The 56,378-nt window shown below is 70.0% G+C and carries 51 protein-coding genes, 3 pseudogenes and 1 riboswitch (2 of these 55 only partly in view); of the genes and pseudogenes, 19 read left to right on the forward strand and 35 right to left on the reverse strand.

Features of this window, described 5'->3' with window-relative positions; genetic code table 11:
- Positions 1-178 carry the start of an EamA family transporter gene (locus tag ABZ880_RS04910; RefSeq protein ID WP_361257110.1) on the reverse strand. Its footprint begins 833 nt before the window's first position, so the window shows 178 of its 1,011 coding nt (coding positions 1-178); the start codon lies at positions 176-178; its stop codon lies beyond the left edge, outside the window.
- Positions 179-259: 81 nt separating this feature from the next.
- Positions 260-805 carry a Clp protease N-terminal domain-containing protein gene (locus tag ABZ880_RS04915; RefSeq protein WP_361256922.1) on the reverse strand — a complete coding sequence of 182 codons (546 nt, stop codon included), beginning with the start codon at positions 803-805 and terminating at the stop codon, positions 260-262.
- Positions 806-1,003: 198 nt separating this feature from the next.
- On the opposite strand from ABZ880_RS04915, the gene ABZ880_RS04920 reads away from it, so the two are divergent.
- Positions 1,004-1,192: a hypothetical protein gene (locus tag ABZ880_RS04920; RefSeq protein WP_361256925.1), complete on the forward strand. Its 189-nt coding sequence runs from the start codon at positions 1,004-1,006 to the stop codon at positions 1,190-1,192.
- A gap of 115 nt (positions 1,193-1,307) precedes the next feature.
- A complete protein-coding gene (locus ABZ880_RS04925) occupies positions 1,308-1,736 on the forward strand; it encodes an SRPBCC family protein (protein ID WP_361256928.1) in 429 nt (142 codons plus the stop codon).
- 64 nt (positions 1,737-1,800) lie between these two features.
- Here ABZ880_RS04925 and ABZ880_RS04930 read toward each other — a convergent pair whose 3' ends face one another.
- A complete protein-coding gene (locus ABZ880_RS04930) occupies positions 1,801-2,442 on the reverse strand; it encodes a PadR family transcriptional regulator (protein WP_361256931.1) in 642 nt (213 codons plus the stop codon).
- 132 nt (positions 2,443-2,574) lie between these two features.
- Here ABZ880_RS04930 and ABZ880_RS04935 point away from each other — a divergent pair, with 132 nt between their 5' ends.
- Positions 2,575-3,021, forward strand: coding sequence for a hypothetical protein (locus ABZ880_RS04935; RefSeq protein WP_361256934.1), 447 nt, complete (start codon positions 2,575-2,577; stop codon positions 3,019-3,021).
- Here ABZ880_RS04935 and ABZ880_RS04940 read toward each other — a convergent pair.
- Genes ABZ880_RS04940 through ABZ880_RS04950 form a run of 3 tightly spaced genes read right to left on the reverse strand, consistent with a single transcriptional unit; the run spans position 2,967 to position 5,864 of the window.
- Positions 2,967-3,407 carry a VOC family protein gene (locus ABZ880_RS04940; RefSeq protein ID WP_361256937.1) on the reverse strand — a complete coding sequence of 147 codons (441 nt, stop codon included), beginning with the start codon at positions 3,405-3,407 and terminating at the stop codon, positions 2,967-2,969. The two genes, ABZ880_RS04935 and ABZ880_RS04940, sit on opposite strands and share 55 nt — an antisense overlap.
- A 34-nt stretch (positions 3,408-3,441) precedes the next feature.
- Positions 3,442-5,082, reverse strand: coding sequence for a thiamine pyrophosphate-binding protein (locus ABZ880_RS04945; RefSeq protein WP_361256940.1), 1,641 nt, complete (start codon positions 5,080-5,082; stop codon positions 3,442-3,444).
- The gene (locus ABZ880_RS04950) at positions 5,079-5,864 is read right to left on the reverse strand and encodes a cyclase family protein (protein WP_361256943.1); all 786 of its coding nucleotides are present in this window, start codon (positions 5,862-5,864) and stop codon (positions 5,079-5,081) included. Before ABZ880_RS04950 ends, ABZ880_RS04945 begins: the two co-directional genes overlap by 4 nt.
- An 83-nt stretch (positions 5,865-5,947) precedes the next feature.
- Here ABZ880_RS04950 and ABZ880_RS04955 point away from each other — a divergent pair, with 83 nt between their 5' ends.
- Together ABZ880_RS04955 and ABZ880_RS04960 are read left to right on the forward strand one after the other, a co-directional pair.
- The gene (locus ABZ880_RS04955; RefSeq protein WP_361256946.1) at positions 5,948-6,361 is read left to right on the forward strand and encodes a hypothetical protein; all 414 of its coding nucleotides are present in this window, start codon (positions 5,948-5,950) and stop codon (positions 6,359-6,361) included.
- Between the two features lie 88 nt (positions 6,362-6,449).
- The gene (locus tag ABZ880_RS04960) at positions 6,450-7,259 is read left to right on the forward strand and encodes a PhzF family phenazine biosynthesis protein (RefSeq protein WP_361256949.1); all 810 of its coding nucleotides are present in this window, start codon (positions 6,450-6,452) and stop codon (positions 7,257-7,259) included.
- 103 nt (positions 7,260-7,362) lie between these two features.
- On the opposite strand, the gene ABZ880_RS04965 is transcribed toward ABZ880_RS04960, so the two are convergent.
- Entirely contained in the window at positions 7,363-8,163 is an 801-nt protein-coding gene (locus ABZ880_RS04965; protein ID WP_361256952.1) for a type II CAAX endopeptidase family protein, read from the reverse strand.
- A gap of 187 nt (positions 8,164-8,350) precedes the next feature.
- Between ABZ880_RS04965 and ABZ880_RS04970 the strand changes: the two genes are divergently transcribed.
- The gene (locus tag ABZ880_RS04970) at positions 8,351-10,117 is read left to right on the forward strand and encodes a substrate-binding and VWA domain-containing protein (RefSeq protein ID WP_361256955.1); all 1,767 of its coding nucleotides are present in this window, start codon (positions 8,351-8,353) and stop codon (positions 10,115-10,117) included.
- Between the two features lie 16 nt (positions 10,118-10,133).
- Here ABZ880_RS04970 and ABZ880_RS04975 read toward each other — a convergent pair whose 3' ends face one another.
- Positions 10,134-11,651: a glutamate-cysteine ligase family protein gene (locus ABZ880_RS04975; RefSeq protein ID WP_361256957.1), complete on the reverse strand. Its 1,518-nt coding sequence runs from the start codon at positions 11,649-11,651 to the stop codon at positions 10,134-10,136.
- A gap of 551 nt (positions 11,652-12,202) precedes the next feature.
- Here ABZ880_RS04975 and ABZ880_RS04980 point away from each other — a divergent pair.
- From ABZ880_RS04980 to ABZ880_RS04990, 3 genes are all read left to right on the forward strand, one after another.
- Positions 12,203-12,787 carry a hypothetical protein gene (locus ABZ880_RS04980; protein WP_361256960.1) on the forward strand — a complete coding sequence of 195 codons (585 nt, stop codon included), beginning with the start codon at positions 12,203-12,205 and terminating at the stop codon, positions 12,785-12,787.
- Positions 12,788-13,174: 387 nt separating this feature from the next.
- Positions 13,175-13,381 carry a DUF5999 family protein gene (locus ABZ880_RS04985; RefSeq protein ID WP_361256963.1) on the forward strand — a complete coding sequence of 69 codons (207 nt, stop codon included), beginning with the start codon at positions 13,175-13,177 and terminating at the stop codon, positions 13,379-13,381.
- A 236-nt stretch (positions 13,382-13,617) separates the two neighbouring features.
- On the forward strand, positions 13,618-14,760 hold the full coding sequence (locus tag ABZ880_RS04990; protein ID WP_361256966.1) for a LacI family DNA-binding transcriptional regulator: 1,143 nt from the start codon (positions 13,618-13,620) through the stop codon (positions 14,758-14,760).
- A 38-nt stretch (positions 14,761-14,798) separates the two neighbouring features.
- Here ABZ880_RS04990 and ABZ880_RS04995 read toward each other — a convergent pair whose 3' ends face one another.
- The 12 genes and pseudogenes from ABZ880_RS04995 to ABZ880_RS05050 all read right to left on the reverse strand — a co-directional run.
- Positions 14,799-15,851: an endo-1,4-beta-xylanase gene (locus ABZ880_RS04995; protein WP_361256968.1), complete on the reverse strand. Its 1,053-nt coding sequence runs from the start codon at positions 15,849-15,851 to the stop codon at positions 14,799-14,801.
- Between the two features lie 52 nt (positions 15,852-15,903).
- A complete protein-coding gene (locus ABZ880_RS05000) occupies positions 15,904-16,737 on the reverse strand; it encodes a carbohydrate ABC transporter permease (RefSeq protein WP_361256971.1) in 834 nt (277 codons plus the stop codon).
- Positions 16,734-17,732 carry a sugar ABC transporter permease gene (locus tag ABZ880_RS05005; protein ID WP_361256975.1) on the reverse strand — a complete coding sequence of 333 codons (999 nt, stop codon included), beginning with the start codon at positions 17,730-17,732 and terminating at the stop codon, positions 16,734-16,736. The genes ABZ880_RS05000 and ABZ880_RS05005 overlap by 4 nt, the downstream gene beginning before the upstream one ends.
- 6 nt (positions 17,733-17,738) lie before the next feature.
- Positions 17,739-19,034: an extracellular solute-binding protein gene (locus ABZ880_RS05010; protein WP_361256978.1), complete on the reverse strand. Its 1,296-nt coding sequence runs from the start codon at positions 19,032-19,034 to the stop codon at positions 17,739-17,741.
- A 181-nt stretch (positions 19,035-19,215) separates the two neighbouring features.
- Positions 19,216-20,670 carry a glycoside hydrolase family 43 protein gene (locus tag ABZ880_RS05015; protein WP_361256981.1) on the reverse strand — a complete coding sequence of 485 codons (1,455 nt, stop codon included), beginning with the start codon at positions 20,668-20,670 and terminating at the stop codon, positions 19,216-19,218.
- 79 nt (positions 20,671-20,749) lie between these two features.
- A pseudogene (gene lysA / locus ABZ880_RS05020) lies at positions 20,750-21,845 on the reverse strand (diaminopimelate decarboxylase); the annotation flags it as partial.
- 86 nt (positions 21,846-21,931) lie between these two features.
- Positions 21,932-22,615, reverse strand: coding sequence for a response regulator (locus ABZ880_RS05025; protein ID WP_361256985.1), 684 nt, complete (start codon positions 22,613-22,615; stop codon positions 21,932-21,934).
- Positions 22,616-22,701: 86 nt separating this feature from the next.
- The gene (locus ABZ880_RS05030; RefSeq protein WP_361256988.1) at positions 22,702-23,334 is read right to left on the reverse strand and encodes a potassium-transporting ATPase subunit C; all 633 of its coding nucleotides are present in this window, start codon (positions 23,332-23,334) and stop codon (positions 22,702-22,704) included.
- A gap of 5 nt (positions 23,335-23,339) precedes the next feature.
- Entirely contained in the window at positions 23,340-25,463 is a 2,124-nt protein-coding gene (kdpB, locus tag ABZ880_RS05035; RefSeq protein WP_361256991.1) for a potassium-transporting ATPase subunit KdpB, read from the reverse strand.
- Positions 25,460-27,139: a potassium-transporting ATPase subunit KdpA gene (kdpA, locus tag ABZ880_RS05040; protein ID WP_361256994.1), complete on the reverse strand. Its 1,680-nt coding sequence runs from the start codon at positions 27,137-27,139 to the stop codon at positions 25,460-25,462. Before kdpA ends, kdpB begins: the two co-directional genes overlap by 4 nt.
- 8 nt (positions 27,140-27,147) lie before the next feature.
- On the reverse strand, positions 27,148-27,255 hold the full coding sequence (gene kdpF / locus ABZ880_RS05045) for a K(+)-transporting ATPase subunit F (protein WP_306503390.1): 108 nt from the start codon (positions 27,253-27,255) through the stop codon (positions 27,148-27,150).
- A gap of 234 nt (positions 27,256-27,489) precedes the next feature.
- A pseudogene (locus ABZ880_RS05050) lies at positions 27,490-28,416 on the reverse strand (amino acid permease); the annotation flags it as partial.
- A gap of 148 nt (positions 28,417-28,564) precedes the next feature.
- Between ABZ880_RS05050 and ABZ880_RS05055 the strand changes: the two are divergent.
- Positions 28,565-29,122 carry a hypothetical protein gene (locus tag ABZ880_RS05055; RefSeq protein WP_361256997.1) on the forward strand — a complete coding sequence of 186 codons (558 nt, stop codon included), beginning with the start codon at positions 28,565-28,567 and terminating at the stop codon, positions 29,120-29,122.
- A gap of 10 nt (positions 29,123-29,132) precedes the next feature.
- On the opposite strand, the gene ABZ880_RS05060 is transcribed toward ABZ880_RS05055, so the two are convergent.
- Positions 29,133-31,031 (reverse strand): NAD-binding protein, encoded by a 1,899-nt coding sequence (locus ABZ880_RS05060; protein ID WP_361256999.1) that lies wholly within the window; start codon positions 31,029-31,031, stop codon positions 29,133-29,135.
- A 264-nt stretch (positions 31,032-31,295) separates the two neighbouring features.
- Positions 31,296-31,871 (reverse strand): annotated as a pseudogene (locus tag ABZ880_RS05065) (histidine kinase); the annotation flags it as partial.
- A gap of 184 nt (positions 31,872-32,055) precedes the next feature.
- On the opposite strand from ABZ880_RS05065, the gene ABZ880_RS05070 reads away from it, so the two are divergent.
- The gene (locus ABZ880_RS05070) at positions 32,056-33,630 is read left to right on the forward strand and encodes a Na+/H+ antiporter (RefSeq protein ID WP_361257002.1); all 1,575 of its coding nucleotides are present in this window, start codon (positions 32,056-32,058) and stop codon (positions 33,628-33,630) included.
- 12 nt (positions 33,631-33,642) lie between these two features.
- Here the strand turns inward: ABZ880_RS05070 and ABZ880_RS05075 are convergent, their stop codons facing one another.
- Entirely contained in the window at positions 33,643-35,064 is a 1,422-nt protein-coding gene (locus tag ABZ880_RS05075) for a hypothetical protein (protein WP_361257004.1), read from the reverse strand.
- A 593-nt stretch (positions 35,065-35,657) separates the two neighbouring features.
- On the opposite strand from ABZ880_RS05075, the gene ABZ880_RS05080 reads away from it, so the two are divergent.
- Both ABZ880_RS05080 and ABZ880_RS05085 read left to right on the forward strand, forming a co-directional pair.
- Positions 35,658-37,604, forward strand: coding sequence for an amino acid transporter (locus ABZ880_RS05080; protein ID WP_361257007.1), 1,947 nt, complete (start codon positions 35,658-35,660; stop codon positions 37,602-37,604).
- 101 nt (positions 37,605-37,705) lie between these two features.
- Entirely contained in the window at positions 37,706-38,224 is a 519-nt protein-coding gene (locus ABZ880_RS05085) for a hypothetical protein (protein WP_361257011.1), read from the forward strand.
- A 24-nt stretch (positions 38,225-38,248) separates the two neighbouring features.
- Here the strand turns inward: ABZ880_RS05085 and ABZ880_RS05090 are convergent, their stop codons facing one another.
- Positions 38,249-38,854, reverse strand: a complete 606-nt coding sequence (locus tag ABZ880_RS05090) for a DUF1707 domain-containing protein (RefSeq protein ID WP_361257013.1) — start codon at positions 38,852-38,854, stop codon at positions 38,249-38,251.
- 102 nt (positions 38,855-38,956) lie between these two features.
- Between ABZ880_RS05090 and ABZ880_RS05095 the strand changes: the two genes are divergently transcribed.
- The 5 genes from ABZ880_RS05095 to ABZ880_RS05115 all read left to right on the forward strand — a co-directional run bounded on the left by ABZ880_RS05095 (position 38,957) and on the right by ABZ880_RS05115 (position 42,907).
- The gene (locus tag ABZ880_RS05095) at positions 38,957-39,352 is read left to right on the forward strand and encodes a helix-turn-helix transcriptional regulator (protein ID WP_356353671.1); all 396 of its coding nucleotides are present in this window, start codon (positions 38,957-38,959) and stop codon (positions 39,350-39,352) included.
- 195 nt (positions 39,353-39,547) lie between these two features.
- Positions 39,548-40,378, forward strand: coding sequence for a molybdate ABC transporter substrate-binding protein (gene modA, locus ABZ880_RS05100; protein WP_361257017.1), 831 nt, complete (start codon positions 39,548-39,550; stop codon positions 40,376-40,378).
- Positions 40,375-41,232, forward strand: a complete 858-nt coding sequence (modB, locus tag ABZ880_RS05105; protein WP_361257020.1) for a molybdate ABC transporter permease subunit — start codon at positions 40,375-40,377, stop codon at positions 41,230-41,232. The genes modA and modB overlap by 4 nt, the downstream gene beginning before the upstream one ends.
- A gap of 196 nt (positions 41,233-41,428) precedes the next feature.
- On the forward strand, positions 41,429-42,460 hold the full coding sequence (locus tag ABZ880_RS05110) for an ABC transporter ATP-binding protein (RefSeq protein ID WP_361257112.1): 1,032 nt from the start codon (positions 41,429-41,431) through the stop codon (positions 42,458-42,460).
- 27 nt (positions 42,461-42,487) lie between these two features.
- A complete protein-coding gene (locus ABZ880_RS05115) occupies positions 42,488-42,907 on the forward strand; it encodes a TOBE domain-containing protein (RefSeq protein WP_361257024.1) in 420 nt (139 codons plus the stop codon).
- A 41-nt stretch (positions 42,908-42,948) separates the two neighbouring features.
- Here ABZ880_RS05115 and gcvP read toward each other — a convergent pair whose 3' ends face one another.
- Positions 42,949-45,834 carry an aminomethyl-transferring glycine dehydrogenase gene (gcvP, locus tag ABZ880_RS05120; RefSeq protein ID WP_361257027.1) on the reverse strand — a complete coding sequence of 962 codons (2,886 nt, stop codon included), beginning with the start codon at positions 45,832-45,834 and terminating at the stop codon, positions 42,949-42,951.
- Positions 45,835-46,012: 178 nt separating this feature from the next.
- Positions 46,013-46,108, reverse strand: a riboswitch (glycine riboswitch).
- 113 nt (positions 46,109-46,221) lie between these two features.
- Here gcvP and ABZ880_RS05125 point away from each other — a divergent pair.
- Complete coding sequence (locus tag ABZ880_RS05125) at positions 46,222-46,599, forward strand: PRC-barrel domain-containing protein (protein WP_361257030.1); 378 nt, start codon at positions 46,222-46,224, stop codon at positions 46,597-46,599.
- A 21-nt stretch (positions 46,600-46,620) separates the two neighbouring features.
- Here the strand turns inward: ABZ880_RS05125 and ABZ880_RS05130 are convergent, their stop codons facing one another.
- The 10 genes from ABZ880_RS05130 to ABZ880_RS05175 form a co-directional block, all read right to left on the reverse strand.
- Complete coding sequence (locus tag ABZ880_RS05130) at positions 46,621-47,988, reverse strand: DNA polymerase IV (protein ID WP_361257033.1); 1,368 nt, start codon at positions 47,986-47,988, stop codon at positions 46,621-46,623.
- A gap of 67 nt (positions 47,989-48,055) precedes the next feature.
- On the reverse strand, positions 48,056-48,697 hold the full coding sequence (locus ABZ880_RS05135; protein ID WP_361257036.1) for a MerR family transcriptional regulator: 642 nt from the start codon (positions 48,695-48,697) through the stop codon (positions 48,056-48,058).
- Between the two features lie 260 nt (positions 48,698-48,957).
- A complete protein-coding gene (locus ABZ880_RS05140; protein ID WP_004002801.1) occupies positions 48,958-49,431 on the reverse strand; it encodes a bifunctional nuclease family protein in 474 nt (157 codons plus the stop codon).
- Positions 49,432-49,517: 86 nt separating this feature from the next.
- On the reverse strand, positions 49,518-50,255 hold the full coding sequence (locus tag ABZ880_RS05145; protein ID WP_361257039.1) for a MerR family transcriptional regulator: 738 nt from the start codon (positions 50,253-50,255) through the stop codon (positions 49,518-49,520).
- A gap of 43 nt (positions 50,256-50,298) precedes the next feature.
- Positions 50,299-51,204, reverse strand: coding sequence for an FHA domain-containing protein (locus ABZ880_RS05150; protein WP_361257042.1), 906 nt, complete (start codon positions 51,202-51,204; stop codon positions 50,299-50,301).
- A gap of 61 nt (positions 51,205-51,265) precedes the next feature.
- Entirely contained in the window at positions 51,266-52,108 is an 843-nt protein-coding gene (locus ABZ880_RS05155; protein ID WP_361257045.1) for a DUF881 domain-containing protein, read from the reverse strand.
- Between the two features lie 5 nt (positions 52,109-52,113).
- A complete protein-coding gene (locus ABZ880_RS05160; RefSeq protein WP_003988855.1) occupies positions 52,114-52,446 on the reverse strand; it encodes a small basic family protein in 333 nt (110 codons plus the stop codon).
- A complete protein-coding gene (locus ABZ880_RS05165) occupies positions 52,443-53,288 on the reverse strand; it encodes a DUF881 domain-containing protein (RefSeq protein WP_361257048.1) in 846 nt (281 codons plus the stop codon). The genes ABZ880_RS05160 and ABZ880_RS05165 overlap by 4 nt, the downstream gene beginning before the upstream one ends.
- 167 nt (positions 53,289-53,455) lie before the next feature.
- Positions 53,456-55,951, reverse strand: a complete 2,496-nt coding sequence (locus tag ABZ880_RS05170; protein ID WP_361257050.1) for a mannose-1-phosphate guanyltransferase — start codon at positions 55,949-55,951, stop codon at positions 53,456-53,458.
- A 115-nt stretch (positions 55,952-56,066) separates the two neighbouring features.
- On the reverse strand, positions 56,067-56,378 hold the 3' portion of the coding sequence (locus tag ABZ880_RS05175; RefSeq protein ID WP_361257053.1) for a CDP-alcohol phosphatidyltransferase family protein. The gene runs 297 nt beyond the window's last position; 312 of the gene's 609 nt are visible here — the last part of the coding sequence; its start codon lies off the right edge, out of view; its stop codon occupies positions 56,067-56,069.

The following is a 56,378-nucleotide window of genomic DNA, read 5'->3' on the forward strand; positions in this document are numbered from 1 at the left end:
CCAGGGCCGCGCCCGCCACCCGCAGCCACACCACGTGGAGCGGATCGAGTCCCGCCTCGATCAGCGGCTTGGCCGCGACGCCGGATCCCCCGAAGGCGACCGCGGACACGAGCGCCAGACCGAGCCCGACACCCTTGCCGCTGCCGGCCGAACTGCTCTCAGAGGTACGCACCGGCACATGATGACAGGCGATGACATGAGCGTCACCCTCGTTGACACCTGTCTCAACGGCTGGACGCACGCCGGGGGTGGTCGCGGCTCAGCGGCCGGGCCGGCCCGAGCGCGCCAGCACGCTCTCGATGCGGGTGAGGACCGCGCTCGCCTCGATGCCGGCGCGGTCGAGCACCTCGACGGCGCGGGCCTGCGGGTCCATGACGATCGCCGCGAGGAGGTCGACGCCACGGGCCGGTTCGGGGCCGCGGGCGGCGGCGCACTCACAGGCGTACTCCATCGCGCCCGCGGCCAGCGGCGAGAGGCCCTCGGTCTCCGTCACCACGGGTACGGCGCCGGAGTCCTCGACGGAGCCCTGCCAGCGCAGGCCGTAGCCGATGCTGCGCTGCACGAGGTAGCCGAGCAGCCGGGCGATCTCGGCGCCGTCGTCGAAGACGTCCCGCACCTCGGGGTCGTACTCCAGGAGCGAGTGCAGCAGATGGGCCGTGTCGATCTGCCGGTCCCCGTCGCGCACCGCCCGGCGGCGGGCACCCGAGACCACCGCTGCCAGCTCGTCACTGAGCCTGGCATCGTTGTCCGGGCGCGGCCCGACGGCCTGCTCGCCCGACTGCTGCCGGGGGATACGGGGTTGCACATCCCCTACCCCATCAGCCCCTTCGCCGCCGGTCATCCCCGAGGGGAAGCATTTCGGCGTCCCACACAGAGTGGACTCGGCGGGCCGGAATCTCCTCCTTACGGATGAGATCCAGCCGCTTTACCCGCAGGGGCGCGCGCCGCCTTGCCGCACGCCTCGCGCGCAACCACAGCGCCCCGTCGCACGTCCCATAGGTGGATGGAGAGCAGGTGCTGGCTGGTGGCCCTGCCGGCCGTGGACGGGAAGCAGTACGTGTACCGGGTGTACGCCCCGGAGGACGCACTGCCAGCCGACCTGTTCTGGGACGCCTGGCACTGCCACGACGAGAGCACCTTCCCGCGCGCATGGGACCTCTTCGACGCCGCGGTGATACGACGGGTCGGCTGAGCCCGCGGCGCCCGACCGGAACGCTCACACTTTCTGACGGTTCATCAGTATTGAATGTTCCAGGCCCTGCGGCTACGTTCCGCGACACCGTAGCCCGACACGAAGAGGTGGTCGCATGGCCGAAGTCAGCGCGGAGGCCCGCATCGGGGCCCCCGCCGAGAAGGTCTGGGCACAGCTCACCAATTGGTCCGCGTACGGCGAGTGGAACGCGACCCACACGAGCTTCCCCGAGGGCGGTCCGGAGAGCCTCGAAGTGGGCGGGACCTACCAGGAGAACATGAAGCTCATGGGCTTTCCGGCCGAGGTCGAGTGGACCATCGACGAGCTGGAGCCGGCCCGGGTGCTCGCCACCCGGGGCAAGGGTCCGATGGCGGTGAGCCTGGTCAACCGCTACACGCTGACCCCCGACGGCGACGCCACGACGGTCCGCATCGACAGTGAGTTCACGGGCGCGGCGGTGTCCCTGATGGCGGGCAAGCTCAAGGACTCGGCGACGGCCGCGCTGAACGAGTCGCTGCGGAAGCTGGCCGGGCTGGTGGCCTGAGCCACGACACACGGAGGCGCCCCGCACGGATACCGTGCGGGGCGCCTCGTCAGGCCTGCCGGCCTCAGTCCTCGTCGGCGAGGATCAGGTACAGCTTCTTGCGGGCTTCGTTGATGACGGTCAGCGCCTTCTCGCGCTGCTCCTTGCTGCCGGTCTTCCAGACCTGGCCGAAGGCCTCCATCAGACCGAAGCCGGCCTGGCGGATCTCACCGAGCGCCTCGAAGTCGATGCCACGGGAGGCTTCCTCCCAGGGCGCGTCCGGGCCCTCGTCGGCCGCGGCGCGGCCGGCCTCGGTGAGCGAGAACAGCTTCTTGCCGCCCTCGCTCGCGCTGGCGATCAGGCCCTCGTCCTCCAGCAGCTGGAGGGTGGGGTACACCGAGCCGGGGCTGGGCTTCCATGCCCCGCCGCTGCGCTCGGCGATCTCCTGGATCATCTCGTAACCGTGCATCGGCCGGTCCTTCAGCAGGGCCAGGATCGATGCGCGTACGTCACCTCGCCGTGCCCTGCCTCGCGGTCCGCCGCGCCCTCGTGGGCCCCAGGGGCCCGGGCCGAAGCCGGGTCCGCCGAAACCGAAGCCCGGGCCACCCGGACCGCCACCGGGCCCGCCCGGCCCGAAGGGACCGAAGGCACCGCGCCGGCCCTCGAAACCACCCCGGCCGCGAGGGCCGGGTCCACCGTGTCCACGTTCGAATCCATGGGAACGCATCGCAATCACTCCATTCCATCGTTGATCTGTCGCGATGCGTCAACGATATATCGGAACCGATCGCATGGCAAGACCCCGGAGAAATCCGACCGCCGAGGGGTCTTGTGGATCGGACCGCGTACCCTCGGCTCCGTGCCCCGCCGTCCGAGGAAACCACGCCGACTGATCGCCGACGGGCGTGTGTACCTGTGGACGCTTCGTCACAGCCACCGCGCGGCGGACGGCCGCCGGTCCGCGGACTGCCGCGAGACCCTCACGCTGTACCCGCAGCCGGCCGGCGCCGGCGGTCCGCTGCGCATCGTCTTCGCCGCGGGCCCGGGCCGCTATGTCCCCGGCGGGTTCCCCATGGGCTCCGGGGACGTGGGATACGTCCACGGCGGCTCCCTGAACCTGCACGAACCGGGCGCCGTCCGAGCGCTGCTCGACGCGGCGTCGGCCCGCGGGTGGCAGCCGGGGCAGGCGCGGGCGGTGGAGGTCGACGGCTGGCCTCTGCTGCAGGCGGTGACCGCCGCGCAGGACAGTCCTCAGCCGAGCTCCTCGGCCAGTCCGACGAGGATGCCCTCGGGGCCGCGGACGTAACAGAGCAGGTAGCTGTCCTCGAACTGCGTCACCTCGCCGACGAGTTCGGCGCTGTGGGTCTGCAGGCGGGCAAGGACGTCCTGGATGTCGTCGACGGCGAACATGATGCGGCGGATGCCCAGCGTGTTCGTCGGTGCGTTCGCCGGCTCGGCGCTGATCGCCTTCGGCGTGTGGAACCTCGTCAGCTCGAGCCTCCCGTGGCCGTCCGGCGTGCTCAGCATCGCGACGTCCTGTCGGGCGTCGTCGAGCCCGATGACCCGGTCCACCCAACGCTCCTCGATCGGCATCCTGCCCTCCAGCTCCATGCCGAGTTCGACGAAGAACGCAACGGCGGCGTCAAGGTCGTCGACAACGATGAGGATGTTGTCCATCCGCTGAATCGTCATGCCGGTACCTCCTCGGTCTTCGACGGCACCCTCCTCAGTGGCCGCGGAACGCCTCCTCCAGCCACCAGGACCCGTGGTCGCGGGTCACCTTGGCGTCGATGAGCAGGGGTGCGGACCGTGGTCCGGCGACCCAGTCCTCGACGGTCTTGAGGTCGGCCGGTGTGCGTACCGTCACCGCCTCGAAGCCGTAGCCGCGGGCCACGGCGGCGATGTCCGTCTCCGGGAAGGTGACCGTGTCGAGGGCGAAGCCGTCGGGGCCGAAGTGGTGCACCTCGGCGCCGTACCCCTCGTCGTTGTAGACCACGACCACCATCGGCAGCCCGAGCCGGCGCACGGTGTCGAGTTCCACGGCGCTCATCAGCGCGCCGCCGTCACCGAGGGCGGCCACCGGGAGCCGGTCCGGCTGGGCGAGTGCCGCGCCGATGGTGGTCGCAAGGCCCAGGCCGATCGACTGGAAGGCCTGGGTGAAGCAGAACCCGTTGTGGTCCGGCACCGACAGGTACGCGCTCGGGTAACCCATGAAGTTGCCCGAGTCGACGCCGACGACCCGCTCGGCGGGCAGGATGCCGTCCAGCGCGATGCTCAGCGTCCGCGGGTCGATCCGCTCCCGGGTGCCCTCGTCCTCGTACGGCACGTCCCGCCAGCGCACGCGCGCGGCGAGCTCGGCGGCCGTGCCGGGCGTGCGGTACCCCTCGTGCCGCTCGCCGCCCGCCGCCAGGGCCCGCAGGGCCGTGCGTTCCACGTCGCCGGTGACACCCAGGGCGATCGGCCGGTGCGCGCCGAGCGCCTCCGGGTCGTCGTCGACCTGTACGACGGTGGCGTCGGGGCCGATCAGGCTGCCGTGCCGCATGGTCCACATGTTCAGGGCGCAGCCCCAGGCCACGATCAGGTCGGCGCCCTGGATCAGTTCGGTGGCGTGGGGGGATGCGAAGCCGCCGGAGACGTCGAGCGACCAGTCGTTGCCGTGGAAGAGACCGCGGGCCACGGCCGAGGTCGCCAGCAGCGCGCCGTGCCGCTCGGCCAGGGCCGTGAGCGCGTCGCGGCTGCCGGTGGTGCGTGCGCCCCGGCCGGCGACGAAGACCGGCCGTCGGGCGCCTTCCAGTGCTCGTACGAGTTCCGTCACCGCGGCCCCGGACGGCTCGACCGGTTCCCGTACGGGCATGGGCAGGGCGTCCAGCAGGGCCCCGTCGGGCACGTCGAGGGACTGCACCTCGAGCGGCAGGTTCAGCAGCACCGTGCACCGCTCGTGCCGGGCCCGCTGCAGTGCGGCGCGGGCCTGCTCGACCGCGTCGTGCGCCGTCGTCACGCGGGCGGTGACGGCGCCGACGGAGTGGGCCAACACCGCTTGGTCGATACGGAAGTTGGACCTCTGCGCGGTCGCCTCGGCCGCCAGCACGAGCAGCGGCGTACGGCTCTTGGCCGCCTCGGTGATGCCGGTGACGGCGTTGGTCAGGCCGGGCCCCTGGTGGACGCTGAGCGCGGCCACCGTGCCGCTGGTGCGGGCGTAGGCGTCGGCCATGGTTGCCGCGCCGCCTTCATGTCGGGCGGCGACGAAGCGTGCGCCCGCGGCCACCATGGCGTTGGTGAGGTGGAAGTTGCCGGAGCCGACGACGCCGAAGACGTGGTCGACCCCGGCCGCGGTCAGCGCCCGGCCGACGGCCTCCGCGACCTTCACGACCGCTCCACCAGGGCGAGCACGCGGGCCGGGGAGCCGGAGCCGCTGACGATGGGCAGCGGTCCGGCGATGACGACGGCGCCGGTCGGGGGCAGGGCCCCGAGATTCTGCAGCTGGGTCAGCCCGTACTTGTCGGCGCCCAGGAGGTAGGAGTGGCAGGGGAAGGCGGGGTCGAAGGAGTGCGCCCGTCCGGCGTCCGTGCCGACCGTCTCCGTGCCGAGGCCGATCACCGGTGACTCCTCGGCCACCCAGCGGGCGCACTCAGCCGACAGGCCGGGGGTGTGCGGGCCGTTCTCGTCGGCGTTGAGGAAGGCCTCCTGCGACTGCGAGCGAGTGTCCCAGCCGGTGCGCAGCAGCAGCCAACCCCCTTCGGGCAGGGGCCCGTTGTCGGCCTCCCAGGCCTTGATGTGGTCGACCTCGACGAGGAAGTCGGGGTCCTTGGCGGCCTGGTCGGAGAAGTCCAGTACGGCCGCCGGGGCGATCAGGCGCTGCGCCGGCACCGAGGCGACATCGGCGAGGTCCTTGCCGGTGACCCAGTGGACGGGTGCGTCGAAGTGGGTGCCGGTGTGCTCACCGCTGCGGAAGTTGTTCCAGTACCAGGCCGGACCCCGGTCGTCGTACCGGCTGATCTCCTCCAGCTCGAACACCTGGGTCTGCCCGAACTCGGGCGGCAACTGGATCACCGGCGTCGATGCCGACAACGGCGACGTCAGATCGACGACTTCGATCGCCCCGCTCCGCAGCGCGGACAACAGAGCGACGAGCACGGACGGCTGGGACATGACGGCCTCCTGGGACGGGGCTGAACTGCCAACGCCTGCGTGTACAGGGTGTCAGCGTTCCCCGGATCGTCCAGACTCGCAGCATGAACGGACGAAGCCGGGCGGAGGCGCTCGCCGACGTGTGGGAATGTCTGACGGAGACAGCACGCTCCGCGGACGCTCACGTGCGCGGCACGGATTCGTGGGTTCCCCCGGCCGAGGAGGAGCTGGTGCGGGCCGCAGGCGCAAGTGGGCTGCGCCGGTGGTGTCCCTGGACGAGCCACAACCACCTGTGCTTCGCGGACGGCTTCCCCTTCTGGGAGCCCGATGCCGATGACGACTGCCGGGAGCTGCCGGGCAGCATCTCCTTCGACAAGGGCGGCCCGGACGGCAGCCCGGTCTTCCGGGTCCGGAGCGGGCTGCGCATGCGGACTTCGGCTCCCGTGCTCGTGCTCACCACCCCGGACGCCTCAGCCGCCGTGGAAGCACTGGTGGGGCTGCTGGAGCGGGAACCGTGAGCCGTCTGTGCGAGCCGCCCCGAAATCGGTCCAGCAGCCCTGAATTGGCCTTGGTCGTCGTCTCGACGCAGCCTCTAGCGTCGACATCATGCGAATCCGAATCGTCGACGCCTTCACCGACCGTCCCTTCGCCGGCAACCCCGCCGGTGTCCTCCTTCTCGACGCCTTCCCCGACGACGACCGGCTGCAGAAGATCGCTCTGGAGGTGAACCACGCCGAGACGGCGTTCGCGCATCCGTTGCCCGAGGGCGGGGAAGCGGACTGGGCGCTGCGGTGGTTCACGCCCGCGACCGAGGTCAACATGTGCGGCCATGCCACGCTCGCCACGGCGCACGTGCTGAGCACCACCGGCGCCCACGAGGGCACCGTGCGGTTCACCACCCGCAGCGGCGTCCTCGTCGCGACGCCCCAGGAGGACGGCTCCATCACGCTGGACTTCCCGACCGCCCCGCTGACGCCGGTCGAGGTGCCGGCCGGGGTCGCCGAGGCGCTGGGAGCGGAGCCGCTCGTCGCCTTCGACACCGGGCCGAACATCGGCGACCTGGTGATCGAGCTCGCCGACGAGAAGACGGTCCACGCCCTCAACCCGGACCTCAAGGCGCTCAGCGCCTACTCCGAGCGCGGCATCATCGCCACCGCCCGCGCCGAGGACCCGTCCCGGGGCTACGACTTCGTCTCCCGCTGCTTCTTCCCGAACGTCGGCATCGACGAGGACCCGGTCACCGGCAGCGCCCACACCGCCCTCGCCCCCTTCTGGTCCGAGCGCCTCGGCCGCACCGTCCTCACCGGACTGCAGGCCTCGCCCCGCTCCGGCCGCGTCCGCACGGAGCTGCGCGGCGACCGCACGCTGCTGAGCGGCCGCGCGGTCACGGTCATCGAGGGCGACCTGCTCGCCTAGGGTCTGTCCGGCGGATCAGCTCGGCGTCGCGGGGGACAACGCGCAGCCCCTCCCAGCCGACCCGATCCGCCGGACAGACCCTGGAAAACCGGCTGCCGGCGTCTCACGCCGTCGGCAGCCAGCCCACCTTCCCGGCCAGCAGCGCGTAGCCGACGAACGCCCCGATGTCGAGCAGGGAATGCGCCACCACCAGGGGCCCCACCCGGCCCCACCGCCGGTACAGGTACACGAACACCACGCCCATCACCATGTTGCCGATGAAGCCCCCGATGCCCTGGTAGAGGTGGTAGCTACCGCGCAGTGCGGAACTGGCCACCAGCGCGGTCCCCGGGGTCCAGCCCAACTGCCCCAGCCGGCGCAGCAGATAGCCGACGACGATGACCTCCTCGAGGATCGCGTTCTGCAGCGCCGAGAGGACCAGCACCGGGTACTTCCACCACACGTCGGGCAGTGCCTCCGGCACCACCGTGAGATTGAAGCCGAGGCCGCGTGCGGCCAGGTAGAAGGCGATTCCGGTGCTGCCGATCACCGCCGCGATCCCCGCGCCGCGGCCGAGGTCGAACCAGGGCCGGGTGCGGTCGAAGCCGATGGTGCGCAGGCTCTGCCCCTCCCGCAGCAGCAGGTGAGCGACCAGCGCGACCGGCACCAGCGCCGAGGCGATCCCGAACAGCTGCCAGGCGAGATCCAGCCAGGGACGGCCCGGCGCGGCCGAGGCGTTGAGCGTCGCCGCCTGGTCCTTGAGCCCGCCCGGTTTCGTGACCGATCCGACAAAACTGATCAGGGCGGACACACCGCTCGCACCGAGCGAAAGCCCCAGAACGAGCAGCGTCTCATCACGGAAGATCCGCCGCGAGGGCCGTTCCGGAGGAAAAGAATCGGCCACCGCACCCGTCTCAGCCTGCACACCTGACTCCAATTCAGTATTCCCGCCTCATCCCCACCGCGGCCCCGCTAGGGTCTCGAAAGAAGTTACGAAGATCGTGCGCTTGGCCGTCAGGGGGGACGGACGCCGTACGGGGCGTACCTCCCCCCTTTTCCTGCCATACGGCCGTACTGCAGCACGAGGTTCGACAGGGAGGGGCACCACCGTCATGGGACGTCACAGCTTGCCCGATCAGTATGGGGCGGGCCGCAGCGACCCCCGCCCACGCGCCCGGCGCCGCACGGTGGCGATCGCGACGGTCCTCGTCCTCACCGTCGCCGGGGGCACGGCGGTCGCCGTCAGAAGCGGACTGCTGTCCTTCGGCTCGTCCTGCCGCGACAACCCGGTGCGCCTGAAGCTCGCCGCCTCGCCGGACATCGCCCCGGCCCTGACGGCCGCCGCGAAACGGGCCCGGGACGACGACATTACTTCCGACGGCCGCTGCATCGCGGTGACGGTGACCGCGCGCGACTCGTACAAGGTCGCCGACGTGCTCGCCGCGGGCAAGAAGACGGACGTGCAGGTGTGGGTGCCGGACTCGGACCTGTGGGTGGACCGGATCACCGCGAACAACAGCGCGGTGGACGTGACCCCGGCGGGCGCGGTCGCCTCGACGCCGATCGGCGTGGCGATGGTGCCGGCGGCGGCGAAGTCACTGGGGTGGCCGAAGAAGACGTACAGCTGGATCGAGCTGGCCGGGGCCACCATGCAGGACGACTCGCTCAAGCTCGGCGCGGCCGACCCCACGCGCAGCGCCACGGGACTGCTCGCCCTCACCCAGCTCACCACGACCGCGGGGAAGATCAAGGGCGGGGACACCCAGGCCGCGGCCATGATGAAGACGCTGTCGCAGCGCGCCTCGGACAGTGACAGCCAGGTGGTGGACACCCTGCCGCGCAACTCCTCGGGCGCCGAGCAGGGCAACCCGAAGCGGAACCAGGCGTTGATCCTGTCCGAGCAGGCGGCGTACGCGTACAACTCGTCGGCCGACAGCGACGCCGGCCTGGACATGTTCTACCCGAAGGACGGCTCGCCCGAGCTCGACCACCCGTATGCGATGACCGGCCAGCTGACCACCGACCAGAGCCGGGCGGCGCTGCGGTTCATGAACTACCTGCGGCAGCCGGAGCAGCTGCGGCTGCTGCAGAAGTACGGCTTCCGGACCTCCGGCGACGGGGCCCCCGAGACGGTGGTCGCCGAGGCCGGTGGCATCACCCCGCAGCCCTACGACGCGCCCGCCCTGCAGCCGGCCACGGACGCCGCGCTCCAGGAGGCCCTGGGCACCTGGACGATCACGGTGCAGAGCGCCCGGCTCACCACGGTCGTGGACGCCTCGTCGTCCATGTCGGAGCCGGTGCCGGGGACCGGCGGCCAGTCGCGCATGGACGTCACCAAGGCGTCCCTGCTGCAGGCCCTCGCCACCTTCACGCCCGAGGACGAGATCGGCCTGTGGGAGTTCTCCACCAAGCTGGACGGCGCCAAGGACTACCGCGTCCTCGTGCCGACCGAGCGGCTCGGCGACCGGAAGGGCACCGGCACCCAGCGCGACAGGCTGTCGTCGGCGTTCAGCTCCCTGGAACCGGTGCCGAACGGCGCGACCGGTCTCTACGACACCACGCTCGCCGCGTACAAGGCGGCGACCTCGTCCTACGCCAAGGGGAAGTTCAACGCGCTGGTCGTGCTGACCGACGGCGTCAACCAGGACCCGGGCAGCATCTCCCGCAGCGAGCTGATCAGCGAGCTCCGGAAGCTGACCGACCCGGAGCGCCCGGTGCCGCTGATCATGATCGCCGTGGGCCCCGACGCCGACAAGGAGGAGGCCGGGGAGATCGCCAGGGCGACGGGCGGCTCGGGTCAGTCGGTCAGCAACCCCTCACAGATCCAGTCGGTGATGCTGAAGGCGATCGTGGCGGCAGGAGCTCAGGGCGAGGACTGACCCGTCGCCCTCGCTCTCACCCGATCGGCACGGGCTCCGGCAACCCCACCGGCCACGTGTGCACCGGGTCCCCCATGTGCATCAGCTCGCTGTACCTGCGGGTCGTGGCCGCCAGTGCGGAATCCCGCGACAGGCCCGCCTCCAGTGCCCGGTGGAAGGTCGCGGCCTGCCAGGACGCGCCGTTGACCCGGCGCCGGCAGCGCTCGTCGATGACGCCGAGGTACAGATCCCGGTCGGCGGGCTCCACCCCCCACGCGTCCAGGCCGGCCTCGGCGAGCGGCAGCAGTTCGTCGCGTACGAGGCTCACCGCGTCGACCTCGGCCGTGCCGCCGTACCGGCCGCGGCGCGGCCACTGCAGGCGGGCGTCGATGCCGTGCTTGCAGGCGGCGTCGAAGTTGGCGGCGGCCGCCTCGAAGGACATCCGGGTCCACACCGGCCGCGACTCCTCGGCGAGGGCGCGGACGAGGCCGTAGTAGAAGGCCGCGTTGGCGATGACGTCGGTGATGGTGGGGCCCGCGGGCAGTACGCGGTTCTCGACGCGCAGGTGCGGGACGCCGTCGGCGATGCCGTAGACGGGGCGGTTCCAGCGGTACACCGTGCCGTTGTGCAGGACGAGTTCGTGGAGCTTCGGGATGCCGCCCTCGTCGAGGACGTCGAGGGGGTCCTCCTCGTCGCAGATCGGCAGCAGGGCGGGGTAGTAGCGCAGGTTCTCCTCGAAGAGGTCGTAGGCGGAGGAGATCCAGCGCTCCCCGAACCAGGTGCGCGGGCGCACCCCCTGGGCCTGCAGCTCCGGCGGCCGGGTGTCGGTGGACTGCTGGAACAGCGGGGGCCTGGACTCGCGCCACAGCTCACGGCCGAACAGGAAGGGCGAGTTGGCGCCGACGGCGATCTGTGCGGCGGCGACGGCCTGGGCGGCGTTCCAGACGTCGGCGAAGCGGCCCGGGGTGACCTGGAGGTGCAGCTGTACGGAGGTGCAGGCGGCCTCCGGCGCGATCGACTTCGAGCTGCAGGTCAGCCGCTCCACGCCGTCGATGTCGAGGACGAAGTCCTCGCCGCGGGCGGCCACGATCTGCTCGTTGAGCAGGGCGTAGCGGTCGACGTCGGAGAGGTTCGAGGAGACCAGGTCGTCCCGGTCGAGTGTCGGCAGAATGCCGATCATCACGATTCCCGCATCGAGCTCGCCCGCTTTTCGATCGGCATATGCCAGCGAGGTTCGGAGTTCCTCCGCGAGCCGGTCGAATACCCGCCCGCCCAATCGATGTGGGGCTATGTTGACTTCCAGATTGAACATGGCGAGTTCTGTTTGGAAATCTCGGCTCGCGATCCGTTCCAGGACCTGCGCATTGAGCATTTTAGGCATGCCGTCGGCGCCGGTCAGATTCAATTCGATCTCCAGCCCCATGAGATTCTTCGGGCGGTCGAACCGCTTCTGGGCCAGGAGCCGCTCGAGCCCCGTCAGGCACCTGCGGAGCTTGTCGCGGTACTGCTGGCGATCGGAGAGGTCGAACCGACCTGCCACGACCTTCTCCCCCATCGAAGCGTCCCTCCTCGCGTGGGCGGGCCGAGCGCATGACCGCCGGCCTCAGGGTCACGTGGGATGATGCCCAGCCGAGCCGATCGATAACGTCCCGCACGGCCCCGGCGAGCGCTACTCTGGTCGGACATGACCGGCGGCACATTCACCGGGCATGATGCACAGCGCGGTTTCGGGCCGCCTACGAACTCGTGAAAAACGCCGACGAGAATTGGCCGACCGCTTCGCGGGTATTTTCCGAGGTCACCGGCGTGAGGTCACTTCGGAATCGGGATGATTCCCACGTATCGCCGACCGTATACACCCTTGCCGGGTGCACCGGAAACGGCTAGATGAAACACCGCCTGAACACATGTCGTATAAACTCCGCGAACAAGGCAGAGGGTTGGCGCCCCGGTCATGGAACCTGCCGTCCAGGTGACGTACGGCAGGCCTCACCCACGCTCACCGTGCCCAGACCCCGGTCACCGCCTCTCTCGCCTCGTGAGCAGACAGCGCCGTCCGCCCCCGCCCTCGCGCCACCGTGCCTGTCGAATGAGAGGCGACCCACCATGCCGCTGCATGTCCCCCCGGCTCCTGCGCCCGCCCTTCGCACCGTCCTCACCGCCCTCGGTTCGCCCACCGCGGTCCGCGAGGCCCGAACCCCGTCCCTGCTGCGCTCCCAGGGCCCCGCCACTCCCGAACTCCCGCTTCCCGTACACGTATTGGACGAGCTCACCCCCGCGGGCGTATCCGCCACCCGGCTGACCGGGTGGCGTTTCCTGATCCGCTGCGGCGACCGCGCGGTGGCCGCGGCCGAGACCATGCTGACCCCCGACGGCTGGGCCTTCTCGCGCTTCTTCGAGGGTCCCTACATCGCCTCCACCGAGCGCGCGCTGCGCCAGGCCGAGACGATGAAACAGCCCTACCAGCCGCGCCTGCTGTCGGTGCCGAGCCTGTACATGCTCACACTGTGGCTGCACGGCGACTGCACGGCGGACGGTGCCACCGGACACCCCGCCGCGACCGACCTGCTCGTCCCGCTGGCGCCGGCACCGCCCGGCATCGCGGCACACCGCCCGCACCGGGTCGCCGAGCTGCTCCCGGTGCTCACCCATCGGGTGACTCCCGTCCCGCTGCTGGGCTCGCCCGCCTGAAATCGTCCGTCGCGAGGACCTTCGTACCCCGCCCCCGTATTTCCGGGTGGCGGGGTACGTTGCTTTTCCGGACCACAATGCGCTCGTACGAGCAATTGACTGCTCTTACGAGCCGAAAATAGCCCCTGACCTGTACGGACTAGCCCCATCCGGCCACCGCGAACCACCCGAAATGACAGTGCAGTTGGACTGAACCGTCCGCCCGGGTGACGCGTCCTCAACCTGTGAGAAGCGGTGCTGCAAAATGCCTGCGGATTGACGCCCGTGGGGCAACACTGGGACTGGACCGACTTATCACAACGGGGGGCGGCCATGAACGAAGCTTCAAGCCGCGGGACAGACACGACAGCCATCTCACACATCACGACAGAGCGAAAGATCCCATCAATGTGCCAGCACCAGCCACCGTGTCCGACAGCCGACTCCGCCGACCGGGAATCCGCCCGACTTGTGGCGCACCACCCGGAGCAGGGATGGAGCCTGCTGTGCAACGGCGTTCTGCTCTTCGAGGACACCGGTGAGCTCCTGCCCGACGGCCAGATCATCGCGCCGCACCGCCCGCTGGGCGCCGGCAAGGTGATGACGGCCGCCTGAGGTGGACCCGGGCGGTGCGTCACATCGCCCGGAGTACTCGAGGGGCCGGTCGCGGCCACGTCGCGAGCCGGCCCCGATGCATGTCCGAGGCCGATCACTCCCCGTAGTTACTCGTGCGTAATGGGGTCATCGCTCTCCCCATGGCCTTCCCGCAGCGCGATCTCCCCTCCCACGAGCGCCCGTTTTCCGGAAGACTTCTGGAAGTTTCGAGGTGAGTGTCGACGGAGGTGGGGGAATTGGCCGCTCATGAGGCCGGCGCCGAGGAGGCGCCCGAGGTCCGGGGCAGGGTCACGATCACGGAGATCGCCCGGCAGGCCGGCGTCTCGGTGCCGACGGTTTCCCGGGTCGTCAACGGCCGGTCCGACGTGTCGCCCAGGACCCGGGCCAAGGTCGAGGACCTCCTCCTGCGGTACGGCTACCGCAAGCGCACCACCGCCTCCTCGACCGGCGCCGCCCTGCTCGACCTGGTCTTCAACGACCTCGACAGCCCCTGGGCGGTGGAGATCATCCGGGGTGTCGAGGAGGTCGCGCACGGGACGGGCGTCGGCACGGTGGTGTCGGCGATCCACGGCCGCTCCGGCGATGCCCGCGAATGGATGCGCAACCTCAGGGCCCGCGCCTCCGACGGCGTCATCCTGGTCACCTCGGCCCTGGAGCCGGTCCTGCACGAGGAGTTGCGCGCGCTCGGCGTCCCGCTGGTGGTCGTCGACCCGGCGGGCTCCCCCGCTCTGGACGTCCCGACCATCGGCGCCGCCAACTGGTCGGGCGGCATGGCGGCCACCGAGCACCTGCTGTCGCTGGGCCACCGCAGGATCGGTCTGATCGCCGGACCGCCCCGGCTGCTGTGCTCCCGCGCCCGGCTCGACGGCTACCGCGCCGCCCTGGAGGGCGCCGGCGTCGCCCTCGACGAAACCCTCGTCGTCCCCGGCGACTTCCACCCCGAGTCCGGCTTCACCGGCTGCAACGCCCTCCTCGACCTGCCCGAGCCGCCGACCGCACTCTTCGCGGCCAGCGACCAGATGGCGCTCGGCGCGATCGAGGCACTGCGCCGACGGGGCCTGAGGGTGCCGGAGGACATGAGCGTGGTCGGTTTCGACGACCTTCCGGAAGTGCGCTGGTCGGCCCCGCCGCTGACGACGGTTCGCCAACCGCTGGCCGACATGGGCAAGTTGGCCGTTCGCACAGTGCTGCGGCTGGCGCACGGCGAACAGCCGGACTCACCGCGAGTGGAGCTGGGCACGGAGCTGGTGGTGCGGTCCAGCACGGCACCCCCGGCGCCTGACCGGGGCCTGTCCGGCGGCTCAGGTCGGCTGCAGACAACGGTGCTTGTCGGCCGCGACGCCGAGCTGATCCGCCGGACAGGCCCCAGAGGAGCCTGACCCCGGCGGTGCTCCCCACTGCACCGCCGGGGCGTTCTCTACTTGCCGCCCAACGCCTCCCTGATCGCGAGGTAGGCCGGCTTCGGCGCCAGTTGCTCGTCCCACGGGAGCGCGGCGCCCTGACCGGGGAAGAACGCCGGGATCCACGAGTACTTGTCGGTGTAGTCCCAGACCGTGATGCCCACGCACCGCCGCACCGCGAGGCAGGCGGCCGTCAGGTCCCGGTACCAGTCGGCCTGTTGTGCCAGCTTCTCCTCGGTCGCGGGCAGGATCATCCGTACGTCGACCTCGGTGAGCGCGGTGTCGAGGCCGAGCCGGGAGAAGCGGCGCAGATTGTCCTCGAGGGTGGTCGGATAGCCGTACTGCAGGGCCAGATGGGCCTGGAGGCCGATGCCGTCGAGCGGGACGCGCTGGGCCTTGAGGTCCTTGGCCAGCTGGTAGTAGGCGTCCGACTTCGGGCCGACCGCCTCGATGTTGTAGTCGTTGAGGTAGAGCCTGGCGTGCGGGTCGGCCTGGTGGGCCCAGCGCAGGGCGTCGGCGATGTAGCCGGGACCGAGCGTCTTGTACCAGATGGTCTCGCGGTAGGTGCCGTCCTCGTTGAACGCCTCGTTGACGACGTCCCAGGAGTAGACCTTGCCGCGGTAGTGCCGTACCTCGGTCTGGATGTGCCTCTTCAGTACGGCCCTGAGCTCGTCGGCGGTCCATTCCCGGCCGGTGAGCCAGCTGGGCAGCTGGCTGTGCCAGACGAGGGTGTGGGCGCGGATCCGCTGGTGGTTCTTGCGGGCGAGATTCACGATCTCGTCGCCGTTCGTCCAGTCGAACACGCCCTGTTGGGGCTCGGTGGCGTACCACTTCATGCCGTTGCCGGGCGTGATCATGTCGAACTCGCTGCCGAGCAGGGCCGTGTAGGCGGTGTCGGTGAGTTCGGGGTTGTCGGTGGCGCTGCCGAAGTAACGGCCGTGGCGCTGGGCGAGTTCGGCGAGGGTGGCGGGTGTGTCGTGCGCCTGGGCGGGCGAGCCGGTGGCGATGCCGGCCGCGACGAGGACGGCGGCGAACGCGCCGGCGAGTCTGAGGCGGGTGGTCTTGCGCATGGTGCGACTCCTCACGGTGTGGGGTGCGGGGCCGTACGTCCGCGGGCGCGCGTCATCCCTTCGTGGCGCCGGCGGTGAGGCCGCCGACGAGCTGGCGCTCGGCGACCGAGTAGAAGGCGAGGGCGGGGACCATCGCCAGGACGAGGTAGGCGAAGACGCGGGCGTACTCCGCCGAGTACTGGCCCTGGAACTGCTGGACGCCGATGGGCAGCGTCCACCAGGTGTTGTCGGTGAACACCAGCAGCGGCAGGAAGAAGTTGTTCCAGCTGGTGACCACGGCGAGCACGGAGACCGTGCCGAGCGCGGGCCGTGCCATCGGCAGCAGCACCCGCCAGAAGAACCCGAAGGAGCTGCAGCCGTCGAGGGTGGCCGCCTCCTCCAGCTCACCGGGGATCTGCCGGAAGAAGCCGCGCAGGATGATGATCGTCATCGGCAGCCCGAAGGCGGCCTGCGGCAGGATCACGCCCAGCGGGTTGTCCAGCAGGTTCAGCGAGCGCAGCAGGAGGAACAACGGCAGCGCGGCGACCGCGAAGGGAAACATCAGCCCCATGGTGAACAACGTGAACAGCAACTCCCGCCCGCGGAAGGCGAACCGGGCGAAGGAGAAGGCCGCGAGCGCGGAGACGGCGACCACGAGCACGGTCGTCACCACCGCGATCAGCGTGCTGTTGCCGAGCAGCCGCCAGAAGTCGCCCGAGCCGAGGATGTCCGTGTAGTTGCCCGTCAGCCAGTGGTCGGGCAGCCCGAAGGGGTTGCGGGAGAGCTCGTCGGTGGACTTGAAGCCGGACAGGACGGCGTACACCAGGGGTACGACCATCACCGCGCCGACCAGGACGAGGATCAGGTGCAGCGGCAGCGTCCGTGCGGCACCGGTCTTGCGGGTCACTTGCCGTCCCCCCTCATCGTCGTGGTGGCCCCTTCGAGGTCGCGGCGGAGCACGAACCGCTGGTAGGCGAGGGCGAAGACGAGGCAGATGCCGAACATGACCACGCTGATCGCGCTGGCGTAGCCGACCTGGTAGCGCTTGAAGCCGTACTGGAACATGGTCACGGCCATCGTCTCGGAGTGGTGGTCGGGGCCGCCCTGGGTGATCACCCACACCAGGTCGAAGAGTTGGATCGCCCCGATGACGGAGAGGAAGACGCTGATGCGCAGGGTGGGTGCGAGCAGCGGCAGGGTGACGTTGCGGAACCGCTGCCAGGGGCCCGCCCCGTCGATGAGGGCCGCCTCCGTCAACTCGGCCGGGATGGACTGGAGTCCGGCCAGGTAGAGCATCATGTGGAAACCGAAGTACTTCCACGTCATGACCAGGAAGAGGGTCGCCATGACGTAGGAGGGATCGGCGAACCACTCCCCGCCCAGGCCGTCGAGGCCGATGCTGCCGAGGACGTGGTCGGCGAGTCCGTCGTCCGGGGCGAAGATCATGCTGAACAGCACACCGGTGATGGCCTCGGACAGGACGTACGGCGCGAAGAACAGCATCCGGTACACGGCCCGGCCGCGCAGCCGTTGGTTGAGTGCGACGGCCATGGCGAGCGCGAACGGCAGCTGCAGCACGAGCGACAGGACGACCAGGACCAGGCAGCGCCACAGGTCGCCGAGGAAGACGTCGTCCTGGAAGAGGCGGGTGAAGTTGTCGCCGCCGATGTAGTCGGAGGGCATGCCGAAGCCGCCCCAGCGGAAGAAGGCGGCGTACAGCGCGAACAGCATCGGCAGCAGGACCAGGCCGATGAACAGCACCAGCGCGGGCACCTGGAAGCCCACGGCGGTGAGCCAGTTCAGCAGGCGCCGACGCGCCCGTCCCCGGGCCGACTCGGCGGCCGGGGAGGTGAGGGCGACGTCGGGACCCGTCCGCTTGTCCGGGAGGAAGGTCGAGGTCATCTCCGGCTACTGCTCTTCCTTCGCGGTCTTCGTGATCGACTGCGTGACCTGCTCGGGGGACTTGGAGCCGGCGATGAGCGCGGCCACGCTGTCGTTGACCTCCTGGCCGACGGCGGGGGCGTACGCCTGGTCGAGGAAGAGCTGGAAGCCGGTGGCAGCCTTCAACTGGGCCTGTACGGCCTTGGTGTTGGGGTCGGAGACTGCGCTCTCCGCGGCCGGGACGACCGGGAGGGTGCCGGTCTTCTTGACCAGTTCGATGTCGGTGGACTCGGAGGCGAAGAACTTCAGGAAGTCGACGGCCGCCTGCGGGGCGCCCTTGCGCAGGGCGTGTCCGCCGCCACCGCCGAACACCTCGGTGATCGCGCCCTTCCCGCCCTCGACGGCGGGGAACGGGAAGAAGCCGAGGTTCTTGCCGAGTCCCTTGCCGGCGTCGGCCTCCACGTTCGGGGCCCACTGCCCCATCAGCTCCATGGCGGCCTTGCCATTGCCGACGGTCGCGGCCTGTCCGGTGGGCGTGGAGTAGGCGGCGCCGAGGAACCCCTTCTGGAACGGCTGGAGTTGGACCAGGTCCTTGAGGTGCTGTCCGGCCTCGACCAGTCCGGGGGCTGTGAAATCCTTGTCGTCGTCGGCCTTCTGGAGCGCATCGATGCCGGCGGTGCGCATCGCGAGGTAGGCCCAGTAGTACATGCCGGGCCACTTCTCCTTGCCCGCGAGGGCGAGCGGAGTGATGCCCTTGGCCTTCAGCTTCTTCACGGTGTCGAGGAAGCCACTCCACGTGGTCGGGGGCGTGGTGATGCCTGCCTGCTTGAAGAGCGCCTTGTTGTACCAGAAGCCGATCATGCCGATGTCGAACGGAATGGCGTACGTCTTGTCGTCGAGGATGTACGCCTGCTTCGCGACCGGCAGCAGGCCCTCGGCCCACGGCTTGGTCTTGTCGGTGATGTCCTCGACGAGCCCGGCGTCCACCTGCTGCTTGAGCACACCGCCGCCCCAGGTGTGGAAGATGTCCGGCAGCTTCCCGGAGGCGGTCAGCGCCGTCATCTTCGACTTGTAGGCGTCGTTCTCCAGCTGGACGATCTTTATCTTGACCTTGGGGTTCTGGGCCTCGAACTTCTTGGCGAGGCCCGCCCAGACCGTCTTCGCGGGCTCTGTGGTGGAGATGTTCCACCACTCGATGGTGGTCGTCCCGTCCGACGACCCTCCGTCCGAGTCGCCGCCGCACGCGCTCAGTGCCGTCATGCCCAGACCGGCCGCGGCGGAGGCCGCCAGGAAGCCGCGGCGGGACAGTGCCCGGTCGCCCATTATGCGCTCCTTGGGTAGGGACGGCGCGTCCACGACCGTCCGCTGGGACCGAAAGTTTCGGAGTTGATCCAGAAAGCTTCGCTGTTGCCGCACCCTAGAGACAGCTCCCAAACGGTGGCAACCCCTTGAACACGGTGAATCTGCGGCAGACATGAGCGGTCCGGAGGGGCGTCGACGCGGTTCAGGCGCCGTCCGTCGGGAGGTACTCGAACCAGTCGAAGGCCGCGCTGCCCTCGGTGACGTACATGCCGATCACCCGGCCGGTGAAGCCGCCCGCGACCTGCGTGGAGAGGTAGCGGCCGTCGAGCTCGGCCAGCGGTTCGCCACCGTCGGCCGAGAAGGCGATCGTGTCGGGGCCGAGGCCGGCGGTGCGGATGTCGACGGTCAGGGTGACCGGCCCCGACGGCAGCGCTCGGCGTGCGAGTTCCTGCCGTACCGGACCGATGCGGGCCATCACGCTCGCCTCTCCCCCGGCGATCTCGAGGTCGTAGTGGTGGGCCTCGTCCATGCGCACCGAGACCCCGGCGCGGCCCGCCCCGGGGTCGAGGCGGGCCGCGATCCGGCACTCCGGGTGCTGCTGCCGGCGTCCGACGAAGGTGTGGCCCGGCAGGTCGAGGCTGCCGCCCGTCGCATGCAGGGTCAGCCGGCCCGGCCGCTCGCTCAGCGACCAGGAACCGCGCGGCCTGCGGCGCGGGGAGATCCAGTACGGGGCCAGGTCGGCGGCGTCGAAGTCGTCGCGCGGCGGCTCGGGTCGGCGGGGATGCCAGGCCGCCGGTGCGGGACGGCGCTCCAGCACCGGGGCGATCCGAGGCCAGCCGTCGACCCACTCGACCGGGGTCAGGAAGGTCTCCCGGCCCAGGACGTGGAAGCCCGGGAACCAGCCGCGCGGGCGGGTGCCCAGCAGTACCGCCCACCAGGTGCCGTCCGGTGCCTGGACCAGGTCCGCGTGGCCGGTCGACTGGACGGGGCGGCCGGTGCTGCGGTGGGTGAGGACCGGGTTGTCGGGCGCCGGTTCGTACGGGCCGCGCGGCGAGCGGGCGCGGGCGACGGAGACGCTGTGGCCGAGGCCGGTGCCGCCCTCGGCGAGCATCAGGTACCACCAGTCTCCGATGCGGTAGAGGTGCGGGGCCTCCGGGTCCTGCATCCCCGACCCGGACCACACCGGCAGTGGTCCTTCCAGCACCTTTCCCGTCGCCGTGTCGATGCGGGCGACCGAGACTCCGGCGAGCGCGCACCAGCAGGAGCCGTCCTCGTCCCAGGCGAGGTCGGGGTCGATGCCGGGCAGGTCGATCCACACCGGGTCGGACCACGGCCCCTCCGGCCGCTCACTGGTGACCAGGAAGTTGCCGCCGCCGTCGACATTGGTGGTGATCATGTGGAAGCGGCCGTCGTGGTACCGGAGCGTCGGCGCGTAGATGCCGCCGGAGGCCCGGGCGGTGTCCGGCAGGTCCAACTGCCCCGGCCGGTCCAGTACGTTGCCGATCTGCCGCCAGTGCACGAGATCGCGGCTGTGGAAGAGGGGGACGCCGGGGAAGTACTCGAAACTGGAGCAGACCAGGTAGTAGTCCTCGCCGACCCGGCAGACGCTGGGGTCGGGGTGGAAGCCACCGATGACGGGGTTGTCGTACGTCCGCATGCGTGTCAGTCCTCCGGTTCGAACGGTCGAAACATTCGATCCTGTTGGCGAACATTACGAAGCGGACTGTACGAGGGGGTCAGGACGGGGACAAGGCGATAGCGGGCGGGCTCCGTAGGCCGACGTCGCGGCTGCGGATGTCCTCCAGGGACTCCGGCGGACCAGCAGCCTGGCGTGGCCGTCGGCCACGGCCGCCACCGGAGGGCGGCCCACCAGGTTGTAGGCGGACGCCATGGAGAGGTGGTAGGCGCCGGCGACGGGCACGGCGAGCAGGTCCCCGGGGCGTATGTCGTCCGGGAGCCGGACGTCGGCGGCGACGATGTCGCCGGCCTCGCAGTGCCGGCCGGCCACGGTCACCGGGGCCCGGGTGGCGCTGCCGCCGCGGCCGACCAGGCGGGGTGCGTAGCGCACGCCGTAGAGCGCGGGCCGCGCGTTGTCGCTCATGCCGCCGTCCACGGCCACGTAGGTGTGCTCGCCGGTGCGCTTCACCACCAGGACGCGGTAGACGGCGGGCCCGCCGGGCCCGCGACGGCCCGGCCCGGCTCGATGACCAGGCGGGGCACGGGCAGCCCTGCCGACGCACATGCCTCGGTCAGCTCGGTGCGGACCTTGCGGGCCGGCAGGGTCAGGTCCAGGGCCTGTTCGCCGGGGCGGTAGGCGATGCCGTGGCCGCCGCCGAGGTCGAGTTCGGGCAGGACGAGGCCGTGTTGTTCGTGCAGGCGGGCCATGAGGCCGACCATGCGGCGTACGGCCGCGAGATACGGCTTGACGCTGGTGATCTGCGAGCCCAAGTGGCAGTGCAGGCCGGTCAGTTGGAACTGGGGCCGGCCGAGTATGCGGGCGGTGGCGTGCTGGGCGTAGCCGTCGGAGATGGACATGCCGAACCTCTGGTCGTCGGTGCCGGTACGGATCTTGTCGTGGCCGCCGGCGCCGATGCCGGGCACCACCCGCACCATGACCTTCTGGTGCCCGCCGGGGCCGACCGCAGCCGCCGGCCGGGCGATCTCCGACGGGCTGTCGATGACGATCCGCCCCACGCCCAGGCGCAGTGCGCTCTCCAGTTCGCGCGGGGACTTGGCGTTGCCGTGCAGGGTGATCCGCTCCGGCGGGAACCCGGTGGTGACCGCGAGTTCGAGCTCTCCGGCCGAGCAGACGTCCAGGCCCAGGCCCTCCTCCCGGTGCCGCCGTCCCCGCCGGAGTCCGAACTGAGGGCCGCGCGCCGCCGCAACGCATGGCGCCTGCGACTCGAAGTCCGGGACCTTCACCCTTCGAAGCGGTAACCCATCCCGGGTTCGGTGATGAGGTAGCGCGGGTGCGAGGGGTCCGTCTCCAACTTGCGGCGCAGCTGGGCCATGTAGACCCGAAGATAGTTGCTCTTGTTGCTCTGGGACACGCCCCAGACCTCCTGCAGCAGGTGTTTCTGCGTGATGAGCCGGCCGGGATTGGTGATCAGGATCTCCAGCAGATGCCATTCCGTCGGCGTCAGCCGCACGTCGCGCTGTCCACGGACGACCCGCTTGGCGAGCAGGTCGACGGTGAAGTCGTCGGTCTCGACCCGGGTGGTCTCGGGCGCGAGCGGGGTCTCCGCCACGCGGCGGACGGCGGCCCGCAGCCGGGCCATGAGCTCGTCCATGCTGAACGGTTTGGTGATGTAGTCGTCGGCGCCCGCGTCGAGTGCGGCGACCTTCTCGGCGGAGGCCTGACGAGCGGACAGCACCAGAACCGGCACCCGGGTCCAGCCGCGCAGGGCCCTGATGACGTCGACCCCGTCCATGTCGGGCAGTCCGAGATCCAGTATCACCACGTCCGGTTGGCGCGCGGCCGCCAGCCGCAGGGCCGTGGTCCCGTCGGGGGCCGCGTCCACCCCGTACCGGCGCGCCTGCATGTTGATCACGAGGGCCCGTACCAGCTGCGGGTCGTCCTCCACCACCAGCACCCGGGTCATGGGTGTACGCCTTTCTCGACGGCTGCGGGAGCCGGCGGATCCGGATGGTTCCGGCCGCCGGCTCCCGCTCGGGTCTCGTAACGCCATCAGCTCTTGGCCACAAGGTCCTTGAGCGCGATGTTGAGCTCGAGGACGTTCACGCGAGGCTCGCCGATGAAGCCGAGTGTGCGGCCCTCGGTGTGGTCCTCGACCAGCTTCTCGACCTGCGCGACGGACAGTCCGTTCCTCTCGGCGACCCGGTGGACCTGGAGTTCGGCGTAGGCCGGGGAGATGTCCGGGTCGAGGCCCGAGCCGGAAGAGGTGACCGCGTCGGCGGGAACCTGGGAGGGCCTGACCTTGTAGTCGGTCGTCGAGTTGTCCTTGACGACCTTGGCCTTCGCCTCCTTCACCCACTTGATGAGCTCGGCGTTGTCGGCGGAACGGTTGGTGGCGCCGGAAAGGATCAACTTGTACTGGGTGTTGACCGAGTTCTCACCGAGACCGTTGGCCGGACGCGACTGGAAGTACTTGAGGCTGTACCCCTGTTGACCGATCAGCGAGGAACCGACCACCCTGCCGTCCGCCTTGATCTCGGAGCCGTTCGCCTTGTTGTTGAACAGCGCCTGGGCCACACCTGTGACGGCCAGCGGGTAGATCACGCCTGTGAGCAGAGTCAACACCAACAGCGCCCGCAGGCCCGCCCCGAGCAACCGGGCAGTGTTCGTAACGGAGTTGTTCATGGCGATCAACCGATTCCGGGGATCAGAGAGATGAGCAGGTCGATGAGCTTGATGCCGATGAAGGGCGCGATCAGCCCGCCGATGCCGTAGACGGTGAGGTTGCGCCGCAGCATCCTGTCCGCGCTCACCGGCCGGTACTGCACGCCCCTCAGGGAGAGCGGCACCAGCGCGATGATGATCAGCGCGTTGAAGATGACCGCCGAGAGGATCGCGGAGTCCGGCGAGGACAGGCCCATGATGTTGAGCTTGTCGAGGCCCGGGTACACGGCCGCGAACAGCGCCGGGATGATCGCGAAGTACTTCGCGACGTCGTTGGCGATGGAGAACGTCGTCAACGCCCCGCGGGTGATGAGGAGTTGCTTGCCGATCTCGACGATCTCGATGAGCTTGGTCGGGTTGGAGTCGAGGTCGACCATGTTGCCGGCCTCCTTGGCGGCCGACGTACCGGTGTTCATCGCCACGCCGACGTCCGCCTGGGCGAGCGCGGGCGCGTCGTTCGTACCGTCACCGGTCATCGCGACGAGCTTGCCGCCGGCCTGCTCCCGCCTGATGAGCGCCATCTTGTCCTCGGGAGTCGCCTCCGCGAGGAAGTCGTCGACGCCCGCCTCCTCGGCGATCGCCTTGGCCGTCAGCGGGTTGTCGCCCGTGATCATGACGGTCTTGATGCCCATGCGGCGCAGCTCGTCGAACCGTTCGCGCATGCCGTCCTTGACGACGTCCTTGAGGTGGATGACGCCCAACACCCGTGCACCGTCGGCATCTTCGACCGCCACCAGCAGAGGCGTGCCGCCCGCCTCGGAGATCCGGTCCGTCAACTCCTGGGCGTCCCGGGCGACTTCGCCACCGCGTTCCGTGACCCAGGCGATGACCGAACCGGCGGCCCCCTTGCGGATCTTCCTGCCGTCGACGTCGACGCCGGACATCCGGGTCTGCGCGGTGAAGGCGATCCACTCGGCACCGACCAGCTCGCCCTGGTGGCGCTCCCGCAGGCCGTACTTCTCCTTGGCCAGTACGACGATGGAGCGGCCCTCGGGCGTCTCGTCGGCCAGCGACGACAGCTGGGCCGCGTCGGCCACCTCGACCTCCGTCGTACCGCTCACCGGCACGAACTCGGCGGCCTGGCGGTTGCCGAGCGTGATGGTGCCGGTCTTGTCGAGCAGCAGCGTCGACACGTCACCGGCGGCCTCGACCGCCCTGCCGGACATGGCGAGTACGTTGCGCTGCACCAGCCGGTCCATGCCCGCGATACCAATGGCCGACAGCAGGGCGCCGATCGTCGTCGGGATGAGGCAGACCAGCAGCGCCACCAGCACGACCATCGTCAGATGCGTGCCCGCGTAGTCGGCGAAGGGCGGCAGCGTGGCACACGCCAGCAGGAACACGATCGTCAGTGACGCCAACAGGATGTTGAGAGCGATCTCGTTGGGCGTCTTCTGCCGGGCCGCGCCCTCGACCAGGTTGATCATCCGGTCGATGAAGGTCTCCCCGGGCTTCGTCGTGATCTTGATGACGATGCGGTCTGACAGCACCTTCGTACCGCCGGTGACAGCCGAGCGGTCGCCGCCGGACTCGCGGATGACGGGCGCCGACTCACCGGTGATGGCCGACTCGTCGACGGATGCGACACCCTCGACGACGTCACCGTCGCCGGGGATGATGTCACCCGCCTCGCACACCACCAGGTCACCGATCCTCAGCTCGGTGCCGGGCACCTGCTCCTCGGAGTCGCCCACCAGCCGCCGCGCCACGGTGTCGGTCTTGGCCTTGCGCAGGGTGTCGGCCTGCGCCTTGCCGCGGCCCTCGGCGACGGCCTCCGCCAAGTTGGCGAAAACCACGGTCAGCCACAGCCAGGCGCTGATCGCCCAGCCGAACCAGTCGCCCGGGTCCTTGAAGGAGAAGACGGTGGTCAGGACGGAGCCGATCCACACCACGAACATCACGGGGGACTTGACCATCACCCGCGGGTCGAGCTTGCGGCAGGCGTCCGGCAGCGACTTCAGGAGCTGCTTGGGGTCGAAGAGACCGGCGCCGACCCGGCCTTCGGGGGACTTGTGCCCGGTGGGTGCGTCCTGGTGGGGCGCGAGGGTGGGAGTGGACATGGAGTCCTGCTTCTTTACGTCGGTTGTCATGACGCCAGCCCCTCGGCCAGCGGGCCCAGCGCGAGGGCCGGGAAGTAGGTCAGACCGGTGATGATCAGGATCGCGCCCACCAACAGGCCGGTGAACAGCGGCTTTTCGGTGCGCAGGGTGCCCGCGGTGGCCGGCACCGGCTGCTGTTCGGCGAGCGAACCGGCCAGCGCCAGCACGAACACCATCGGCAGGAAGCGGCCGAACAGCATGGCCAGGCCCAGGGTGCTGTTGAACCACTGGGTGTCCGCGTTCAGACCCGCGAAGGCCGAGCCGTTGTTGTTGGCAGCGGAGGTGTACGCGTAGAGGATCTCGGAGAATCCGTGCGCCCCGCTGTTGGTCATCGAGTGCGCCGGGGTGGGCAGGGCCATGGCGAAGGCGGTGAAGATCAGCACCAGGGCCGGCGTGATGAGGATGTAGCAGGCCGCCAGCTTGATCTCACGGGTGCCGATCTTCTTGCCCAGGTACTCGGGCGTACGGCCGACCATCAGACCGGCGATGAACACCGCGATCACGGCCATGATCAGCATGCCGTACAGGCCGGAGCCGGTACCGCCGGGCGCGATCTCGCCCAGCATCATGCCGAGCATGGTGATGCCGCCGCCGAGGCCGGTGAAGGAGGAGTGGAAGGAGTCCACGGCACCGGTCGAGGTGAGCGTGGTCGCCGTCGCGAAGATCGAGGACGCGCCGACGCCGAACCGGGTCTCCTTGCCCTCCATCGCTCCGCCGGCGATCTGCAACGCCGGGCCGTGGTGGGCGAATTCGGTCCACATCATCAGGGCCGTGAAGCCGATCCAGATGGTGGCCATGGTCGCGAGGATCGCGTATCCCTGCCGCACCGAGCCGACCATGACACCGAACGTGCGGGTCAGGGCGAACGGGACCACCAGCAGCAGGAAGATCTCGAAGAGGTTGGTGAAGGGCGTCGGGTTCTCGAAGGGGTGGGCCGAGTTGGCGTTGAAGTAGCCGCCGCCGTTGGTGCCCAGTTCCTTGATGGCCTCCTGCGAGGCGACCGCGCCGCCGTTCCACTGCTGGTGGCCGCCCATGCTGTGCCCATTGAGGAACTGACCGACCTCGTGGATCCCGGAGAAGTTCTGGATGGCACCGCACGCCACCAGCACGATCGCGGCGACGAAGGCGCCGGGCAGCAGGATGCGGGTGACGCCGCGCACCATGTCGGACCAGAAGTTGCCGAGTTCACCGGTGCGCGAGCGCGCGAAGCCCCGTACGAACGCCACGGCGACGGCGATGCCGACGGCCGCCGAGACGAAGTTCTGCACGGCCAGGCCGGCGGTCTGCACGACGTGGCCCATGGCCTGCTCGCCGTAGTACGACTGCCAGTTGGTGTTGGTCACGAAGGACACGGCCGTGTTGAACGCCTGGTCCGCGTCGATGGCCTTGAAGCCGAGCGACAGCGGCAGGACGCCCTGGAGGCGCTGCAGCAGGTAGAGGAAGACGACGCCGACCGCGGAGAAGGCGAGGACACCGCGCAGATACGCGGTCCAGCGCATCTCGGTGTCCGGGTTGGCACCGATACCCTTGTAGATCCACTTCTCCACGCGCCAGTGCTTGTCGGAGGAGTAGACCTTGGCCATGTAGTTGCCGAGGGGGACGTGGGCGAGGGCCAGCGCGCCTATGAGGGCGAGCAGCTGGAGGACGCCGGCGAGTACGGGACCCATGTCGTGGCTCAGAACCTCTCCGGGAAGATCAGGGCGAGGACGAGATAGCCCAGCAGGGCGACGGCCACGACCAGGCCGACGCCCATTTCAAAATTGGATGCAGCCTCGGCGGTCACAGCTTCGTCACCCCCTTGGCGACGAGGGCCACCAGCGCGAAGCACGCAATCGTGGTGACGACGAAGGCCAGATCGGCCATCGTGAACTCCTGGAGTGAGGTTCGGTCGGACAGGAACGCTTCGAGAAAAACAGCCTTCGGGCCCTGTTCGGCCGCCGTTGACGGGTCCCATACGGCGCTCTGCGCGCCTTTGACGGGTCTCTTACGGCGGCTGCGCCGGGCTGTGACCTGGGGCTCAGAACAGCCGGAACCGCAGCCGGCAGATCACCGCGTCGGTCTCCCTGCGCACGGCATGCGCGACCACCGCGCCCCGCTGGTTCTGCAGCAGCCGCTGCCACAGCCGCTCGGGCTCGGTCTCGGGGATGAGCACGGTGACCCGGGTCGCCGGCTCGGCGGCCGACACCTCGCGGACGTAGGCGGCGATCGGGCGGCCCAGGGTGCGGCGCTCGCAAGCCAGCCGGACCAGGGGGACGCCGGGCTCCCACTCCGTCCACGCGCGCTCCAGGGAGTGCACCTGGGCCCGGTCCTCGGGATCGGGGTAGCAGACGGTGACCGCGCGGACCTCGTCGCCGAGGGAGGCGGCGGCCGTCAGCGCCTCCGAGGTGAGACGGGAGATCGACGACACCGGCACGATCACGACCGAGCGGTCGCGGTGCGGATGCTCGGGGATGCGGCCGAGGCCGAGCCGCTCGCCGATCCGCCGGTAGGCGCGGTGCACGGTCTCGAAGGCCGCCACCAGCAACGGCAGGGTGATCACGATCGGCCAGGCGCCCTCCTCGAACTTGGACGCCGTGACGACCACCGTCGCGACGCCGGTGAGGACGGCCCCGAACCCGTTGAGCAGCGCCTTGCCTCGCCAGCCGGGCCCGCGCTCGACCCGCCAGTGCCGGACCATGCCGACCTGGGCGATGGTGAAGCCGACGAAGACCCCGATCGCGAACAGCGGCACCAGCGTGTTGGTGTCGCCCCCGGAGAACACCTGCAGCGCGGCCGACACCGCCGCCAGCGCCAGCACCCCGTGCCGGTGCACCTGGCGGTCCGCCTTCAGCGTGAACACGTGCGGCGCGCAGTTGTCGCGGGCCGGCAGCTTCAGCAGCACCGGCAGCCCGCCGAAGGAGGTGTTCGCGGACAGCGCCAGCAGGATCATCGTCGCGAACTGGACGAACCCCCGGTCTCTGACGCGTCCTTGACGGGTATGCGCCCCATACAACGGGCGGTCGCCGCTGCGCCGGCGTCAAGAAGGGAGGGCGGGTCGTATGGGTCCCGTCAAGGGCCGTTCCCTCACGTCGCGCGATCTCTAGCGTCGCCGTATGGCACACCGCGACGATGCGCGAAAGCACCTGTCCGGCATCTCCGCGCCGGAGTCCGGTCCCGCGGTCCATGACCGCCGTTGGAGGGGAGATCTGGTCGCCGCGATCCGCTGTGCCGCGGTACTCCTCGGACTGCTGCTCCTGATCGACCGGTGCGCGGGGAACCTGTCCCCCGGGCGCGGTGCGCTGTGGTCCGCGCTCGCGGTGCTGCTCTTCCTTCTGCTCTGCCCCGACCGGGTGCGTGCCGGCGAGGGGTGGCTGACCTCGCGCCGGCTGCTGCGCACCCGAAGGGTCCGCACCGACCTGCTGGTGTCGCTGCGCCGCCTCGACGGGATCACCCAACGGCTGGTGCTCCGGGACGCCTTCGGCGAGCGCGTCGAACTCGACCCCCAGGTCCTCGTCCACAATCCCGACCTCTGGCACCGGCTCCACGAGGACGCCCGCAGGTCCCTGGCCCTCGGCACCCTGCTGTGCGGGGCCACCGCGCTCGAGCGGATCTCGCAGCAGGTGGAGCGCGAGACGGCGCGGACGGTGTTCGAGGTCTCCGATCTGAAGTGACGCCCTCGGATCAACGCCGCGGCGGTACGCCCGTCATCAGGATGTCCAGGCCGCGCCGCGTCGTCGCCAGGACCACCCGGTCGCCCGCCCGCAGCACCCGGGGCTGCGCCGGACGCCAGTCGAAGTCCGTCCGGTCGGGGCGCGGCGCGGTGAGGGAGTCCCCGCCCGACGAGTCGGGCAGCGGTCCGGCGGCGGCCCCGACGGCCAGCACCCGCCACTCGTTCTCCCGAAACGCCTCGTGCACGGAGCGCCCCTCCAGCTCGGCATGTCCGGCCACGTCCACGCAGGTGAACAGCAAGGAGCCCCGCTCCACCGGCATCACGCCGAGCACATGGCGGCCCATCATCGCGGCGGCGAACGAGGGCGCGGCCAGTGCGGACACGCTTCTGCTGCGGGTGAGGGCGTCCGGGTAGGAGGCGCGCAGGGTGCGCTGGACGGTCGCCGCGAAGTTGTCGTCGTACAGCCGCGTCACGACCCGCACCTGCGGGTTCGTCTCCCGGACGGCCATGACGATGTCCAGGTTCTGGCCGTCGTCGCGGGTGAGGACGAGCAGTGACCGGCTCTGGCGGACGCGGGCGAGTTCGAGCACTCCCGGCGCCGTGGCGTCCTCCAGGATCAGCGGTACGCCGAGTTGGCGGGCGAGGGTGGCGCCGCGGGCGTGTATGTCGCGCTCGATGGCCACTATTTGGTGACCTGTGGCGTGCAGCCGGGCCAGCACCCGGGTACCGACCATGCCGAGGCCGACCAGGACGATGTGGCCGTTCACGTCGTCGTCGGGCGGATGGCTCGCGGAGGCGGTGCGGAAGGCGTCCGTGGCGTTCATGGTCGCGGCGACGACCATCGGGAGGACCGCCAACCCCACGAAGCCCGCGAGCAGTTGGAGCACGCGGCGGGGCACCGGTTCGTCGGTGGCCGGGTCGCCCATGGTGAAGATGTCCAGCAGCGGCAGGTAGACGTTCTTCCACCAGGGGTGCTCGTCGGCGAACAGCGCGGTGGCGGTCGAGAGTCCGACCACCACGGCCGCCAACGCCCCGTACACGGCCGCGAGTTGATGCGACAGGAAGACCTTCCACGGCAGATGGGCGAGCCGTGCGCGCAGCCAGCCTCGGGGACGCAGGCGCCGGGCGCGGTTGTCCGGCTCGGCGGGCTGGTGGGTGACCTCCTCCAGCATCAGCCGGCCGTGCGTGAACTGCCGGTGGTACGCGGTCCGGGTGTCGGGCAGCAGCTGGATGCCGTCGTCCCCCGGCGTCTCCGCGCTGTCCTGGCTCGCCGGGTCGTCCTGGTGGGCGCCGGACAGGACGGCCAGGGTGGCCAGGTCGGTGGCCTGCGACGGCGCCCCCGCGGCCCGTACGACACCGCGGAACACCTTGCCCTCGACCTGGAGGGTGTGTCCGTGGCCCACGGCGGCGGCCGCCACCAGTTCCGGTACGGCGGTGTCGGCGTCCGAGAGCACCGTGGTGGAGGTGTCCCGGGCGGGGCCGTCGCACAGTCCCGCAGCCCGGTCCAGCAGGCGTTCCAGATGTCGGCCGCGCTCGCGGTTGAACATGCGGACGACCAGCCGCACCGAGGGGTTGATGGTGCGGGCCAGCAGGGCCGCGGTCATGTTGACCTGGTCGTCCCGGTAGGTGAGGGCGAGCGCGGCGGCCCGCTGGATGCCCGCCGCCTTCAGGGTCCGCTCGTCCGGGCGCGCGGAGACGTGCAGTTCGACCGGTGAGTCCGGGTCGCGGTGCAGCTCGGCGATCCGGGCGCCGTGCTCGTCGCTCGCGGACGGCAGCACAACGGTGACGATCTCGCCGCACACACCGTCGAGTTCGACGGCGAGCCGGTGCGCGAGTCCGTCGTCGCCACATATGACCATGTGCTGTGCTCGCTGTCCGGTCTCCGTGCGGATGGGGAGGGTTGACGTCACATCAGGCAGAACGGCGCGGGCCGCGAACGCAGTTCCGGCCGTGTACCTGACAGAGGCCAAGAGTGCGCCAAGATCATGCCAAGCCGGGCAGCACGCCCGTCACTTCTCAGCGAACCGGCCTGACGGTGTCCGGGGCGGCCCCCGTCCGGTCGGCCGGCGTCACCGCGATCCCCCGTGCCGACAGTTCGGGCACGGGTCCCGGACCGGGCGCGAGCACGAAGCCGCCGAGGTGGTGCCCGTTGCCGTACGCCCGTAACTCGATCTCGCCCAGGCGGCGTCGACCTTCTCGGGGGCGTAGATGTTGCCGTGGGCCATACGGCGGCGCAGTCCCTCGGGCGGGATGTCGACGAGCTCGACCTGGTGAGCCCGGCGGACGACCTCGTCGGGCACCGTCTCGTGCTGCGGCACCCCGGTGATCTTCTCGACGACGTCCTTGAGGGACTCCAGGTGCTGGACGTCGACCGCGGTGATCACGTCGATGCCGGCGGCCAGCAGTTCCTCGATGTCCTGCCAGCGCTTGGGGTTGCGGCCCTCACCCGGCACGTTGGTGTGGGCGAACTCGTCGACGATCGCGACCTCCGGGCGGCGCGCGAGCACCGCGGCGAGGTCCATCTCCTCGAACCGCCCGCCCCGGTAGACGCAGCGGGCCCGCTCCACCCTCTCCAGGCCGTCGAGCATCGCCTCCGTCAGCAGCCGCCCGTGGCACTCGGCGTACGCCACGACCACATCGGCGCCGCGGCCGGCCCGGCGGCGCCCCTCGTCGAGCATGCGATACGTCTTGCCCACCCCCGGGGCCGCCCCGAGGTAGACCTTCAGCCGTCCGCGCCGTACGTCATTCATCACCCCCGAGCGAAGCGCTCCGCCCCGCCTCGGGTCGGCCATCTTGACGCGTCCCTGGCGCCGCCGGCGGGGACGTTGGCTCTGTCTTGACGGGCCGCGGCCGGGATAGGCTTGAAAGCGGTGTGCCGGGAAGTCTGGTCGGCTGGGAGCCACGGTGGCTCCTCTCGAAGTCCAGGGGGACGGCATGCGCAGCGTCGGAACGGTTCTCGCACTCGTGGTGCTGGCCACGGTGGTGGCGACGTTCGCGCGCCGGTGGCGCATTCCCGCCCCTTCCCTCCTCGTCGTCGCCGGACTCGCCGTGGCCCTGCTGCCCGGCACCCCGGAGATCGAGATCAGCCCCGAGATCATCGGCCTGGTGGTGCTCCCGCCGCTGCTGTACGCCAGCGCCGAGGAGCTGTCCTGGCGCGAGCTGCGCGCCGTGTGGAAGCCGGTCGGGATCCTCGCGGTGGGCCTCGTAGTGGCGTCCGCGGCCGCCGTGGGCGCGGTGGCCTCGCTGGTGACGCCGCTGTCGTGGCAGATGGCCCTGGTGCTGGGCGCGGTGCTGGCCAGCACCGACCCGGTGGCGGTCACCGCGCTGGGCAGACGGCTCGCGCTGCCGCCCAAGGTGCAGGTCCTGGTCCAGGCGGAGAGCCTGTTCAACGACGCGACCTCGCTGGTGCTGTTCCGGGTCGCGGTGAGCGTGGCCGTGGCGTCCGCGGCGGCGAACTGGGGAGCTGCCGGCGGCGAGTTCCTCGTGCTCGCGGGCGGCGGCACCCTCATCGGGGCCGCCGTCGCCCACGTCGTCACCCTGATCCGGCGGCGCACCGAGGATCCCGTCCTGGAGACGGTGATCGCCCTGGTCACGCCGTACGCGGCCTACGTCCTGGCCGAGGCGGCCCACACCTCCGGCGTCACCTCGGTCGTGGTCGCCGGAGTCGTCCTGGGCGGGCGCGGCGAGAAGCTCACCAACGCGCGCATACGGCTCCAACTGCACGCCGTGTACGGAACGGTGGTCTTCCTGCTGGAGAGCGTGGTGTTCAGCCTGATAGGCCTGGCGCTGCCCGCCCAGGTGCAGGCGCTGTCCGACGGCGACCAGGCCTGGCCGCTGTACGCGCTGGCGGTGGCGGGCACCCTGATCGCCGTACGGCTGCTGTGGCTGGCACCGCTGTCCGCGGTGGTGCAGCGCAAGGGCGGCATCCAGCGGATGAACTGGCGGGTGCCTGTGGTGCTGACCTGGGCGGGCACCCGGGGCGTCGTCCCGCTGGCCGCGGCCCTGTCCATTCCGGAGACCGCGAAGGACGGCTCCGCCCTCACCGACCGCCCCCTGATCCTCGTCCTGACCACCTCGGTCGTGGTCGTCACCCTCGTCGTACAGGGCTTCACCCTGGCGCCCGTCGTCCGCCGCTCCGGCATCGCCCTGGAGCCCGACCACACCGAGCGCGAGGAGGCCGCCGCGCGGTGCAGCCTGGCGGGCGCGGGCATCAAGCGGCTCGAGGAGCTGTCGGAGCTGGAGGCCGTCCCGGACGTGGTCCTGGACCGCCTCCGCCGCGGCCTGAACGCCCGCCTCGACGACGCCCGCGACCGCCTCGCCGACAGCAACGGCACCGGAGCGCCGACCGAGTCCGCCGACCTGGTCTACCGCCAGCTGCGCCGCGACCTGATAGCGGTGGAGGCGGCCGAACTGCAGCGCCTCTACGACGACCACGCCATCAGCGACACGACCCGCCGCCGCCTCCAGCGCTCCCTGGACCTGGAGGAGGCACGGCTCGCGGACGTGTGAACCCTGCCGGGCTCAGCGGAACTCGGCCAGCCGCGGTCGCAGCCCCAGTCCCGTGAGCACGACGGCCAGCAGCAACAGCACGCAGACCAGCGGGAGTTCGGTGTGCAGGTCGGAACGCCCGGCCCGCACGGACTCGTCGAAGTGCTGCCGGTTGATGTCGGTCACCTTGTCCAGCGCGGTCATCCACGCCCCGAAGTGCGCGTTGGAGGTGCCTGCCTGCCAGCCCATGCAGAACTCCACCGCCCGACGCCCCTCGCCCACCGCAAGCAGTGCGCGGATCCTCCGGTCGTCGCCTTGGTAGACGGCGTAGGCCTCGACCGTCCGCTCGGCCGCCGCCCGCTCGCCCGGGAAGGTGACGTTGTCCAGTTCGCGCCGGAACTCGCCGGTGAAGCGCAGGTCGTGGTGGTCGCTCTCGTACACCTGCCAGGTGGCGGCGAGCCGGGAGTCGTACGAGGAGAGGCCGGCCCCCTGAATGCCGTACAGCTCCTGCGACTTGGCGAGGAAGGAGCGCGCGTACTGCTCGCGCCGACCGGGGTCGAGAAGGTAGCGGCTCTCGTCGGCGTTGGCGTCGTAGGCGATGGCCCGGGCGCGGGAGAGCGCGACGACGGAGTCGAAGGCGTCGCGGCGGGCGCCGCGCAGCTCGCTCGCGGAGGCGGCCAGCAACTGTGTGCCGAGCAGGACGGCGACGAGCGTGCAGACGGTGGCGGCGAGCACGCCTGGGTTGAGGATGCGCCGGAACGCGCGGGCCAGATACCACTGGAGCGCACCGAGCAGGACGAGCAGCAGCGCACCCAGGGCGAGGACGGCGAAGAGCCGGCCGAAGAGCGTGGAACGGGCCGCGGTGTACTCGGCGTTGAAGGCCTGATTGTTGGAGTCCACCAACGTCCTTGAATCCGGGAGGAGTTGACCCTGCAGAAGGTCCGTGGCCCGGCGGTAGTCGGCGAGCGCGGCCGCCCTGCCCCCGCTGCGGCCGTCGTTCTCCAGGGCGCGGCCGATGAGTTCCTGGTACTCGGCGAAGTCGTCGGTGAGGGACTCCACGGTCCTCTCGTCGCCGCGGTCGCCCTGCGCGGCGACGGCGAGAGTGCGCAGGTCGTGCCCGATGTCGCGCCGCGCGTCACCGTAGAAGCCGACGGCCTTCTCGTACGGCGTCCGCAGGCGCCCTTCGCCCGCGTTTCCGTTCGCCAGCAGAATGTTGGCGGCCTGCGCGTCCATGTCGTTGAGGGTGAGTTCGAGGTCGGCGGCGCTGGTGGTGCGGGGTGCGTCCCGCCCGGCGACAGTGTCCCAGGTGCCGAGGGCGGTGAGACCGGTGACCAGCAGCAGCGCCGCGAGGGCGGTGGCGAGCAGGACCGTGGCCGCGCGCAGAAGGCGCAGCCGCGCGGGCACGGTGCCCCAGTAGCGACGGCCCAGAGCGACCCCCGCGGCCTCGGCCCGCATCCGGAGGCCGGGTACCGGACGTCCGATCCGCGACCCCCCTCGCGGCCGCGGACCGGGGCTGCCCCCGGCCGGGACGACCGTCTGCGGTCGTGGCTGCGCGGCAGCCTCCGACTGAGGTCTCCGCGATGTTCCGGCCGTGATCGCCACGGTCCCTCCCACGTCACGCCACGGACGGTCGCCCGTCCCCCGTGCCGCTCAGTCTGCGACCGGTTCCGGCCAGGCGGACGAGGCGTTGACGCGCCCCTGACGCGTTCTCAGGTGCGTTTGACGGGTCCTTGACGGAGCCGATACGGCAGTCACACCGTCCGCACCACTCATGCGGTCCGGCCCCGCCCGAAGCGCCGTACGACATGACGCTGGGTGTCCGGCATTGGTCTCGAACTTCCCTTCCCCATTTGGAGCAAAACAGCATCAATTAGCCCCAAGCTCCCTTTTCGAAGCGCCCCTCCGCCCCAGCAGCCAGTCTTAACGGAAGCTTGACGCCATCGACCCCCTCATCCGTGGGCCCGCACGTCACTCTCCGCTTACGCTGGTGCCGCCGTCCGCGTGATGGCCGGAACCCACACGCTGAGCCGCACATCAGGAGCACGCCGATGGCCACGACCGAACGCCCTCCCAGTCGCCTGCGCGCCTGGATGCTTGAGGGTCTGTCCGACATGGGCAAGGGCGTCCAGCAGGCACCGCACGCCGAACCGGAACCCCCACACAAGGGACAGCGCTGGTACCGGGTGATGTGCCTGACCGGTGTCGACTACTTCTCGACCCTCGGCTACCAGCCGGGCATCGCGGCCCTCGCGGCCGGCCTGCTGTCGCCCATCGCGACCATCGTGCTCGTTGTCGTCACCCTCGCCGGCGCCCTGCCCGTCTACCGGCGGGTCGCCGAGGAGAGCCCGCACGGCGAGGGCTCCATCGCGATGCTGGAGCGGCTGCTGTCGTTCTGGAAGGGCAAGCTGTTCGTCCTGACCCTGCTCGGCTTCGCCGCCACCGACTTCCTGATCACCATCACCCTGTCGGCCGCCGACGCCTCGACCCACCTGGTCGAGAACCCTCATCTGACCAGCGTCCTGCACGGCAAGGAAATGCTGATCACGCTGATCCTCGTCGCCCTGCTCGGCGCGGTGTTCCTCAAGGGCTTCCTCGAGGCGATCGGCGTCGCTGTCGCCCTGGTGGTGGTCTACCTCGGGCTCAACACGGTCGTCGTGGCCGTCGGCTTCTGGCACGTGATCACCGCGGGCCATGTGGTCACCGACTGGACCAGCGCCCTGACCGCCGAGCACGGCAACGTGTTCGCCATGATCGGCGTCTCCCTGCTGGTCTTCCCCAAGCTCGCCCTCGGCCTCTCCGGCTTCGAGACCGGCGTCGCGGTCATGCCGCACGTCCAGGGCGATGCGGGCGACACCGAGGAGAACCCCAAGGGCCGCATCCGGGACACCAAGAAGCTGCTCACGGCCGCTGCCCTGATCATGAGCGTGTTCCTGATCGCGACCAGCTTCATCACCACCGTGCTGATCCCGGAGAAGGAGTTCGAGTCCGGCGGCCAGGCCAACGGACGCGCCCTCGCCTACCTGGCCCACGATTACCTGGGCAACGCCTTCGGCACGGTCTACGACGTCTCGACCATCGCCATCCTGTGGTTCGCCGGCGCCTCCGCCATGGCCGGCCTGCTCAACCTGATGCCGCGCTACCTGCCCCGCTACGGCATGGCCCCGCACTGGGCCCGCGCCGTGCGCCCCATGGTGATCGTCTTCACCCTGATCGGCTTCCTGGTCACCTGGATCTTCGACGCCGACGTCGACGCCCAGGGCGGCGCCTACGCCACCGGCGTCCTGGTCCTGATGTCCTCCGCGGCCATCGCGGTGACCATCGCGGCCCACCGCGCCCAGCAGCGGAACTGGACCATCGCCTTCGCCACCGTCTCGGCGGTCCTGCTCTACGTCACCGTCGCCAACGTCATCGAGCGCCCCGACGGCGTCAAGATCGGCGCCTGCTTCATCGCCGGCATCATCCTGGTCTCCCTGCTGTCCCGCCTCGCCCGCGCCTTCGAGCTCCGCGTGACCAGCGTGACCCTCGACGACATGGCGGAACGTTTCGTCCGTGACATGTCGAGCCGCAAGATACGGTTCATCGCCAACGAGCCCGACCGGCGCGACAAGGCCGAGTACCGCGACAAGATCGAGCAGATCCAGAACGACAACGACATCCCCGGCGAGGACTTCGTCTTCGTCGAGGTCACGGTCGTAGACCCCTCCGAGTTCGAGGCCGGCCTGACGGTCCGCGGCGAGGTCCTCCACAACCGCTACCGGGTGCTGACCCTGGAGTCCTCCTCCATCCCGAACGCGCTGGCCGCCCTGCTCCTGCACGTCCGCGACTCCACCAACTGCACCCCGCACATCTACTTCGAGTGGACCGAGGGCAACCCCTTCGCCAACTTCCTCCGCTTCTTCCTCTTCGGCCAGGGCGAGGTCGCCCCGGTCACCCGAGAGGTCCTGCGCGAGGCGGAACCGGACCGCGCACGCCGGCCCCGCGTCCACACCGGCTGAGCCGACCGCCGCGTCAGAAACGCGTCAAGACTCGCCGGTACGGTGTCAGAGTCCCGTCAGCGACGGCCCCTCCCCGCCCCCCTGCGGCTTACCGTCGCCTCATGCGAGGAAGCAGACCGACGGACCGTGTCGGCGACCGCCACTGGAGCGGCGGCGTACGGCTCGCCGCATGCTGTGCGCTCGTCTTCTGCGCCATGACGATGCTGGTCGACTGGGACGCGGAGACCCTGACCCCGGCCCGCGCCCTGCTGTGGCTCACGCTGTCCGCAGCCGTCTTCACGGTCCTGCTGCCGCCCCGCGTCACGGCGGGACACGGCTGGCTCGCGGTGAGCGGCCCGCTGCGCCGACGCGTGGTGCGTACGGAAGCGCTCGTGTGCGTACGGCAGTTCAGCGGCGCCTCCTCGCATCTGGTCCTGCGGGACAGCGAGGGCAACCGGCTGGAACTCGACCCGCGCGTCCTGGCCGCCGACCCGCTGCTGTGGCACGAACTGGACACCGGAGTGCGCCGCTCCGTCGAACGCGGCACCCTGCGCCAGGGCACGGACGTGCTGAGCCGACTCGGTCACCGGATCGACGACGAGACGGCGCGGGCGGTGCTGAGGGAGTCGGGGATCACCTGACCCCACACCTCCCGAGAATCGGGGTCACCGGGCGAACGCACGCCGCTGCGGACGCACCACCACCCGGCCGAAGCTCATGCGCCCCCGTATCTCCACGCGCAGTTCGACAGGGACACCAGGTCCACCGGCCGCACGCGACTTGACCTTCGCGTACTCGACCACCAGGGAGTCGGTGTCCACCACGACACCCGGCCGGGTCACCAGCTTCAGGGTGCCGCCGCGCATGTCCAGGTCGACGACCAGCGTGTCGTGCGTGAGCACCGCCGTCGTGAAGTCGAGCGTGACATCGCCCCACTCCGACTCGATCTCCATCCGACGCGGCACCACCCAGCCGTCCCCGCGCCAGGCGGAGCCACCGCGCTGCTCGATGCGTACGTCGTCCTTGGCCTCGGCCGCGGTGCCCCCGGCCATCGTCGGCAGATCCGCCGTCAGGACGGCGAGCTCGCCCAGCGTGCGGGCGGACAACGCGGCCTCCACACGCTCGTCGAGCTCCTCGGCGGTCAGCCGGCCGTCCCCGGCGGCAACGGTCAGCACGTCCACGACCCGGTCCCGGTCGGCGTGCGAAGCCCTCAGTTCGAGCGGGACGGCAGCACTCGACGCCCCGCCACCCCGCACCAGCTCACCGGACATGCCCTCACTCCCCTCGCGTCACGAACTAACGCTATATCGCGTTATACCCAACGCTCAACCCCACGTCCACCGGTGCCCGTTCACAGCCCTATCGTGATCCGCATGCAGAGCTACACAATCGGCCAGGCGGCACGGCTGCTCGGCGTGAGCCCCGACACCGCGCGCCGCTGGGCGGACGCCGGCCGCGTGGCGACCCACCGCGACGAGGGCGGACGGCGACTCATCGACGGCCGGGACCTGGCCGCGTTCTCGGTCGAACTCGCCAAGGCCGGCAGCACCGAGGAGGAAGCCCCCTACACCTCGGTCCGCAACGCCTTCCCCGGCATCGTCACCGCGATCAAGCTCGGCGACGTGGCGGCCCAGGTCGAGATCCAGGCCGGCCCGCACCGCCTGGTCTCGCTCCTGACCCGCGAGGCCGTCGAGGAACTGGGCCTGGAGGTCGGCATGGAGGCCACGGCCCGAGTGAAGTCGACGAACGTCCACATCGACCGCACCTGACCCACCACCCCCTCCCGTACGAACCAGCCCCGCACGGCCGCTCCCGTACGAACGCACATGCGGGCCCTATGGCCCTACGGCCCAGCTCATGCGATGCGACAGGAGACTTACACCTCGCATATGCGCCAGTATGATCGGCGCACAGGGGGAACCCGACGGGCTCCTCCACGAAGAAACAGAGGGAGTGGACCCGTGATGACCCGTTCCGCGCGCCGGACCCGCCGGACCCTGCAGGTGGCCGGTGCAGGAGCCGCCGCGCTGCTGGCCCTGAGCGCGTGCTCCTCGTCCGACTCCGACTCCGGTTCGAACTCGGCGAAGTCCGACTCCTCGGCGTCCTCCTCGCCGAAGCTGTCCGGCGACGTCACCGTCTTCGCGGCCGCCTCGCTCCAGGAGAGCTTCACGACCCTGGGCAAGCAGTTCGAGAAGGAACACCCGGGCACCAAGGTCAACTTCAGCTTCGGCGGCAGCGACACCCTCGCCGCGCAGATCACCGGTGGCGCCCCGGCCGACGTCTTCGCCGCCGCCAGCCCCAAGACCATGAAGATCGTGACGGACAAGAAGGACAACGCCACCACCCCGGCCACCTTCGTCCGTAACCAGCTGGAGATCGCCACCCTGCCGGGCAACCCCGACAAGGTCTCCTCCCTCAAGGACCTCACCAAGTCCGGCCTGAAGGTGGTGCTCTGCGACAAGACGGTGCCCTGCGGCGCCGCCGCCCAGAAGGCCTTGGACGCCGGCAAGCTGAAGCTCACCCCGGTCTCCTACGAGCAGGACGTCAAGAGCGCCCTGACGAAGGTCGAGCTGAAGGAGGCCGACGCGGCGGTCGTCTACAAGACCGATGTGAAGGCGGCCGGTGACAAGGTGGAGGGCGTGGAGTTCCCCGAGTCCGCCGACGCCGTCAACGACTACCCGATCACCCTGCTCAACAGCTCGAAGAACGCCGAGACCGCCAAGGCGTTCATCGCGCTGGTGCAGTCCGCCGAGGGCCAGAAGGTCCTGAGCGAGGCCGGGTTCCTCAAGCCGTGACCCCGACCGACAAGTCCCACGCCGCGGCCGACACCCTCCAGGGCGGCCCGCGGCGCGGACGTGTCCGGACGGCCCGCCGCGGAGTCCCGCTCCCCCTCCTCCTCCCCGCCCTGCTCGGCCTGGCCTTCCTGCTCCTCCCTCTCGTCGCCCTTCTCGTACGAGCCCCATGGAGCACGCTGCCCGATCAGCTGACCAGCACCGAGGTATGGCAGGCCCTTCGCCTGTCCCTGGTCTGCGCGACGGTGGCGACGGCGGCGAGCCTGGTCATCGGCGTCCCCCTGGCCTGGCTGCTGGCCCGCACGAACTTCCCCGGCCGCGGCCTGGTGCGCGCCCTGGTGACCCTGCCCCTGGTCCTGCCCCCGGTCGTCGGCGGAGTCGCCCTCCTCCTCGCCCTCGGCCGCAACGGCGTGGTCGGCCAGTTGCTGGACTCCTGGTTCGGCATCACACTCCCCTTCACCACCACGGGAGTTGTCGTCGCGGAGACCTTCGTCGCGATGCCGTTCCTGGTCATCAGCGTGGAGGGCACCCTGCGCGCCGCCGACCCCCGCTACGAGGAGGCGGCCACGACGCTGGGCGCCTCCCGCTTCACCGCGTTCCGCCGCGTCACCCTGCCCCTGATCGCCCCGGGCATCGCAGCGGGCTCCGTACTGGCCTGGGCCCGGGCCCTGGGCGAATTCGGCGCGACGATCACTTTCGCGGGCAACTTCCCGGGCCGCACCCAGACAATGCCCCTGGCCGTATACCTGGCCCTCCAGAACAACCCGGAGGCGGCCATCGCCCTCAGCCTGGTACTCCTCGCGGTGTCAATCGTGGTACTGGCGGGCCTGCGGGACCGCTGGATGACACCATCATGACGAGCCCGCGCCGGAGGCCGATCCGATGACGAACACCCACCGCACAGCCGCCGACGGCGCTCAGCCCCCACAGGGGCCACCCGCACCCAGCCACGAAGGCAGTACGGGTGGTGCGGGTGGGAACACAAACCCGGCCGAAGGCCGCGTGCCCCCCACACACCCGCACCCGCACCCGAAAACGCACACCCCCGACGGCCTGCACACCCACCTCGTAGTCGACCGAGAACCCTTCCGCCTGGACATCACCCTCACCGCCGCCCCCGGCGACGTACTCGCCCTCCTGGGCCCCAACGGCGCAGGCAAGACCACCGCCCTACGCGCCCTCGCCGGCCTCGTCCCCCTCACCACCGGCCACCTACGCCTGGACGGCACCGATTTGGACCGCACGCCCCCCGAATCCCGCCCCGTCGGCGTCGTCTTCCAGGACTACCTCCTCTTCCCTCACCTCACGGCCCTCGACAACGTCGCGTTCGGCCCCCGCTGCCAGGGCGCCACCAAGGCCGAGTCCCGAGCCATCGCCGCCGAGTGGCTGCACCGCATGGACCTCGCCGACCACGCCACCGCCAAGCCCCGCCACCTCTCCGGTGGCCAGGCCCAACGCGTGGCCCTGGCCCGCGCCCTGGCCACCAACCCCCGCCTCCTGCTCCTGGACGAGCCCCTCGCCGCCCTCGACGCGCGCACCCGCCTGGACGTACGCGCCCAACTCCGCCGTCACCTGGCCGAGTTCGAGGCGGTCGCCGTCCTCGTGACGCACGACCCCCTGGACGCCATGGTCCTGGCCGACCGCCTGGTGGTCATCGAGCACGGCAGCGTCGTACAGGAAGGCACCCCCGCCGACATCGCCCGCCACCCCCGCACGGACTACATCGCGCAACTGGTGGGCCTGAACCTCTACAAGGGCCAGGCGGAAGGCCACACCGTCCACCTCGACACAGGCCCCGCCATCACCACCACGGAAGACCTGTCCGGCCCGGTCTTCGTAGCGTTCCCGCCCAGCGCCGTCACCCTCTTCCGCGACCCGCCCACCGGCTCCAGCGCCCGCAACCACTGGCGCTGCGAGGTCGCGGGCCTGGAAACCCACGGCGACCAGATCCGCGCCGACCTCACCGGCGAACTCCCCCTCGCCGCCGACCTCACCACGGTCGCCGCCGCCGAACTCGACCTGCACCCGGGCGCACCGGTCTGGGCGACGGTCAAGGCGGCGCAGACGCATGCATACCCGGCATGAGCCGCAAAGAGCCGTAAGTTGATGCCCATGACCCTGAGCATCCGCAACCAGATCCCCGGCACCGTCACCGCCGTCACCCCCGGCGAGGTGATGGCCACCGTCAAGGTCCGCCTCACCGGCGGCCAGGACATCACCGCGGCGATCACCCTCGAGTCCGTAGAGGACCTCGGCCTCGCCTCGGGCACCGCCGTACGCGCCTTGGTGAAGTCGACGGAGATCTCCCTGGCCACCGCCCCGGTCGAGGGTCTCTCGATCCGCAACCGACTCCCCGGCACGGTCACCGACGTGGCCACCGGCGGCGCGATGGCCTCCGTCAAGGTCGCCGTCGACGGAGGCGAACTGACCTCCGCGATCACCAAGGACGCCGTCACGGAGCTGGCCCTGACGGCAGGCACCCCCGTCGTGGCCCTGATCAAGTCCACGGAGATCTCCCTGGCGACGGCGTAACGCGAAAGGGCCCCGCCGAAGCGGGGCCCTGGCTCGCAGTGTCAGTCCTCGTACGCATCCAGCGGCGGGCACGAGCACACCAGGTTCCGGTCGCCGAAGGCCTGGTCGATCCGGCGCACCGGCGGCCAGTACTTGTCGGCGGCCGACACCCCGGCCGGGAACACGGCTTCCTCGCGCGAGTACGCGTGCTCCCACTCACCGCCCAGCGCGGCGGCGGTGTGCGGAGCCTCCCGCAGCGGATTGTCGTCCGCCGGCCACTCGCCCGCGCCGACCTTCTCGATCTCCGCACGAATGGCGATCATCGCCTCGCAGAACCGGTCCAGCTCCACGATGTCCTCGGACTCGGTCGGCTCGATCATCAGCGTGCCGGCCACCGGGAACGACATCGTCGGCGCGTGGAAGCCGTAGTCGATGAGCCGCTTGGCCACATCGTCCACCGTCACACCCGTCGCCTTGGTCAGCGGCCGCAGATCGATGATGCACTCGTGCGCGACCAGCCCGCCGGGGCCGGTGTAGAGCACCGGGTAGTGCGGCTCCAGCCGCTTGGCGATGTAGTTGGCGGAGAGCACCGCCACCTGGGTCGCCCGCTTCAGCCCTTCGCCGCCCATGAGCCGGACGTACGCCCACGAGATCGGCAGGATCCCCGCGGACCCCCAGGGCGCGGCCGAGACGGGCCCGACACCCGTTTCCGGACCGGCCGCGGGCTGCATCGGGTGGTTCGGCAGATACGGCGCCAGGTGTGCCCGCACACCGACCGGACCGACGCCCGGGCCACCGCCGCCGTGCGGGATGCAGAAGGTCTTGTGCAGGTTCAGGTGCGAGACGTCACCGCCGAAGTGGCCCGGCTTGGCAAGCCCGACAAGGGCGTTGAGGTTGGCACCGTCGACGTAGACCTGACCACCCGCCTCGTGCACCTGCGCGCAGATGTCGGCGACATGCTCCTCGAACACGCCGTGCGTCGAGGGGTACGTGATCATCAGCACCGACAGCTCGTCACGGTACTGCTCGATCTTCGCCCGCAGATCCTCGACGTCGATCTCGCCGTCCTCGGCGGTCCTCACGACGACGACCTTCATCCCGGCCATCACGGCGCTGGCGGCATTCGTGCCGTGCGCGGAGGACGGAATCAGGCACACGGTCCGCTGCTCGTCCCCGTTGGCCCGGTGATACCCGCGCACGGCGAGCAGCCCGGCCAGCTCCCCCTGCGACCCGGCGTTGGGCTGCAACGACACCTTGTCGTACCCGGTGACCTCGGCGAGCCGCTCCTCGAGCTCACGGATCAGCGTCAGATACCCCTGCGCCTGCTCGGCCGGCGCGAAGGGGTGCAGCTGCCCGAACGCGGGCCAGGTGACCGGCTCCATCTCGGTGGTCGCGTTGAGCTTCATCGTGCAGGAGCCCAGCGGGATCATGCCGCGGTCGAGCGCGTAGTCGCGGTCGGCGAGCCTGCGCAGGTAGCGCAGCATCGCAGTCTCGGAGCGGTACTGCTGGAAGACGGGGTGGGAGAGGTACTCGTCGGTGCGCAGCAGATCGGCGGGAATCGCCTCCTCGGCCGCCGCGTCCAGCGCCTCGATGTCTCCCTTGACCCCGAACGCGGTCCATACGGCGCCCAGTTGGGCCCGCAGGGTGGTCTCGTCGCAGGCGATCGACACATGGTCGGCGTCGACGAGGCGCAGATTGACCCCGTTCTCCCGCGCGGCGGCGACGACCTCGGCGGCCCCGCCCGGCACGCGCGCGGTGATCGTGTCGAAGTAGGAACCGTGCACGATCTCGACGCCACCGCCCTTGAGCCCCTCGGCGAGGATGGTGGCGTACCGGTGGGTGCGCCGTGCGATGCCCTTCAGTCCCTCGGGCCCGTGGTACACGGCGTACATCCCGGCCATGACGGCGAGCAGCACCTGCGCGGTGCAGATGTTGCTGGTGGCCTTCTCCCGCCGGATGTGCTGCTCACGCGTCTGCAGCGCCAGCCGGTACGCCTTGTGCCCGTCCGCGTCCAGGGACACACCCACCAGCCGCCCGGGCAGACTGCGCGCGAACTTCTCGTGTACGGCCATGTAGCCCGCGTGCGGCCCGCCGAAGCCCATCGGCACACCGAACCGCTGGGTCGTACCGACCGCGATGTCGGCCCCGAGCTCACCGGGCGACTTCAGCAGGGTCAGAGCGAGGAGATCCGCGGCGACAGTGACCAGGGCGCCCAGCTCGTGCGCCTGGTCGACGACCGCCTTGATGTCACGTACGACGCCGGAGGCGCCCGGGTACTGGACGAGCACGCCGTTGATCTCACGCCCGGCGACCTCGGCCGGGATCCCGTCGCTGAGGTCGGCGACCACGACCTCCACACCGGCCGGCTCGGCGCGGGTCTCGATCACGGCAATGGTCTGCGGCAGCACGTCCGCGTCGACCAGGAACAGCCCCTTCTTGTTCTTGCCCATGCGCCGGGACAGCGCCATGGCCTCGGCGGCGGCCGTCCCCTCGTCGAGCAGCGAGGCACCGGAGGTGGGCAGCCCGGTGAGGTCGGCGACCATGGTCTGGAAGTTCAGCAGCGCCTCGAGCCGCCCCTGCGAGATCTCGGGCTGATACGGCGTGTAGGCCGTGTACCAGGCCGGGTTCTCCATGACGTTCCGCAGAATCACCGGCGGCGTGAAGGTCCCGTAGTACCCGAGCCCGATCATGGAGTCGAGCACCTGGTTGCGATCGGCCAGCGAGCGCAGCTCGGCCAGCACCTCGGCCTCGGTGCGCGCACCCGGCAGCTCGAGCGCGTCGGCGTTCTTGATCACATCCGGGACCGCGGCGGCGGTGAGCTCGTCCAGCGAGCCGTATCCGACGTGCGCGAGCATCTTGGCCCGGGCCTCGTGGTCGGGCCCGATGTGGCGCTGCTCGAAAGGGATCCCCTGTTCGAGCTCGGAGAGCGGAATGCGATGGGCGGTCATTTGCGGAGGCCTCCTGGTCTGACACGACCTTCGAGGGGCACCACGGCGCGGGTACCCGGACGGCCTCCCCCTCTGTCATCTCAACCTGAGAGCTTCACCGGATCACCCAAAGGGCTTCCGGCTTTCACCGTCGGTGAGAGCGGAGGCCGTCGACACCCGCCCTGCTTTCCAGAGTGACCTCGTCCGTGCGGTACGTGGGCCTGAGAGATTCCGGGGAGGATTTGCTCCTTCGGCGCCTCCGATGGTGTCCGGAGGACTCTCCCGCACAGGGTCAGCAGCCGCTGTCAGCCTACCAGCGAGCGCAACACCCGATCCTTCGAGTGGCCGCCATCTCCAATGTGCTCTTTTGTAGTGCTTACGGATGAGTTGCGACCAAGTGGAGGGCCCGTGCAGACCGACATCGATCCGCGCAACCTGATCGGCCGCAAGGCGTTCGACCGCAACGGCACCAAGATCGGCACCATCGACGAGGTCTACCTCGACGACGCGACCGGCGCGCCGGAGTGGGCGGCCATACGCACCGGCCTGTTCTCCCGGGACGCCTTCGTGCCCCTGGAGCCCAGCGAACTGGTCGAGGGCACCCTGCACGTCCCCTTCGACCGGGCACTCATCAAGGACGCCCCCGACTTCGGCGTGGGCCGCCACCTCTCCCCCGAACAGGAACTCCAGCTCTACCACCACTACGGCCTCGGTCTCACCCCTCCGCCCGACGTCCCCGACCGGGATTTCGGCCGGCTCGCGGGCACGGAGGACGCCGACGCCTGACACGGCCCTCACTTGCACCTCTCACGCAGCCCCCGCGGGGGCTGCGCCCGCCCCGGGTCTTCGCGGCACCAGCGGCAACGGATCCGCCGGTTCCAGCTCGGTGTCGTCGGTCCGGAACGTCCGCACCCGCCCCGGCTCCGAATCGGGCGTCTCGAACCGTACGGTGACCCGCCCGAGCCCGCTGCCCTGCACCCATCCGTGCCCGAACTCGGCATGCCGCACGTCGTGCCCCGCGGGCCAGCGCCGGTCGGCGGGCACCTGCTGCTCCTCGACGGGCTCCTGGTCGCCGTCCTCCTCGGGATGCTCCGCCACCTCCCCCGCCGCCTGCGCGAACAGGTCCTCCTGCGTGTAGTCGGCAAGCCCGGTGACGCCCACCCCGAGCAGCCGCACGCCGCCCGTGGTGTCCACGGAGTCCAGCAGCCGGGCCGCGGCCTCCCGCACCACCGCCGGGTCGTCCGTGGGCCCGCGCAGCGTCTCGGACCGGGTCAGCGTGGAGAAGTCGTACCGCCGCACCTTCAGCACGATGGTCCGCCCCGACAGCCGCGCACCGCGCAGCCGCCGCACACACCGGTCGGCCAGCCGCTGCACCTCGAACCCCACCCTGATCCGGTCGTGGATGTCCACGTCGTAGGTGTCCTCGACCGACACGGACTTCGCCTCCCGCTCGGCCACCACAGGCCGGTCGTCGTGCGCCAGCGCCATGGCGTACAAGGCGTGCCCGTGGGCCTTGCCCAGCAGCCGTACGAGCTCGTCCTCGCCCGCCTCGGCGATCTCGTCGACCGTGGTGATCCCCGCCCGCCGCAGATGGTCCCCCGTGGCCGGCCCGACCCCCGGCAGCATGCGCACCGACATCGGCCCGAGCTTGGCCCGCTCGGTCCCGGGCTCGACCACGACCAGCCCGTTCGGCTTGGCCTCCTCGGAGGCCATCTTCGCGAGCATCTTGCAGGCGGCCAGGCCCACGGACCCCGTGAGGCCCGTGACAGCCCGTATGTCGGCGCGCAGCTTCTCCGCCACCAGCCGGGCCGACGCCTCGTCCCATGCCGCGTCCCCGGCCTCCAGGTCCACGAAGGCCTCGTCCAGGCTCAGCGGCTCCACCAGCGGCGACAGCAAGTGCAGCAGCTCCATCACCTGCTCGCTGATCGACCGGTAGAACCCGAAGCGCGGCACGAGATACGCGGCGTTCGGCGCCAGCCGCCGCGCCTGGGCCATCGGCATCGCCGACCGCACCCCGAAGACCCGCGCCTCGTACGACGCCGTGGCGACCACCCCGCGCGGCCCGAGCCCGCCCACGATCACGGCCTTCCCACGCAGGCTCGGCTTGGATGCCTGCTCCGCCGAGGCGTAGAAGGCATCCATGTCGAGATGCAGGATCGTGGGCGCGTTTCTCACATCTCCGATGCTGCACCACGCCACTGACAATGCAGTGCCGCCAGAGCCCCAGGAGGGGAAAGCGCCGTCAGACGGCCCGGTTCCGCCGCCGCGCCAGCTCGTCGGCCGGGTTGTTCCCGATCAGGGTCTCGCCGGTGTCGATCCGCTCGCCGTGCAGCTGCGACAGCGCGCTCTCGACGTCCCGCCACACCACCCCGACGGCAATCCCGAAGATCCCCTGGCCGCCCTGGAGCAGCGCGTGGACCTCGTCGGGCGACGTGCACTCGTAGACCGTGGCGCCGTCGCTCATCAGCGTCATGCGCTCCAGGTCCCGGAACCCGCGCTCACGCAGATGCTGCACCGCGGTGCGGATGTTCTGCAGCGAGACACCGGTGTCCAGGAAGCGCTTGACGATCTTCAGGACGACGACGTCCCGGAAGCTGTACAGCCGCTGCGTCCCCGACCCGTAGGCGGGCCGCACGCTGGGCTCGACGAGCCCGGTGCGCGCCCAGTAGTCCAGTTGCCGGTAGGTGATGCCCGCGGCCGCGCAGGCCGTCGGACCGCGGTAGCCGATCTCGGACGCCATGGATGCCGCCCCTCCGCTGCTCGGCACGGCCGCCGGTCGCTGCGGGACGTGATCGGCCGCGCTGCCGTGAAGCGGGTACGGGCTGCTCCCCCCGAAACCGCGTCCGGGGGCACCCCCAGCCGTACCGTCGCCGGTGCTTCTCACGCCGACCTCCGTCCTTGACCTGCCTCCTCGACGGTAGGCAGCCACCAGGGGTGCGTCAACGACCGCCACACTCGGCACGCCGAGTGATAATCACCCTAGGAGTGGTTTCCCGTACCCCATCGCGGGGAAAGGCTAGCCGAATGCGCTCGGAGCGGGTCGTAGGACGCCCTCACTCGCCATTGGCAAATGCGGGCATTTAAGCCGTGATCGACCACCCACCGGCGGTCACGGGACCGCGGGTCTGCCGGGCCGGCCACGCCTCACTGGCTGCTGGTCCCGAAATCCTCCGGCGAGATCTGGTCGAGGAACTCGCGGAACTTCTCCACCTCGTCCTCCTGCTCGTCCGGAATCGCGATGCCCGCGTCGTCGAGCACGCCGTCGCTGCCGTAGATCGGCGTTCCGGTGCGCAGGGCCAGCGCTATGGCATCGGACGGGCGAGCGCTCACCTCGACGCCGCTGGCGAAGACCAGCTCCGCGTAGAAGACGCCTTCACGCAGGTCCGTGATGCGCACTTCGGTGAGCTCCTGGCCGACGGCCTCCAGCACGTCCTTGAACAGGTCGTGGGTCAGCGGTCGCGCGGGGGCCATGCCCTGCTGGGCGAAGGCGATCGCGGTCGCCTCCCCCGGCCCGATCCAGATGGGGAGGTAGCGGTCGCCTCCCACTTCACGCAGGAGCACGATCGGTTGGTTGGAGGGCATTTCGACCCGGACACCTACGACATCGAGCTCGTTCACACAGCAACCCTAGGACGTGCCCGGGACGTTTGGGTAGTCGGGCAGAAAACGGGGGGACGTTCCGGCCCTCACAGGGCACGCCCGGCTCAGGGCAGTCGCACGCCGAGCGCGGTCTGCACGAGCGCCGCGTGCAGCCTGACGGTGAGCGCCGCCAGCTCCTTCGTACGCGCCTCCGCGTGCGCCCTGGTCTGCGGATTGCGGTGCCGCTTCAGGGGGGCCACGACCTGGTCCACCAGCCCGGCCTCGCGGTCGGCGGCGGCCTTCATCACCCTCAGGTGCCGTGGCTCGATCCCGAACCGCCCCAGCTCGACCACGAGGGAGGCCACGGTGACCGTCTCCGCGTCGTACGCCCCGTCCTCCAGCGGCGCCACGAGCCCGTACGACTCCCACTCCTCGAGCTCCTGCTCACCGATCCCGGCGGCGGCCAGCAGCTCGGCCTTCGCGATCCGGGCCGCCATGGGGGCCTCGGAGACCTCCAGGGCGGGCTCACCGTCGCGCTGACGGCCCACCGTGGGCAGTGGCACGGCCTCACCGCGCTCCATGGCCTCCAGGTGCTCGCGGATCACCTTGAGCGGCAGATAGTGGTCCCGCTGCATCCTCAGGACGTGTCCGAGGCGCTCGACGTCGTCGGCGCTGAACTTGCGATATCCCGAAGGGGTCCGCTGCGGCTCGATCAGCCCCTCCGACTCCAGAAAACGGATCTTGGAGATGGTGACTTCGGGGAACTCGTCGCGCAGCACGTTCAGCACTGTGCCGATGCTCATCAGCCCACTGTCCGTGGCGGCGGTGCCGTGTCCGGCACCGCCGCTCGGTGTTCGAAACATGGACCTTCCCTGGGGTTCCCCCGGGACGGAGCCCGGGGGCCGGTCAGTAGCCCCGCTGGCTCGCGTAGAAGACCAGCCGGTACTTGCCGATCTGCACCTCGTCACCGTTGTTCAGGGCGACCTGGTCGATCCGCTCGCGGTTGACGTACGTACCGTTCAGACTGCCCACGTCGGCCACCGTGAACGAGCCGTCCGCGCCGCGGCGAAACTCCACGTGGCGACGCGAGACCGTCACGTCGTCCAGGAAGATGTCACTCTGCGGATGACGCCCAGCCGTGGTCAGGTCGCCGTCCAGGAGGAAACGGCTGCCAGAGTTCGGACCGCGGCGCACGACCAGGAGCGCGGAGCCCAGCGGCAGCGCGTCGACGGCCGCCTGCGCCTCGGGGGACAGCGCCGGCACCTGCGTCTGACCGGTGACCTCGGAGTCGTAGGCCTCGATACCGGAGATGGAGATCGTCGACGTCGTCTCGGACGGTCGCTCGGCCGCGGCCCCGGCCCGCAGCGGAGCACCGCAGTTGGAGCAGAAGCGGCTGTTCTCCGCGTTGCGGTTACCGCACCTCGTACACACCAGGGCCGACATTGGGGAAAACCCTCCACCCGTACTTGAGGTTGACGGTTGCCCGAAACCTATGCCGCCGGACTGCGCAGGGTCAACAGACGGCGCGCCCTGACCTCCGGAAATGTCGCCGCCCGGACCGCCTACCTGGTCCCGGAACAGCGGACGCTGATCCTCTGCGTCGGGCTGTGCGCGATGACGGGCAGTCGCGTTGTCACTGCCCTCTCGCGCGCTCTTGCCGAACAACTTCGCAAACAACTTCACGGGCGATTCCCCTTGACCGAAACAGACCCGCCCGTGGGGCAGGACGAACCCTGATTGCATACACCGGCCGACCCGGACATCCTCACAACGTCCGTATCCACCAAACAGTTTCCACCACGCACCACCCATTCGGTGCGCCGACCCCCCGCAACCTCATGCCCCCGCCCGACGTCCCCCATGCACCGCCGGTTCACCGTGAGGACGACCGAGCGTAGTCAGGCTGCTTCGCGGCTCGCAAGGCGTCCACGACGATCTTGGTCGACCGCTCGACGGTAACGGTGGCCTGCTCCTTCTCAAGAGTCTGCACCACGCCTCCAGGGATGTTGAGGGCCGGCTCGAGGTCCGCCGGCTTGCCGATGACCTTGAAACGATAGGGCGCGTTGATCTTGTTCCCGTCAACGCTGACGCTCTTGCCGGAGTCCGTGAGATACGTTCCGGCAACCACGCGCACGCCGTTCACCTGGATCGCCTCCGCCCCGGCCGCGCGCAGCTCCTGGATCGCGTCGAGCAGCATGTCCGCCTCGACCGTTCCCTTCGTGTCCTCGATCGTCATCGTGATGCCGGGACCCTGCGCGGCCACCGTGCCCGCCAGAATGCCGAGTTGCTTCTCCTTCTCGACAGTCTGCTTGCGGGCCTCCTCGGCCTGGTCGGAGCTGTTCTCCAGCTCGTCGCGCTGCTTCTCCAGTCCCTGCTTCTCGTCGTCAAGACGCTGAGTACGGTCGTCGAGTTCATCGAGGATGCGAACGAGATCTTCCTGACGCGCGCCGCGCAGGGCGCTGTCACTGTCGCTGTTCGAGGCGACCTGCACTGCCAGACCGAAGCCGAGCCCGAACAGCAGCACGGCGACGATGAGTTGGGCCCGCGTGACACGCGGCGGCCACAGGCCCTTCGCCAGACGCTGGCGGCCGGTCAGCCCGGGCTCGGGCTTCTCCTCGGCTGCGTCCGCGGCTTCGGACGCCGTCTGGGGCACTTCTTCCGGCAGTTCCTTGCGCAGCCTGTTCTCGGGCTCGGGGGCCTCGTCCTGGTGGCTCATCGGCGTCACGCCCGGAACACGTGCCGACGGATCGCCGCGGCGTTGGAGAAGATGCGGATACCGAGGACCACGACAACACCCGTGGAAAGCTGGGCGCCCACGCCCAACTTGTCGCCCAGGAAAACGATCAGCGCGGCCACGACCACATTGGACAGGAACGACACAACGAAGACCTTGTCGTCGAAGATGCCGTCGAGCATGGCCCGCAGACCACCGAAGACGGCGTCCAGCGCCGCCACGACGGCGATCGGCAGATAAGGCTCGACGACCGCCGGAACCTCCGGCCGGACCAACAGTCCGGCCACGACTCCCACGACGAGGCCCAGTACGGCGATCACGATGTGTCCTTCTCCGTTTTCTCGGTCTTCGGCTGTGCAGTACGTACGATCACACTCGGTGCGGCGGGCAGCCGGAGGTCGCTCTCCACGGAGATGGCGGTCCGGATGCCGTAGCTCTCCTGCAGGGCGTGCAGATACAGCCCGTCGGCGCTGTTCTGGAACCTGGTGCTGAGCTGCTTGCCGTTCCCCACGGCGAGCACCGTGTAGGGCGGCACCAGTGGCTTGTTGTCGACCAGTATCGCGTCACCCGCGGCCCTGATCGCCGACAGGGCGGTCAGCCGCTGCCCGTTGATGGAGATGGCCTCGGCCCCCGACTCCCACAGCCCGTTGACCACGCGCTGCAGGTCACGGTCGCGCACCCGACCGGTGTCGGAGAAGTCAGAAGTCTCGCGCGGATTGCCGTTACCGCCGCTGGTGGCTTCCTTGGCATCGTTCACGACCAGCTTCACGCCGGGTCCATGCACTTCGACAGCACCCGACAGAATGCCCACCAGCTCGCTCTGGTCCCCGCTGCCGCTCTTCTCGAGCGCCTCCCGCTGTCGCTCGCTCACCTCGTCGCGCAGCCTGTCGACGGAGCCCTCCAGCTTGTCGGCCGCCGCGGTCTCCCGGTCGATACGGTCGATCAGCTCCTCGCGCTCCTTGGCGACGACCGGAGCCGCCACGCGGGCCTGCGCCGCTCCGACGGTCACGACAAGGGCCGCCAGCACCAGCCCGGCGGCAAGACCCAGCTTGGCCCGCAGGGTCTTCGGCAGACCGCCGGCACCCTCCGCCTTCTTACGGGCAGCTGCCTCGGCGTAGCCGTCGTCGAGGCTGTGGTCCATGACGTTGGTGAGCAGGAACATGGACGCGTCCGGCCGCGAAGGGCGCGTAGGTGTGCTCCGAACGGGGGGCTGCTGCGGCATGCCGCACATCGTCGCACGTCGCGACCACTACCTCCGAATGGCCCCACCGGCGTGCCGGACAGGCCCCCTTGGGGACACTTGTCCGGCACGCACGCGTGCTGCGATTTTCAGCGTCCGGCGCTGTCCACGACCGCCGACCACTCGTCGAGCAGGGCCTGCGCGGAGGCGTCGTCCGGGCCTTCCGCCCAAAGATGGGTGACGGCCTCGGCCGGGTCGGGCAGCACCATCACCCAGCGTCCGTCGGTCTCCACCACCCGCACGCCGTCGGTGGTGTCCACGAAGCGGTCTCCGGCCGCCTCGACCACGCGACGCATCACAAGTCCCTTGACCGCCCAGGGAGTCGCGAGATCCCGCTTGAGGACGTGCGCCCGCGGAATCCGTGCGTCGATCTGGCTGAGCGTGAGCTGCGTCCGCGCCACCAGCCCGATCAACCGCACAAAGGCAGCCGTACCGTCGAAGACACTGCTGAACTCCGGGACGATGAAACCGGCCTTGCCGTCACCGCCGAAGATGGTCGAGTCGTCGCCCCCGACCCTGGTCAGGTCGTCGGGCGAGGTCGTCGTCCACTCCACCTGCGTCCCGTGGTACGCCGCCACCTGCTCGGCGATCCTCGTCGTGGTCACCGGCAGCGCCACGCGCCCGCTGCGCCGCTCGGCGGCGACCAGGTCGAGCATGACGAGCAGCGCCCGGTCGTCCTCGATGATCCGGCCCTTCTCGTCGACGAGGGAGAGCCGCTCGCCCACGGGATCGAACCGCACGCCGAACGCCGCCCGCGACGAGGCAACGATCTCGCCGAGCCGCACCAGCCCCGAACGCCGCTGGTCACCGGTCTCCGTAGGCCGGGACTCATCGAGACCGGGGTTGATCGTCAGCGAGTCGACCCCGAGCTTGCCGAGCAGACTCGGCAGGACGAGCCCGGCACTGCCGTTCGACGCGTCGACGACGACTTTCAACCCGGACTCGGAGATCCCGGTCGTGTCGACATTCCGCAGCAGCGACCCGGTGTACGAGTCGAAGACACTGGCAGGGAAGTGCAGGTCCCCGATCTCGCCCGGGAACGCCCGCCGATACTCCTGCCGCGCGAACACCCGGTCCAGCTTCCGCTGGCTGCCCTGCGACAGGTCGGCACCGTTCCCGTCGAAGAACATGATGTCCACGGAGTCCGGCACACCGGGCGTGGTCCGGATCATGATCCCGCCGGCACTGCCCCGCGCGGTCTGCTGCCGGGCGACGGGCAGCGGTACGTTCTCCAGATCGCGTACGTCGATGGCGCTGGCCTGCAGCGCGGAGATGACCGCCCGCTTCAGTGCCCGGGCACCACGGGAGTGGTCGCGGGCCGTGGTGACGGTGGAGCCCTTCTTGAGCGTCGTCGCGTAGGCGCCGGCCAGGCGCACGGCGAGCTCGGGCGTGATCTCCACGTTCAGGATGCCGGAGACCCCACGAGCACCGAAGAGATGGGCCTGGCCCCTGGACTCCCAGATGACCGACGTGTTGACGAAGGCACCGGCCTCGATGGTCTTGAACGGGTAGACCCGCACATTGCCCTGAACGATCGATTCTTCACCGATCAGGCACTCGTCACCGATGACGGCGCCGTCCTCGATCCGCGCGGCACGCATGATGTCGGTGTTCTTTCCGACGACGCAGCCACGCAGATTGCTGTGCTGGCCCACGTACACGTTGTCGTGCACGACGGCCTTGTGCAGAAAAGCACCACTCTTGACGACCACGTTCGAGCCGACCACGGTGTGCTCACGGATTTCCGCACCGGCCTCGACCTTGGCGTAGTCACCGATGTAGAGAGGCCCACGGAGAACCGCGTCCGGATGCACCTCGGCACCCTCGGCCACCCACACACCCGGCGAGATCTCGAACCCGTCGATCTCGACGTCGACCTTGCCTTCCAGCACGTCGGCCTGCGCCTTCACATAACTCTCGTGTGTGCCGACGTCCTCCCAGTACCCCTCCGCGACATAGCCGTAGATCGGCTTGCCTTCCTTCATCAACTGCGGAAAGACATCGCCCGACCAGTCGACGGGCACATCGGGCTCGACATAGTCGAAGACCTCGGGCTCCATGACATAGATGCCCGTGTTCACGGTGTCCGAGAAGACCTGCCCCCACGTCGGCTTCTCGAGAAACCGCTCGACCTTGCCTTCTTCGTCGACGATCGTAATGCCGAATTCCAGCGGATTGGGCACACGAGTCAGACACACAGTGACCAGCGCACCCTTTTCCTTGTGGAAACTGATGAGCTCGGTGAGGTCGAAGTCAGTCAGGGCATCACCGGAGATAACGAGGAAAGCATCGTCCTTCAACGCCTCTTCGGCGTTCTTGACGCTCCCGGCGGTACCGAGTGGCTTCTCCTCATTGGCATAGGAGAGCTCCATTCCGAGCTCCTCGCCGTCACCGAAGTAGTTCTTGACCAATGAGGCCAGGAACTGGACAGTTACGACGGTCTCGTTCAGCCCATGCCTTTTGAGCAGCCGCAGCACGTGCTCCATGATCGGGCGGTTGGCCACGGGTAGGAGCGGCTTGGGCATGCTTGAGGTCATGGGGCGAAGGCGTGTGCCTTCGCCTCCGGCCATCACGACGGCCTTCATGTCGGAAGCGTCCTCCTCAAAGAGACGACGGTCTAGCCGACTTCACCCGTCCAGATTGTCCCGCACTTTTCCACCGAGGGCCATCGGGCCGCTTCGGCCGCAGCAATCGGCGAGTTCAATCGGCCATGGCGTCCGCACGAACCAGGCGGCGGACTTGTACTACGTAGAGGACTCCTGCCCACCAGTAGAGCGTTGTACCCCAACCAGCGAACGCCCATCCGAAAATAGCAGCGAGTGACGAGATCCATCCAGTTCCGTCACTGAGCAAGAGCAGCGGGAAGGCGTACATCAGGTTGAAGGTGGCCGCCTTACCCAGGAAGTTCACCTGGGGCGGCGGATAGCCGTGCCGCCTGAGGATGCCCACCATCACCAGCAGGACCAGCTCTCGCAACAGAAGTACAGCGGTCAACCAGATTGGCAGAATCTC

The sequence above is a fragment of the Streptomyces sp. NPDC047043 genome, assembly GCF_040644055.1.
GTDB lineage: Bacteria > Actinomycetota > Actinomycetes > Streptomycetales > Streptomycetaceae > Streptomyces.

Excerpts from the sequence above, each read along its gene's own strand:
- ABZ880_RS04920 (WP_361256925.1), top strand. The coding sequence starts at position 1,004 with ATGGAGAGCAGGTGCTGGCTGGTGGCCCTGCCGGCCGTGGACGGGAAG.
- ABZ880_RS04925 (WP_361256928.1), top strand. The coding sequence starts at position 1,308 with ATGGCCGAAGTCAGCGCGGAGGCCCGCATCGGGGCCCCCGCCGAGAAG.
- ABZ880_RS04930 (WP_361256931.1), bottom strand. The coding sequence starts at position 2,442 with ATGCGTTCCCATGGATTCGAACGTGGACACGGTGGACCCGGCCCTCGC.
- ABZ880_RS04940 (WP_361256937.1), bottom strand. The coding sequence starts at position 3,407 with ATGACGATTCAGCGGATGGACAACATCCTCATCGTTGTCGACGACCTT.
- ABZ880_RS04950 (WP_361256943.1), bottom strand. The coding sequence starts at position 5,864 with ATGTCCCAGCCGTCCGTGCTCGTCGCTCTGTTGTCCGCGCTGCGGAGC.
- ABZ880_RS04955 (WP_361256946.1), top strand. The coding sequence starts at position 5,948 with ATGAACGGACGAAGCCGGGCGGAGGCGCTCGCCGACGTGTGGGAATGT.
- ABZ880_RS04960 (WP_361256949.1), top strand. The coding sequence starts at position 6,450 with ATGCGAATCCGAATCGTCGACGCCTTCACCGACCGTCCCTTCGCCGGC.
- ABZ880_RS04970 (WP_361256955.1), top strand. The coding sequence starts at position 8,351 with ATGGGACGTCACAGCTTGCCCGATCAGTATGGGGCGGGCCGCAGCGAC.
- ABZ880_RS04975 (WP_361256957.1), bottom strand. The coding sequence starts at position 11,651 with ATGGGGGAGAAGGTCGTGGCAGGTCGGTTCGACCTCTCCGATCGCCAG.
- ABZ880_RS04980 (WP_361256960.1), top strand. The coding sequence starts at position 12,203 with ATGCCGCTGCATGTCCCCCCGGCTCCTGCGCCCGCCCTTCGCACCGTC.
- ABZ880_RS04985 (WP_361256963.1), top strand. The coding sequence starts at position 13,175 with ATGTGCCAGCACCAGCCACCGTGTCCGACAGCCGACTCCGCCGACCGG.
- ABZ880_RS04995 (WP_361256968.1), bottom strand. The coding sequence starts at position 15,851 with ATGCGCAAGACCACCCGCCTCAGACTCGCCGGCGCGTTCGCCGCCGTC.
- ABZ880_RS05005 (WP_361256975.1), bottom strand. The coding sequence starts at position 17,732 with ATGACCTCGACCTTCCTCCCGGACAAGCGGACGGGTCCCGACGTCGCC.
- ABZ880_RS05010 (WP_361256978.1), bottom strand. The coding sequence starts at position 19,034 with ATGGGCGACCGGGCACTGTCCCGCCGCGGCTTCCTGGCGGCCTCCGCC.
- ABZ880_RS05015 (WP_361256981.1), bottom strand. The coding sequence starts at position 20,670 with ATGCGGACGTACGACAACCCCGTCATCGGTGGCTTCCACCCCGACCCC.
- ABZ880_RS05025 (WP_361256985.1), bottom strand. The coding sequence starts at position 22,615 with ATGACCCGGGTGCTGGTGGTGGAGGACGACCCGCAGCTGGTACGGGCC.
- ABZ880_RS05030 (WP_361256988.1), bottom strand. The coding sequence starts at position 23,334 with ATGAACAACTCCGTTACGAACACTGCCCGGTTGCTCGGGGCGGGCCTG.
- kdpB (WP_361256991.1), bottom strand. The coding sequence starts at position 25,463 with ATGACAACCGACGTAAAGAAGCAGGACTCCATGTCCACTCCCACCCTC.
- kdpA (WP_361256994.1), bottom strand. The coding sequence starts at position 27,139 with ATGGGTCCCGTACTCGCCGGCGTCCTCCAGCTGCTCGCCCTCATAGGC.
- ABZ880_RS05055 (WP_361256997.1), top strand. The coding sequence starts at position 28,565 with ATGGCACACCGCGACGATGCGCGAAAGCACCTGTCCGGCATCTCCGCG.
- ABZ880_RS05070 (WP_361257002.1), top strand. The coding sequence starts at position 32,056 with ATGCGCAGCGTCGGAACGGTTCTCGCACTCGTGGTGCTGGCCACGGTG.
- ABZ880_RS05075 (WP_361257004.1), bottom strand. The coding sequence starts at position 35,064 with ATGCGGGCCGAGGCCGCGGGGGTCGCTCTGGGCCGTCGCTACTGGGGC.
- ABZ880_RS05080 (WP_361257007.1), top strand. The coding sequence starts at position 35,658 with ATGGCCACGACCGAACGCCCTCCCAGTCGCCTGCGCGCCTGGATGCTT.
- ABZ880_RS05085 (WP_361257011.1), top strand. The coding sequence starts at position 37,706 with ATGCGAGGAAGCAGACCGACGGACCGTGTCGGCGACCGCCACTGGAGC.
- ABZ880_RS05090 (WP_361257013.1), bottom strand. The coding sequence starts at position 38,854 with ATGTCCGGTGAGCTGGTGCGGGGTGGCGGGGCGTCGAGTGCTGCCGTC.
- ABZ880_RS05095 (WP_356353671.1), top strand. The coding sequence starts at position 38,957 with ATGCAGAGCTACACAATCGGCCAGGCGGCACGGCTGCTCGGCGTGAGC.
- modA (WP_361257017.1), top strand. The coding sequence starts at position 39,548 with ATGACCCGTTCCGCGCGCCGGACCCGCCGGACCCTGCAGGTGGCCGGT.
- ABZ880_RS05115 (WP_361257024.1), top strand. The coding sequence starts at position 42,488 with ATGACCCTGAGCATCCGCAACCAGATCCCCGGCACCGTCACCGCCGTC.
- gcvP (WP_361257027.1), bottom strand. The coding sequence starts at position 45,834 with ATGACCGCCCATCGCATTCCGCTCTCCGAGCTCGAACAGGGGATCCCT.
- ABZ880_RS05145 (WP_361257039.1), bottom strand. The coding sequence starts at position 50,255 with ATGTTTCGAACACCGAGCGGCGGTGCCGGACACGGCACCGCCGCCACG.
- ABZ880_RS05150 (WP_361257042.1), bottom strand. The coding sequence starts at position 51,204 with ATGGGTGGTGCGTGGTGGAAACTGTTTGGTGGATACGGACGTTGTGAG.
- ABZ880_RS05155 (WP_361257045.1), bottom strand. The coding sequence starts at position 52,108 with ATGAGCCACCAGGACGAGGCCCCCGAGCCCGAGAACAGGCTGCGCAAG.
- ABZ880_RS05165 (WP_361257048.1), bottom strand. The coding sequence starts at position 53,288 with ATGTTCCTGCTCACCAACGTCATGGACCACAGCCTCGACGACGGCTAC.
- ABZ880_RS05170 (WP_361257050.1), bottom strand. The coding sequence starts at position 55,951 with ATGAAGGCCGTCGTGATGGCCGGAGGCGAAGGCACACGCCTTCGCCCC.